This is a genomic window from Streptococcus sp. 9903 (genome assembly GCF_013276625.1).
GTDB lineage: Bacteria > Bacillota > Bacilli > Lactobacillales > Streptococcaceae > Streptococcus.
Window position 1 is genome coordinate 8202 of the sequence record NZ_VMLI01000021.1, and the last position, 57671, is coordinate 65872.

At 40.0% G+C, this 57671-nt stretch carries 54 protein-coding genes; 40 read left to right on the plus strand and 14 right to left on the minus strand.

All coding sequences use genetic code 11. The annotated features are described in order from the left end of the window. Nucleotides 1-69 precede the first annotated feature (69 nt). Nucleotides 70-411, minus strand: a complete 342-nt coding sequence (locus tag HT696_RS08020; RefSeq protein ID WP_001204052.1) for a metal-sulfur cluster assembly factor — start codon at nucleotides 409-411, stop codon at nucleotides 70-72. Nucleotides 412-534: 123 nt separating this feature from the next. Between HT696_RS08020 and rgg the strand changes: the two genes are divergently transcribed. From rgg to HT696_RS08095, 15 genes are all read left to right on the plus strand, one after another. Further along, nucleotides 535-1386, plus strand: a complete 852-nt coding sequence (gene rgg / locus HT696_RS08025) for a quorum-sensing system transcriptional regulator Rgg (protein WP_173283520.1) — start codon at nucleotides 535-537, stop codon at nucleotides 1384-1386. A gap of 197 nt (nucleotides 1387-1583) precedes the next feature. Further along, complete coding sequence (locus HT696_RS08030) at nucleotides 1584-2831, plus strand: transporter (RefSeq protein WP_173283521.1); 1248 nt, start codon at nucleotides 1584-1586, stop codon at nucleotides 2829-2831. Between the two features lie 230 nt (nucleotides 2832-3061). Then, nucleotides 3062-4342 (plus strand): histidine--tRNA ligase, encoded by a 1281-nt coding sequence (gene hisS / locus HT696_RS08035; protein WP_112444830.1) that lies wholly within the window; start codon nucleotides 3062-3064, stop codon nucleotides 4340-4342. Between the two features lie 144 nt (nucleotides 4343-4486). Then, nucleotides 4487-4801: a hypothetical protein gene (locus HT696_RS08040; protein ID WP_112444828.1), complete on the plus strand. Its 315-nt coding sequence runs from the start codon at nucleotides 4487-4489 to the stop codon at nucleotides 4799-4801. A gap of 9 nt (nucleotides 4802-4810) precedes the next feature. Next, a complete protein-coding gene (locus HT696_RS08045) occupies nucleotides 4811-5017 on the plus strand; it encodes a helix-turn-helix transcriptional regulator (protein ID WP_020900531.1) in 207 nt (68 codons plus the stop codon). Further along, the gene (locus tag HT696_RS08050; protein WP_112444826.1) at nucleotides 5017-5205 is read left to right on the plus strand and encodes a hypothetical protein; all 189 of its coding nucleotides are present in this window, start codon (nucleotides 5017-5019) and stop codon (nucleotides 5203-5205) included. The genes HT696_RS08045 and HT696_RS08050 overlap by 1 nt, the downstream gene beginning before the upstream one ends. After that, nucleotides 5192-5380, plus strand: coding sequence for a hypothetical protein (locus HT696_RS08055; protein ID WP_001046123.1), 189 nt, complete (start codon nucleotides 5192-5194; stop codon nucleotides 5378-5380). The genes HT696_RS08050 and HT696_RS08055 overlap by 14 nt, the downstream gene beginning before the upstream one ends. Nucleotides 5381-5391: 11 nt before the next feature. Continuing rightward, entirely contained in the window at nucleotides 5392-5742 is a 351-nt protein-coding gene (locus HT696_RS08060) for a PspC domain-containing protein (RefSeq protein ID WP_031227880.1), read from the plus strand. A gap of 18 nt (nucleotides 5743-5760) precedes the next feature. After that, complete coding sequence (locus tag HT696_RS08065) at nucleotides 5761-6504, plus strand: DUF3169 family protein (protein ID WP_173283522.1); 744 nt, start codon at nucleotides 5761-5763, stop codon at nucleotides 6502-6504. 10 nt (nucleotides 6505-6514) lie between these two features. Beyond that, on the plus strand, nucleotides 6515-7339 hold the full coding sequence (locus HT696_RS08070) for an ABC transporter ATP-binding protein (protein ID WP_173283523.1): 825 nt from the start codon (nucleotides 6515-6517) through the stop codon (nucleotides 7337-7339). Continuing rightward, nucleotides 7332-8030 carry an ABC transporter permease gene (locus HT696_RS08075; RefSeq protein ID WP_173283524.1) on the plus strand — a complete coding sequence of 233 codons (699 nt, stop codon included), beginning with the start codon at nucleotides 7332-7334 and terminating at the stop codon, nucleotides 8028-8030. The genes HT696_RS08070 and HT696_RS08075 overlap by 8 nt, the downstream gene beginning before the upstream one ends. Nucleotides 8031-8039: 9 nt before the next feature. Continuing rightward, nucleotides 8040-8681, plus strand: a complete 642-nt coding sequence (locus HT696_RS08080) for a type II CAAX endopeptidase family protein (protein WP_173283525.1) — start codon at nucleotides 8040-8042, stop codon at nucleotides 8679-8681. Between the two features lie 17 nt (nucleotides 8682-8698). After that, nucleotides 8699-8929: a hypothetical protein gene (locus HT696_RS08085; RefSeq protein ID WP_173283526.1), complete on the plus strand. Its 231-nt coding sequence runs from the start codon at nucleotides 8699-8701 to the stop codon at nucleotides 8927-8929. A gap of 154 nt (nucleotides 8930-9083) precedes the next feature. Next, a complete protein-coding gene (aspS, locus tag HT696_RS08090) occupies nucleotides 9084-10847 on the plus strand; it encodes an aspartate--tRNA ligase (RefSeq protein WP_173283527.1) in 1764 nt (587 codons plus the stop codon). Further along, the gene (locus HT696_RS08095) at nucleotides 10825-11766 is read left to right on the plus strand and encodes a YitT family protein (RefSeq protein ID WP_112444813.1); all 942 of its coding nucleotides are present in this window, start codon (nucleotides 10825-10827) and stop codon (nucleotides 11764-11766) included. Before aspS ends, HT696_RS08095 begins: the two co-directional genes overlap by 23 nt. 28 nt (nucleotides 11767-11794) lie before the next feature. Here the strand turns inward: HT696_RS08095 and HT696_RS08100 are convergent, their stop codons facing one another. From HT696_RS08100 to HT696_RS08120, 5 genes are all read right to left on the minus strand, one after another. Next, nucleotides 11795-12781, minus strand: coding sequence for a LacI family DNA-binding transcriptional regulator (locus HT696_RS08100; RefSeq protein ID WP_173276597.1), 987 nt, complete (start codon nucleotides 12779-12781; stop codon nucleotides 11795-11797). Nucleotides 12782-12790: 9 nt separating this feature from the next. Then, the gene (locus HT696_RS08105; protein WP_173283528.1) at nucleotides 12791-13591 is read right to left on the minus strand and encodes a DUF1189 domain-containing protein; all 801 of its coding nucleotides are present in this window, start codon (nucleotides 13589-13591) and stop codon (nucleotides 12791-12793) included. Between the two features lie 306 nt (nucleotides 13592-13897). After that, a complete protein-coding gene (locus HT696_RS08110; RefSeq protein WP_001065648.1) occupies nucleotides 13898-14740 on the minus strand; it encodes a sugar ABC transporter permease in 843 nt (280 codons plus the stop codon). A gap of 1 nt (nucleotide 14741) precedes the next feature. Continuing rightward, a complete protein-coding gene (locus HT696_RS08115) occupies nucleotides 14742-16034 on the minus strand; it encodes a sugar ABC transporter permease (protein WP_000414955.1) in 1293 nt (430 codons plus the stop codon). A 110-nt stretch (nucleotides 16035-16144) separates the two neighbouring features. Beyond that, nucleotides 16145-17416, minus strand: a complete 1272-nt coding sequence (locus HT696_RS08120; protein WP_000095466.1) for an extracellular solute-binding protein — start codon at nucleotides 17414-17416, stop codon at nucleotides 16145-16147. A gap of 554 nt (nucleotides 17417-17970) precedes the next feature. Between HT696_RS08120 and malQ the strand changes: the two genes are divergently transcribed. The 3 genes from malQ (at nucleotide 17971) to HT696_RS10905 (ending at nucleotide 22329) form a co-directional block, all read left to right on the plus strand. Further along, complete coding sequence (malQ, locus tag HT696_RS08125; RefSeq protein WP_173283529.1) at nucleotides 17971-19488, plus strand: 4-alpha-glucanotransferase; 1518 nt, start codon at nucleotides 17971-17973, stop codon at nucleotides 19486-19488. 25 nt (nucleotides 19489-19513) lie between these two features. Next, nucleotides 19514-21772, plus strand: a complete 2259-nt coding sequence (glgP, locus tag HT696_RS08130) for a glycogen/starch/alpha-glucan family phosphorylase (RefSeq protein WP_173283530.1) — start codon at nucleotides 19514-19516, stop codon at nucleotides 21770-21772. Between the two features lie 350 nt (nucleotides 21773-22122). Further along, nucleotides 22123-22329: a hypothetical protein gene (locus HT696_RS10905; protein ID WP_345789493.1), complete on the plus strand. Its 207-nt coding sequence runs from the start codon at nucleotides 22123-22125 to the stop codon at nucleotides 22327-22329. 314 nt (nucleotides 22330-22643) lie between these two features. Here the strand turns inward: HT696_RS10905 and HT696_RS08135 are convergent. Together HT696_RS08135 and HT696_RS08145 are read right to left on the minus strand one after the other, a co-directional pair. Continuing rightward, a protein-coding gene (locus HT696_RS08135) for an IS3 family transposase (RefSeq protein WP_173283531.1) occupies nucleotides 22644-23992 on the minus strand; the annotation gives its coding sequence in 2 pieces (ribosomal slippage) (nucleotides 22644-23542 and nucleotides 23542-23992; 1350 coding nt in all). A 321-nt stretch (nucleotides 23993-24313) separates the two neighbouring features. After that, nucleotides 24314-24949 (minus strand): hypothetical protein, encoded by a 636-nt coding sequence (locus tag HT696_RS08145; protein WP_173283533.1) that lies wholly within the window; start codon nucleotides 24947-24949, stop codon nucleotides 24314-24316. Nucleotides 24950-25123: 174 nt separating this feature from the next. Here HT696_RS08145 and HT696_RS10910 point away from each other — a divergent pair, with 174 nt between their 5' ends. After that, on the plus strand, nucleotides 25124-25339 hold the full coding sequence (locus HT696_RS10910; RefSeq protein ID WP_345789494.1) for a hypothetical protein: 216 nt from the start codon (nucleotides 25124-25126) through the stop codon (nucleotides 25337-25339). Nucleotides 25340-25694: 355 nt separating this feature from the next. Here HT696_RS10910 and HT696_RS08150 read toward each other — a convergent pair whose 3' ends face one another. After that, the gene (locus HT696_RS08150) at nucleotides 25695-26543 is read right to left on the minus strand and encodes a putative RNA methyltransferase (protein ID WP_173283534.1); all 849 of its coding nucleotides are present in this window, start codon (nucleotides 26541-26543) and stop codon (nucleotides 25695-25697) included. Between the two features lie 150 nt (nucleotides 26544-26693). Here HT696_RS08150 and HT696_RS08155 point away from each other — a divergent pair, with 150 nt between their 5' ends. Together HT696_RS08155 and HT696_RS08160 are read left to right on the plus strand one after the other, a co-directional pair. Further along, nucleotides 26694-26972, plus strand: coding sequence for a DUF6110 family protein (locus HT696_RS08155; RefSeq protein ID WP_000910909.1), 279 nt, complete (start codon nucleotides 26694-26696; stop codon nucleotides 26970-26972). Nucleotide 26973: 1 nt separating this feature from the next. Then, nucleotides 26974-29037, plus strand: a complete 2064-nt coding sequence (locus tag HT696_RS08160; RefSeq protein ID WP_173283535.1) for a heavy metal translocating P-type ATPase — start codon at nucleotides 26974-26976, stop codon at nucleotides 29035-29037. A 76-nt stretch (nucleotides 29038-29113) separates the two neighbouring features. Here HT696_RS08160 and tyrS read toward each other — a convergent pair whose 3' ends face one another. Beyond that, the gene (tyrS, locus tag HT696_RS08165; RefSeq protein ID WP_173283536.1) at nucleotides 29114-30370 is read right to left on the minus strand and encodes a tyrosine--tRNA ligase; all 1257 of its coding nucleotides are present in this window, start codon (nucleotides 30368-30370) and stop codon (nucleotides 29114-29116) included. 141 nt (nucleotides 30371-30511) lie between these two features. Here tyrS and pbp1b point away from each other — a divergent pair, with 141 nt between their 5' ends. From pbp1b to HT696_RS08195, 6 genes are all read left to right on the plus strand, one after another. After that, nucleotides 30512-32995: a penicillin-binding protein PBP1B gene (pbp1b, locus tag HT696_RS08170; protein ID WP_173283537.1), complete on the plus strand. Its 2484-nt coding sequence runs from the start codon at nucleotides 30512-30514 to the stop codon at nucleotides 32993-32995. An 82-nt stretch (nucleotides 32996-33077) separates the two neighbouring features. Then, entirely contained in the window at nucleotides 33078-33989 is a 912-nt protein-coding gene (locus HT696_RS08175; RefSeq protein WP_173218863.1) for a DMT family transporter, read from the plus strand. Nucleotides 33990-34217: 228 nt separating this feature from the next. After that, the gene (dapD, locus tag HT696_RS08180) at nucleotides 34218-34916 is read left to right on the plus strand and encodes a 2,3,4,5-tetrahydropyridine-2,6-dicarboxylate N-acetyltransferase (protein ID WP_050392043.1); all 699 of its coding nucleotides are present in this window, start codon (nucleotides 34218-34220) and stop codon (nucleotides 34914-34916) included. Nucleotides 34917-34983: 67 nt separating this feature from the next. After that, a complete protein-coding gene (locus HT696_RS08185; RefSeq protein ID WP_050392044.1) occupies nucleotides 34984-36114 on the plus strand; it encodes an N-acetyldiaminopimelate deacetylase in 1131 nt (376 codons plus the stop codon). An 11-nt stretch (nucleotides 36115-36125) separates the two neighbouring features. After that, nucleotides 36126-36665 carry a 5-formyltetrahydrofolate cyclo-ligase gene (locus tag HT696_RS08190; protein WP_050392045.1) on the plus strand — a complete coding sequence of 180 codons (540 nt, stop codon included), beginning with the start codon at nucleotides 36126-36128 and terminating at the stop codon, nucleotides 36663-36665. Further along, nucleotides 36649-37326 carry a rhomboid family intramembrane serine protease gene (locus HT696_RS08195; protein ID WP_173283538.1) on the plus strand — a complete coding sequence of 226 codons (678 nt, stop codon included), beginning with the start codon at nucleotides 36649-36651 and terminating at the stop codon, nucleotides 37324-37326. Before HT696_RS08190 ends, HT696_RS08195 begins: the two co-directional genes overlap by 17 nt. Nucleotides 37327-37392: 66 nt before the next feature. On the opposite strand, the gene galU is transcribed toward HT696_RS08195, so the two are convergent. Together galU and HT696_RS08205 are read right to left on the minus strand one after the other, a co-directional pair. Next, entirely contained in the window at nucleotides 37393-38292 is a 900-nt protein-coding gene (gene galU, locus HT696_RS08200; protein WP_050392047.1) for a UTP--glucose-1-phosphate uridylyltransferase GalU, read from the minus strand. Between the two features lie 21 nt (nucleotides 38293-38313). Next, nucleotides 38314-39330 (minus strand): NAD(P)H-dependent glycerol-3-phosphate dehydrogenase, encoded by a 1017-nt coding sequence (locus HT696_RS08205; RefSeq protein ID WP_173218867.1) that lies wholly within the window; start codon nucleotides 39328-39330, stop codon nucleotides 38314-38316. A gap of 222 nt (nucleotides 39331-39552) precedes the next feature. Between HT696_RS08205 and HT696_RS08210 the strand changes: the two genes are divergently transcribed. The 5 genes from HT696_RS08210 (at nucleotide 39553) to HT696_RS08230 (ending at nucleotide 43477) form a co-directional block, all read left to right on the plus strand. Beyond that, the gene (locus HT696_RS08210; RefSeq protein WP_049524741.1) at nucleotides 39553-40473 is read left to right on the plus strand and encodes an XRE family transcriptional regulator; all 921 of its coding nucleotides are present in this window, start codon (nucleotides 39553-39555) and stop codon (nucleotides 40471-40473) included. Nucleotides 40474-40823: 350 nt separating this feature from the next. Continuing rightward, on the plus strand, nucleotides 40824-41504 hold the full coding sequence (locus HT696_RS08215; RefSeq protein WP_173283539.1) for an ABC transporter ATP-binding protein: 681 nt from the start codon (nucleotides 40824-40826) through the stop codon (nucleotides 41502-41504). Further along, nucleotides 41494-42648: an FtsX-like permease family protein gene (locus tag HT696_RS08220; RefSeq protein WP_023943969.1), complete on the plus strand. Its 1155-nt coding sequence runs from the start codon at nucleotides 41494-41496 to the stop codon at nucleotides 42646-42648. Before HT696_RS08215 ends, HT696_RS08220 begins: the two co-directional genes overlap by 11 nt. 28 nt (nucleotides 42649-42676) lie before the next feature. Then, a complete protein-coding gene (locus HT696_RS10785) occupies nucleotides 42677-43093 on the plus strand; it encodes a hypothetical protein (protein WP_225904833.1) in 417 nt (138 codons plus the stop codon). 75 nt (nucleotides 43094-43168) lie between these two features. Beyond that, a complete protein-coding gene (locus HT696_RS08230; RefSeq protein WP_164226832.1) occupies nucleotides 43169-43477 on the plus strand; it encodes a hypothetical protein in 309 nt (102 codons plus the stop codon). 142 nt (nucleotides 43478-43619) lie between these two features. On the opposite strand, the gene HT696_RS08235 is transcribed toward HT696_RS08230, so the two are convergent. Both HT696_RS08235 and argS read right to left on the minus strand, forming a co-directional pair. Next, a complete protein-coding gene (locus HT696_RS08235; protein WP_000084859.1) occupies nucleotides 43620-43865 on the minus strand; it encodes a hypothetical protein in 246 nt (81 codons plus the stop codon). Between the two features lie 503 nt (nucleotides 43866-44368). Then, a complete protein-coding gene (gene argS, locus HT696_RS08240; protein ID WP_173283540.1) occupies nucleotides 44369-46060 on the minus strand; it encodes an arginine--tRNA ligase in 1692 nt (563 codons plus the stop codon). 135 nt (nucleotides 46061-46195) lie between these two features. On the opposite strand from argS, the gene argR reads away from it, so the two are divergent. From argR to HT696_RS08280, 8 genes are all read left to right on the plus strand, one after another. Continuing rightward, a complete protein-coding gene (gene argR / locus HT696_RS08245) occupies nucleotides 46196-46642 on the plus strand; it encodes an arginine repressor (protein ID WP_166736744.1) in 447 nt (148 codons plus the stop codon). A 50-nt stretch (nucleotides 46643-46692) separates the two neighbouring features. After that, the gene (gene mutS / locus HT696_RS08250; protein WP_173283541.1) at nucleotides 46693-49227 is read left to right on the plus strand and encodes a DNA mismatch repair protein MutS; all 2535 of its coding nucleotides are present in this window, start codon (nucleotides 46693-46695) and stop codon (nucleotides 49225-49227) included. 145 nt (nucleotides 49228-49372) lie between these two features. Beyond that, nucleotides 49373-51079 (plus strand): multidrug efflux ABC transporter subunit PatA, encoded by a 1707-nt coding sequence (patA, locus tag HT696_RS08255; protein ID WP_173283542.1) that lies wholly within the window; start codon nucleotides 49373-49375, stop codon nucleotides 51077-51079. Nucleotide 51080: 1 nt separating this feature from the next. Next, the gene (gene patB, locus HT696_RS08260; protein WP_164226828.1) at nucleotides 51081-52847 is read left to right on the plus strand and encodes a multidrug efflux ABC transporter subunit PatB; all 1767 of its coding nucleotides are present in this window, start codon (nucleotides 51081-51083) and stop codon (nucleotides 52845-52847) included. Nucleotides 52848-53111: 264 nt separating this feature from the next. Continuing rightward, nucleotides 53112-53801 (plus strand): gamma-glutamyl-gamma-aminobutyrate hydrolase family protein, encoded by a 690-nt coding sequence (locus tag HT696_RS08265; protein WP_173283543.1) that lies wholly within the window; start codon nucleotides 53112-53114, stop codon nucleotides 53799-53801. A 170-nt stretch (nucleotides 53802-53971) separates the two neighbouring features. Next, nucleotides 53972-55321 carry a glucose-6-phosphate isomerase gene (locus HT696_RS08270; protein WP_173283544.1) on the plus strand — a complete coding sequence of 450 codons (1350 nt, stop codon included), beginning with the start codon at nucleotides 53972-53974 and terminating at the stop codon, nucleotides 55319-55321. A gap of 127 nt (nucleotides 55322-55448) precedes the next feature. Then, nucleotides 55449-56909, plus strand: coding sequence for a glutamate--tRNA ligase (gene gltX, locus HT696_RS08275; RefSeq protein WP_050142038.1), 1461 nt, complete (start codon nucleotides 55449-55451; stop codon nucleotides 56907-56909). Between the two features lie 13 nt (nucleotides 56910-56922). Then, nucleotides 56923-57357, plus strand: a complete 435-nt coding sequence (locus HT696_RS08280; protein ID WP_050243285.1) for a cytidine deaminase — start codon at nucleotides 56923-56925, stop codon at nucleotides 57355-57357. Nucleotides 57358-57671 lie beyond the last annotated feature (314 nt).

Sequence of the window (57671 nt, forward strand, 5' to 3'; positions counted from 1 at the left end):
CTGACGAAGTCAGTAACATCTATACGATAAGGCTAAGCTGACGTGGTTTGAAGAGATTTTTGAAGAGTATTAACGAGGTGGCAGTCCAAGGGCAATGCGGCCGTAGCGACTGATTCGTGTGATTTTCCAGGCAGGCGACCAGGTAACTTCAACCTTGACATCTTCGATACCCTCGATTTGTTTCAGACCTGCCACGATTTCGATAGGCAGGCTTTCGGCACAATCGCAGGCGGTGTCAGTGAAGGTCATGACAATCTTGCAGAGACCCGTTTCATCCAGATTGATTTCATAAATCAACCCTAGATTGTAAACATCCAATTCCACATCTGTATCAAAAACCTTCTCTAGTTTTTCGATAATTTGGTCTTGTAAGGCCAAAGCACGGTCATTGATTTTGATATCGTCTCTCATTACAGTCCCTCCACGTGATAAATATCCTCTATTTTCTCATAATTCTGACAATTTGGCAAGCTTTTGATGAATTTTCTGAAAAATATGATAAAATGAAGAAAATACGGAATCAAGGGGAAGCCTATGGAGCAGATTGGAAAAGTCTTTAGACAATTACGAGAGTCAAGAAATATCTCGCTGAGACAAGCAACTGGGGGACAATTTTCGCCGTCTATGTTATCTCGCTTTGAAACTGGTCAGAGTGAGCTTTCGGTGGAAAAGTTTCTATTTGCCCTAGAAAATATATCTGCCAGTGTAGAGGAAATCCTCTTTCTGGCGAGAGGGTTTCAGTATGATACAGATTCTGAGTTGAGAAAAGAAATCATAGATGTCTTGGATCCAAAGAATATAGCTCCGCTTGAGGACTTGTATCGCAAGGAGTATCAAAAGCATGCCCATTCTCAAAACAAACAGAAACATATTTTAAATGCCATTATTATCAAGTCTTATATGAAGAGCATGGACGAAAGGGTAGAGTTAACGGCAGAGGAGGGGAAAGTCCTTCATGATTATTTGTTTTCTACCGAGATCTGGGGAATCTATGAACTCAATTTATTTTCAGTCAGTTCACCATTTCTATCTGTTTCTCTTTTCACTAGGTATGTTAGAGAAATGGTACGTAAATCTGATTTTCTAATGGAAGTGTCTGGCAATCGAAACCTGTTTCACACTATACTATTGAATGGTTTTTTAGCCAGCATTGAGTGTGAAGAATTTACCAATGCCTCTTATTTTAAACGTGTTATCGAAGAGCATTTCTACAATGAAAATGAGACCTATTTCCGAATTGTCTATTTGTGGGCGGAAGGTCTCCTTGATAGCAAGCAAGGCAGAGTCAAGGAAGGTCAGAAAAAGATGGAAGATGCTGTCCGTATTTTTGAGATGCTTGGCTGTAATAAATCTGCCGAATACTATAGAAAAACGACCGATTATTGAATATCTGCAAACTAAGAGAATGATTTGAAATTTTAAGCGATAGAACTTTTGACTGCTCTCAGGTCATCGAGAAAGTTCTATCGTTTTTTTGCTTATTTTGTGTGTTGCATATATTCAAAGTTTTTCCTCTAAAATTTCTAAGTGCTATACTATAGTCATACTTCACATAAAACTTTGAACAAGAAGGGAGATTATCTATGAAATTATTGTTTAGAAATCAAGCTTATCGACTCTTGACTTTGTCACGCTTCTTCAATGCTTTTGGTGCTTCGATTTTCAACCTGGTCTTTATCGTCTATGCATCGACTTTGCCACAAGCCTCTTTTGCTGTTGCTATGGCGAATATTGTCATGATTCTTCCGACTCTCTTTACAGTTTTTGTAGGGATTCGGGCAGATTACACGAGAGACAAGGTCAAATGGATGGTCTATAGCGGTTTGTTTCAGGCGGTTTTATTTTTTCTAGCAGCCCTAGTTGTTCAGCAAGCTAGTTTATTTGCCTTTTCTAGCCTGTGTTTGATCAATGTCATTAGTGATGTCATCAGTGATTTTGCTGGTGGTTTGCGCATGCCTCTCATTAAGGAAAAAGTAGCTGAAGATGATCTGATGGAGGCTTATTCTTTTTCCCAATTCATCACCTATATTTCAGTTATTGGTGGTCAAGCTTTTGGAGTCTGGCTCTTAGGTCTATCGGTCAACAATTTTTCCCTCGTTGCGGGAATCAATGCCTGTTTTTTCCTCGTATCAGCCTCTGTTCTCTTTTTAGGAAGAAGCAAATTGAGCCTGTCAATGTCATCTGCTGATGGTGAAATTCTAAAAAATGAGAAGCTTTCTATCAAAGACCAGTTCCTAACAATTTACCGAAATTTACGTCTCGTTTTTCTTAAAAGTGGACAGAAAAACTTTGGTTTTATGCTCTTTGCTGTCTTGCTTATCAATGCCTTGGGTGGCGCTTTGGGTGGAATTTATAATATCTTCTTTTTGAGCCATTCTCTCTTGAATTTTTCTTACACAGAGACACTATTTATCAATCAAGTCTGTGTTTTGTTAGCAATCATCATCAGTAGCCTTACGGGCAATGATTATTTTGGGAAGCAGTCCTTGCCTAGATTGATGATGTGGGCTACCGTAGGACTCAGTCTAGTTGGTCTAGCTAACTTATTCAATCAGGTCGTGCTTGGTTTGCTATTTCTCTTTTTAACTCTGTATGTGTCTGGTAAAGTTCAACCAAAGATTAGTGCCATGCTCATGAAGAATCTAGCTCCAGAGGTTCTAGCTCGTACCAGTAATTTTTTAGGTTTATTGTTTACCTTATCCATACCTGTGGGAACAGCTTGTTTTTCACTTATAGCTGTATGGAATATACAGTTGACTTGGATGCTATTTGTTGGTCTTTCCTTGCTAGCTATTCTTTTGACAGTTCTTAATCTTAAAAATGATATCTAATACTCTTCGAAAATCTCTTCAAACCACGTCAGCGTCGGCTTGTCGTAGGTATATGTTACTGACTTCGTCAGTTCTATCTGCGACCTCAAAACACTGTTTTGAGCAACCTGCGGCTAACTTCCTAGTTTGCTTTTTGATTTTCATTGAGTATAAATCCTAATTTTTTTCTCACTGTTTTAATCCCTCTATTTATGGTAAAATAAGACTATTAAGTTTAAAGAGGATTCCCTATGAAATTACAAAAACCAAAAGGAACGCAGGATATTTTACCTGCTGAATCTGCCAAATGGCAGTACGTTGAGGGCTTTGCCCGTGAGATTTTCAAGCGCTATAACTATGCAGAAGTGCGCACGCCTATTTTTGAGCATTACGAGGTTATCAGTCGCTCTGTCGGAGATACAACGGATATCGTAACCAAGGAAATGTATGACTTCTATGACAAGGGTGACCGCCATATTACCCTCCGTCCAGAAGGAACTGCGCCCGTTGTCCGTTCCTATGTGGAAAATAAACTCTTCGCCCCAGAAGTGCAAAAGCCAAGCAAGTTCTACTACATGGGACCTATGTTCCGTTACGAGCGTCCACAGGCAGGGCGTTTGCGCCAGTTCCACCAGATTGGTGTAGAGTGCTTTGGTTCTAGCAATCCAGCTACCGATGTAGAAACCATCGCTATGGCAGCTCATTTCTTGAAAGAAATCGGCATCCAAGGTGTCAAATTGCACCTCAACACTCTTGGGAATCCTGAGAGTCGTGCGGCCTACCGTCAAGCCTTGATTGACTATTTGACACCGCTCAAGGAGACCTTGTCCAAGGATAGCCAACGTCGTTTGGAGGAAAATCCTCTCCGTGTCTTGGACTCTAAGGAAAAAGAAGACAAGGTGGCAGTGGAGAATGCACCTTCTATCTTGGATTTCCTTGATGAAGAAAGCCAAGCTCATTTTGATGCTGTGCGTCAGATGTTGGAAAATCTGGGTGTAGACTATATCATCGATACCAATATGGTGCGTGGTCTGGACTACTACAACCACACCATTTTCGAGTTTATCACTGAGATTGAGGGCAATGACCTGACCGTCTGTGCGGGTGGTCGTTACGATGGTTTGGTTTCTTACTTTGGAGGCCCTGAAACTGCTGGCTTTGGTTTTGGACTTGGTGTAGAGCGCCTGCTTCTCATTCTTGAAAAGCAAGGTGTGTCTCTCCCTATCGAAAACGCCCTAGATGTCTATATCGCAGTTTTGGGAGAAGGAGCAAATGTCAAGGCCTTGGAATTAGTACAGACTCTTCGCCAACAAGGTTTCAAAGCAGAGCGTGATTACCTCAATCGTAAACTCAAAGCTCAGTTCAAGTCAGCCGATGTCTTTGCGTCTAAGACCCTCATCACCCTAGGAGAGAGCGAAGTCGAAAGCGGACAAGTGACAGTCAAGAACAACCAAACTCGAGAAGAAGTGCAAGTGTCACTTGAGACAATCAGCCAAAACTTCTCAGAAATCTTTGAAAAACTAGGATTTTAATGATAGATAAACTGGTCAGGAACCTACTCCTGACCTTTTTCTTTTGCAAAATGACAAAAATCATAAACTTTTTGACAAATATGCTTGTCAAAAAGAAAAAGATGTGTTACAATATAAGCAAGTTAAGAAATAGGAGGGAGCCACATGTGGGTATGGATTTTGTTTCCTTTTCTCGTCTTGATTTATATGAGTCAATCTAAGAAAATCAAGCGGATAGAGAAGAGGTTAAAGGTAATCGAAAGAAAAGAGAAAGGAAACGCAGAAATGTCGAGATTATTGCAAGAAATGATTGGAAAGAAACCAACAATCATTGGAGAACTATTTGGAACAAATTTTTGGGAAGTTGTGGATGTTGATGAGGAATGGGTCAAGCTACGATACGTAGATAAGACGGGAAAAGAAAAAATCAAGTTGCAACGTATTGAGGATATCCAAGCCGTTGAATTTGACGGAGAGTAGGTGTGTGACATGCAACTAAAAAATCGTCTAAAAGAGCTGCGGGCTCGCGATGGCCTTAATCAAACCGAACTAGCCAAGCTAGCAGAGGTTTCCAGACAGACTATCAGTCTATTAGAACGGGATGAATACACCCCGTCCATTATCATTGCCCTGAAAATATCTCAAATTTTCAACGAAACAGTCGAATCGGTATTTCGCTTGGAGGAGGACGAGTGATGAACAAGTATAAAGTGATTTATTGTATGAGTGTTCTTGCCCTCATTGTGAATGCTTTCGCTATGATTGGAACATTACTGGGGTGGTTCTATTTTGTTGAAAGTAAGTATTTGTTTTGGGTTAACTTAGTCCTCTTGTCCATTTTCAACTGGTTAAAGAAAAAGGAGAAAAATGATGAACAAGTATAAAGTGATCTATTATGTAGTTGCCATAGCTCTATTAGTCAGCCTGTGTCTACTAATTGGAACAAATCTAGGATGGTTTGATCTCTATTACAGCGACCAATTTATTTGGGCCTACTTTGCTCTTATCCCAGTCGTTGACTGGATTGAAAAGAAATCCAAAAATCTAGCAAGTAAATAAGGAGAATGAATATGAAAGAGTTTTTAGCAGGTTTTCAAGTAGATACTGAGAACAAAGAACTTGCAGGTGTCTGTGCAGGTTTAGGAAATTATTTTAATATCAAAACTATCGTGGTTCGTTTAGTGATGCTGTTCTTGTTTCTTTCCTCGACTGAATTTGGGATTTTGACAGTCACTCTGTATGCCTATCTTGCTGGTTGGCTAAGTAAAGAGCCTCTGGGAGCTAGTGAGACAAAAGCAAGAAACCAAGCTATTCTCTTGTTTGCTGTTTGTTTGATTTTAGTATCACTGGGAACAGAGGGCTTGACAGCTATTTATGAATCAGGTAAAGCCTTTGGTCAGTGGTTAGTTGGATTGGTTTAGTTTAGAAAGAGAATGAATATGAAAAAGAAAAATAAACGTGGATTGTTGTTATTTTTAATGTCTGTTGTCTTGGGAGGTTTCTTGGGCATGTTTGTAGGGATGTTTAAGGCACGTGCCGAATCCTACGAAGTTATTTTAGATGTAAAAGTCTTGATACCTTGGATATCAGCTATTTGTTTAGTATTAGGTTTCATTAGTCTTTTTTTGACTTTCAATTTCTTAAAGAAAAGCAGAAAATTTCATTCCTTGTATCAAGAGGAAATGGATGATGATCTGAATGAAAGCTATTATGTGCAAATGTATCGGAATCTTGAGTTTGGAAGTATTGCTTTTAATAGTGCAAGTGTAGTGATTTTATTGGCTCTCTTCATTTCAGCAAGTGAAGTGGTTATACTAAATAGAAGCAATCTAACCTTATCTCTTTCTTTTTTGGGATTAGTGTTGACTTTTAATGCTCAAAAATATTTTTATAAAACCATTGCGATTGTTCGCCAGTTTGATATGGTATTTTTCTCTATGCCAAAGGATATCTTAGGTTATGTCAATTCTTGCGATGAAGGGGAGCGCCAGGCTAATTTGGAACAGAGTTTTCGGATTTTATTCCAATTACATCAGTATGTCTTGCCAGCTTTGTACTTTCTGATTGCTCTCTTTTCTTTACTGACAGGAGAGATTCAGTTACTAGCCTTCTTGTTTGTCGGAGCAATCCATATTTATATCAATGTGATGCAGTTACCTATGGTGAAACGTTATTTCAAATAAAGGAGTTTCTATGATTCGTGTTGAAAATGTAAGCAAAAGTTTTGGGAGCAAAAAAGCTCTTCATCAGATTTCTTTTGAGATTAAGGAAGGTGAAATCTTTGGTTTTCTTGGGCCTTCTGGCTCAGGTAAAACAACCATGATCAATGTCTTAACAGGTCAGTTGGCTGCAGATCAAGGTAAAACAGTTTTGTTAGGCAAGAATTCTCAAGATTTAACCTCAAATGATTTAGAACAAATCGGTATAGTTAGTGATGGCAGTGGTTTTTATGAAAAGATGAGTCTTTACAAAAATCTTCTCATCTATGCTAAGTTATATGGTCTCAAGTCAGATAGAGTAGTTCAGGTGCTTCAACAGGTTGGATTGGCAGATGCTAAAGATATTATCGCAGAAAAACTATCTACAGGAATGAAACAACGAATGTTCTTGGCTCGTGCCCTTCTGAATGCACCTAAGATTCTCTTCCTTGATGAGCCAACCAGTGGCTTAGACCCTACAACATCTAAGATGATTCATACCCTACTTCAAGAATTAAAGCATGCGGGGACAACTATCTTTCTGACCACGCATGATATGAATGAAGCAACTCTGCTTTGTGATCGCTTATCTCTTTTAAATAAGGGAAACTTAATAGAGTATGGAAGTCCACAAGATATTATCCAGAAGTATCATGTGGATAAGAAAGTACATGTGGTTTATAACGATGGACGAGAACAGATAGTTCCATTTGAAGAATTGCCACATTTAGACACGACAGATTTGATGGTGGTTCACTCTTGTGAGCCGACACTAGAAGAAATCTTTATCAGATTGACAGGAGAAAAGTTAGATGTTTAGAAAATTAAATGCCCTACTATGGTTAAGATTACAAGTTCTTATCAGCAATTCAACTTTATTGGCGACTTTATTGATGCCTTTTGGTATTGCTGTTTTATATAATGAATTTTTCAATAAGAATGGACAATTGAGCCTATTTTTACTATCTGCTAGCTTGACGATGGTCTTGAGCATGGGAAGTGGTTATATGGTATCGATTATGATGGCAGAAGATAAGGAAAAACGAAATCTTAAATCACTCCTCCTAAGTGGTGTGACAGCAACAGAATATACTTTCAGTATGCTTGTTCTCCCTATTCTGATAATGATACTTGCTATGATTGTACTTCCCATCTATCTTAAAGTAGATGTATCGGGTTATTTATTTGCCTACGTTATCTATTTGCTCCTAGCAACTATTAGTATTATTTTTCTCAACCTTCTAATCGGTGCGGTATCAGATACTCAATCTAAAGCGCAAGTTTATAGTATCTTCCCTATGTTAATTGTCTCTTTTTTACCTATAATTGCTCTTCAAAATGATACGGTTCAAAAAGTGTTGGATTACTCTTTTATTGGTCCAATTGTAAATCTTTTAAATAAAAAAGGTGGGGAAATATCTTTTTCTAATATCGGTATGTTACTTGCCTGGGTACTTGTGTTAGGAATAGCAAACCTCATTGTATTGAAAAAAAGCTATAAAGCAAGATAGGAGACCTTTATGAAATTACTTAAAAACCTTGGCTGGTTTCTTCTAGCCGTTCTATCCTTTTTATTCATCTATGGCTTCATTCAGGTGCTCGCGACTACGTCGCTTGCCTTAGGCGGTTCACCCTATGCTGTTACCCTACTCTATGTGGCCTTGGCTGGAGTTTATGTGTACGGTATTTACAAATGGTATCAGAAAGCTCCTGTTCGTATTGAGAAGAGTGGCTTCAACCGATTTATTTGGCTTCCTGCCTTGGTTTGGTTCTTATCTCTGGTTGTCCAGTTTTTCTTGCCAAATGATCCTTCAGTAAATCAGCAAATAGCGATAGACTTGACCTTGTCTCAACCACTTTTCTCATTCTTTGCGGTCGTTATTTTTGCTCCTTTGACGGAAGAACTTATCTTTAGAGGGATGTTGGCACGCTACCTCTTTCCTAAGCAGGACAATAGTAAACAAACTCTGATTTTTCTTCTGGTATCTAGTCTTTTGTTTGCCTTAGGTCATTTCCCAGGTGATGTGCAACAATTTTTTGTCTATTTTAGCCTTGGTTTTAGTTTGGGCTTGGCTTATATTAGCAGAAAAGGTCTGGTCTACAGTATTTCTCTCCACGCTTTGAATAATTTAGTCGGCTTTTTGATGATTCTCATGCTATAATAGAGTCAGGAGGTCACATGAAACGAGTAATTTTATTAGCAGTGATTCAAGCAGTAGTTCTATTTTTCATCATTGGAGCGCTAGCTTATACCTTTAAGGGCGATTTCTTCTACAACTATCTAGCAGTTGTCTTCGCCCCTATTGCCGGTATCTGGCGTTTTGGGACAGCTTACACAACGGAAATTGTCTTGCCTCGAAAGGCAGCCGAAATCGCTGAAAAGCGTAAAGCAGGCAACAATTCAAAATAAAAGAGTCCGGTGAACTTCATCGGATTTTTGTTTTGGCGTTAATTTTTAGGTCCTTCACTTGATTTTTAAAGTCAGGCAAACTTTTCTGCTGATTTTCATGAAGAGCCTGCGCTTTTATGGTAAAATAGTAACAGAATAAAAGAGGAGAGAAACAATGAAACGTAGTATGTATGCTGGTCGTGTTCGTGAGGAACACATCGGACAAGAAATAACCTTGAAAGGATGGGTTGGCCGTCGTCGTGACCTTGGTGGTTTGATCTTTATCGACCTTCGTGACCGTGAAGGAATCATGCAGTTGGTTATCAACCCTGAAAAAGTATCTGCAGAGGTTATGGCAACAGCTGAAAGCCTTCGTAGTGAATTTGTTATCGAGGTGACTGGTCAGGTCGCTGCGCGTGAGCAAGCCAATGATAAGTTGCCAACTGGTGCAGTTGAGTTAAACGTGACAGCTCTGACAGTGCTTAATACAGCTAAGACAACCCCATTTGAGATTAAGGATGGCATTGAGGCTAATGACGATACGCGTTTGCGTTACCGTTACCTTGACCTTCGTCGTCCAGAAATGTTGGAAAATCTCAAACTTCGTGCTAAGGTAACCCATTCTATCCGCAACTACTTGGATGAGTTGGAGTTTATCGACGTGGAGACACCATTCCTTTCTAAGTCAACGCCTGAAGGGGCGCGTGATTATTTGGTGCCATCTCGTGTTAATAAGGGGCATTTCTATGCTCTTCCTCAAAGTCCACAAATCACTAAGCAATTGTTGATGAATGCTGGTTTTGACCGTTACTACCAAATCGTCAAATGTTTCCGTGATGAGGACTTGCGTGGAGATCGTCAACCTGAGTTTACCCAGGTCGACTTGGAAACATCTTTCCTTACGGAGCAAGAAATCCAAGATATTACAGAAGGTTTGATTGCGCGCGTGATGAAAGAAACTAAAGGCATCGAAGTCACTCTGCCTTTCCCGCGTATGAAGTATGATGACGCTATGGCTCGTTACGGTTCTGACAAGCCTGATACTCGTTTTGACATGTTGCTTCAGGACTTGACAGAAGTGGTCAAAGGTGTAGACTTTAAAGTCTTTTCAGAAGCACCTGCTGTAAAAGCAATTGTAGTCAAAGGAGCTGCGGACAACTATTCACGTAAAGATATCGACAAGATGAAGGAAGTAGCCAAACAATATGGTGCCAAAGGTCTTGCTTGGGTCAAGGTAGTTGATGGAGAATTAAACGGACCAGTTGCCAAGTTCTTGACTGGTATCCAAGAAGAATTGACAACAGCGCTTGCTCTTGAAGACAAGGACTTGGTTCTCTTTGTGGCGGATACGCTTGAAGTGGCCAATGCAACTCTCGGTGCCCTTCGTGGACGTATTGCCAAAGAGCTTGGCTTGATTGATAATGATAAGTTCAACTTCCTTTGGGTGGTTGACTGGCCGATGTTTGAATGGTCTGAAGAAGAAGGCCGCTACATGAGCGCCCACCATCCATTCACACTTCCACAGGAAGAGACTGCTTACGAATTAGAAGGTGATTTGGCTAAGGTTCGTGCCATTGCTTACGATATCGTCTTGAACGGTTATGAGCTTGGTGGTGGTAGCCTTCGTATCAATCAAAAAGACCTTCAAGAACGCATGTTCAAGGCTCTTGGTTTCTCAGCTGAAGAAGCAAATGACCAGTTTGGTTTCCTTCTTGAAGCCATGGACTATGGTTTCCCACCACACGGTGGCTTGGCTATCGGGCTTGACCGATTTGTCATGCTCTTAGCAGGAGAAGAAAATATCCGTGAAGTCATTGCCTTTCCTAAGAACAACAAGGCAACTGACCCAATGACACAAGCTCCTTCAACAGTAGCTCTTAAACAACTAGAGGAACTCAGCTTACAAGTAGAAGAAGATGAAACAAGCAAAACGAATTAAGCGGTGGCGCTATTATCTGCGCCGCTTTGCTTATCAGATAAAAATTTTACGTGTCTTACAAAGCATCTCTCGTGAGAAGTATGACGAGAAGATTTCAGCCTCTCTGGTCTATGGTTTTTTATCAGCAGTGGCGGTCAATTTCTTTTTCCAACCAGGGCATGTGTATTCGAGTGGTGCAACAGGTCTGGCACAGATTATCTCTGCCTTGAGTAATCACTGGTTTGGTTTTCATATCCCGATTTCGCTGACCTTCTACGCCATTAATTTTCCTTTGATGGTCTTGGCTTGGTATCAGATTGGCCATAAGTTCACCGTCTTTACCTTTATAACGGTGTCTATGAGTTCTTTCTTTATCCAGTTTGTCCCTGTGGCGACCTTGACGGAGGATCCTATTATCAATGCCCTTTTTGGGGGCGTTGTCATGGGCTTGGGGATTGGTTTTGCTCTTCGAAACAATATCTCTAGTGGTGGGACGGATATCGTCAGTCTGACCATTCGTAAGAAAACGGGTAAGAATGTCGGTAGTATTTCTTTCTTGGTAAATGGGACCATCATGCTGATAGCAGGTTTGACCTTTGGCTGGAAATACGCTCTCTACTCTATGATTACCATCTTTGTCTCTAGCCGTGTGACAGATGCGGTCTTTACCAAGCAAAAACGTATGCAGGCCATGATTGTGACCAATCATCCAGACAAGGTAATTGAAAAAATCCATAAAAAATTGCACCGCGGAGCAACCATGATCCACGATGCAGAAGGAACCTATAATCACGAGAGAAAGGCAGTTTTAATTACTGTCATTACACGTGCAGAGTTTAATGAATTTAAACAGATTATGACACAAGTGGATCCAGGGGCCTTTGTCTCTGTATCAGAGAATGTTCATATTTTGGGACGATTCGTTGAAACAGAAAATTAGTGATAAAAAAACCAGCGCGAGCTGGTTTTTATTTTTCAATAATTTTGTGGGCGATTAACTGGCGGTAGCAGATTTGCCTATTTTCTTTAGAATCATTGATGATGCAGAGAATAGTTTCTAAAGAAGTACGTCCGAGGGCTAGGCTATTGATATCTATATAGGCTGCTAAATTGAGCTTAGGATTAACCGAGTCAAAGCTGAGAACAGGGACATCCAGTTGGTGCTTAGCGATGTAGTCACAGACCCCTTCGGCTAGGAGACTATCGGTTGTGATGATAGCATCAATTTGTGGATCGTGCTTGAATAATCGCTTGCTAAATTTATAGCCCTTTTCTTCCAGAAACTCGTCTGCAAAGTAGATGCGATTGGTGTCAGTGGTAAGTTTGTAATATTTAAGCGCCTGTTCATAGCCTGTTAAACGGTCTTTGGTCACGAAGAGCTTTTTACTTCCTCCGATAAAGGCAATGCGTTTGCAGCCTTTTTTGATGAAATATTCAGTCGCATCAAAACCAGCTTGAACATTGTCGTTGTCGACAAGTGGGATGAAAGGAGATAGAGATTTACCTAGGATAAGAAAGGGGAACTGTTCTTCTGCAACGAGTTTTACGAGAGGGTCTTCTTCTTGGGCATAGAGAAAGATTAGCCCATCTACACGCTTGCCGTAGACCATTTGTGAAATAGCGTTGAGACGCTCCTTTTCATCTTTTCCTGTTGCTATCTGAATGGCATAGTGGTTTTCAGATGCGACTTGAGAGATACCACGTAGAACCGATGGAAAGAAAGGATTCTGGTAGAAGGCGTCTGAGTCATCAGGAAGAACCAAACCAATCACCTGAGTATAGCTACTTACCAAGCTGCGAGCATTGAGGTTTGGGTGGTAGTTGAGCTCCTTCATAGCCTTGCGAACGCGTTTTTTTGTTTCGTCGCTAATGGTTGATTTATTTTGAATAACACGGGTTACGGTTGAAGGTGAAACACCAGCAGCCTTGGCCACGTCTTTAATCGTAACGGGCATAAAAATCTCCTATTTATGGTAATCTGGATCACGGAAATGTGTTTTATAAAAGATAGTGACCAGATAAAGGACAAAAAGAATGTTTTGTACAGTAATCAGGGTTGACATATTTTGGCCAAATAATCCCAAAATAAGCGTAATCAGAGTCGGCAATCCTAAACAGTTCAAGATAAAATGGTAGCACTCTTTAAAGGTTTTAAATGAAAAGAGGCGTGATTTCTTAGTGATATAAAGGAGAAGACTCGCTCCTAGAGAGACGATAAAGAAATTCAAACCAAAGAGGAAGCTTGCACCGAGAACTAGGAAGAGACTGATATAGACACGATTTTGTTGGTACCAGTCTTTAGAAATTGCTTGGGTCAAGCTGTCCTTACTTTTGAAACTCTCAGTCTCAATCGCTCGGTAAGAGATTCGGGTCAGTTCCTTATTTTCCTTGCTGATGACCAGTTCTTTTGTGTCGAAATGCAGTTGCAAGTCTTTAGGTAATTCTTTGCTTTGACTTGGACCGATCACAACAGAAGGCGCTTGACTAGCTGTGCCTGTATAAGTTAATGTGCCATCAACAATTGTAGCGTGTTCAGAGAGATCCTGTACAACCTTATCTGTCAATGGTTCATAGACATTATCGATAAAGGTTTCTAGCGGATAAGTCTCTTGGGAGCTGTTTTGGATGGCAATGGGTACCATCGACAAGCTGATAAGGAAGATACTGGTAAAGAGTAGTTGAAACCAGTTGAGTCCGAAACGTTTGGACAGGGGCTTACGAAATCCCCAAATACTTGAAAAATAGGAAAATGGATATGGAAGCATAGGTATCTTTCTAAAAGGTGTTTTCTATATGAGTATTATTATATAGAGAAATGTGCTTTATTTCAAGTCTAGGAGAAAAATTGCTTGTTGTAAGGATATTACTTACAGTAACAATTGTTAATACTCAATGAAAATCAAAGTGCAAACTAGGAAGCTAGCCGCAGGTTGCTCAAAGCACTGCTTTGAGGTTGTGGATAGAACTGACGAAGTCAGCTCAAAACAGTGTTTTGAGGTTGCAGATGGAAGCTGACGTGGTTTGAAGAGGTTTTCGAAGAGTATAAAATGAAAAAGGGTGGCGGGGATAGATTATCCCTTGTCGCCACCACTTGTAAGTCCTGAAACAAAGTTCTTTTGTAGGAAGAAGAAGAGAATACAGATTGGAAGGGCGATGAGGATAGCACCTGCTGAGAAGTAGGCAATCTTCATGTTTTTCACATTGCTAACGAAGGTTTGGAGACCTACGGCAACAGTAAAGTATTCTTTCTCACGAAGCAAGAAACTAGAGAGGATGTAGTCTCCAAAAGGTCCCATGAAGGCCCAGAGAGCTTGTACAGCAACCATTGGGCGAACAAGAGGAAGAACAATTTGCCAGAAGCGGCGGAAGTGTCCTGCACCGTCTAGTTTTGCAGATTCGTCTAAAGACATTGGCACTGTATCGAAGTAACCCTTCATGAGCCAAGCATTCATTGGGATACCACCACCAACGTAGAGGAAGATGAGGAACCAGCTGTGGTTAAGGGCGTTCAACATAAGTGCCATAACGAAGAAGGCTGTCAAAGCGGCCATGGTTGGCACCATTTGGATAATCAAGAAGAAAACCAAACTTTGTTTACGAGCCAAGAAGTTGTAACGGCTGTAGGCATAACCAGCAAGTACGATGATACTTGTTTGAACAACCATGGTAATCAAGGCGATAATCAAAGTGTTGAGGTACCAAGTACCGTACAAGGTTTCAGTGAAGAGGCCTTTAAAGTTATCAAAATTGAGGTCGATATTAGTATCTAGTTTAAAGGCTGAGACGTTACCTGCTTTAAAGGCTGACATGATGGTAATCAAAAGTGGATAGATAATCACGATTGATAGGCCAATTAAGTAGAGGTAAGTAAGGGTTTGAGTCAGTCTACGTTTGAGTTTAATTGAGTTATTCATCTTAGACATCCTCCATATCAAATGCGTGTAGTTTCTTGAATGCGATCATAGAGATTGAGATGACAATGATAGAGATAATCAAGGTAACAGCTGCCGCCATTGAGTATTGAGGAGATGTACCTGTTGTCAAACGGTAGATCCATGAGATCAAGATATCGGTGGAACCAGCTCCACCTCCGACACTACCAGGTCCTCCACCATTGAAGAGGTACATGATAGAGAAGTTGTTAAAGTTGAAGGTGTATTGGCTAATCAAAGTAGGTGCTGCAACAGCCAAGATCATTGGGAAAGTGATGTTGCGGAATTTTTGCCAAGCATTGGCACCGTCAATATAAGCTGCTTCGTAAAGGTCGTTAGGAATAGATTGCAAGATACCCAAAGTCAAAACGTAGATATATGGGAATCCAAGCCAACCTTGCATCATAATCAAGGCAACCTTAGTCCAAGTAGGGTCTGTTTTCCAAGGGATAAGAGCCCCATCAAGGAATGGAAGGAATTTAGCAAAGATCGGCAAGACTTGAGTGTTGATAGCTCCGACACTATCGTTAAACATGTTTGAGAATGTCAAGATAGTGATGAAGGCTGGAACAGCCCAAGGAAGAAGGAAAATAACACCGAAGATACGTTTTCCTTTGATAAATGGTTGGTTAGCAATGATAGCTGTGAAGATACCAATCACGATCTGTAAAGTTGAGGCAGATAAAGCCCAGATGATAGTCCAAGAAAGAACAGAACCAAAGGCAGAACGGAAGGTACTCAAGCTCCAAATGTTTGTAAAGTTTGTCAGACCAACCCAGTCCAACAATTTGTTTGGTGGCAAGTGTTGGAAGTCGTAGTTAGTAAAGGCAATCATCAAGGTTACGATAACTGGGAAGATGATTGCAAAAGTCATGGCAATATAAGATGGAATGATCAAGAGGTAAGGGAAGCCATTTTCATAGATTCCTTTGACCATTTCTTTAAAGGTAAGTGCTACTGGAATACCATTGTTAATGTGTTTAGCAGTTGTATGTGCATCTTTGATATTTGCGAAATAAAAGAGTACATAAACAACTACAAAGATTAAATGGAAGGCACCACGAATCAGCATGAAGAGGGAATTATCACGACCTGGCTTGTCACCAAGAGTGATGAGGTTGCTCAATTCAGGGGCTGCAAGTGCTAGGAAATAAAGGACAAATACGATGGTTACACCAAGGAAGATAAAACCTTTGGCCTTTTGTTTATTGTAAATCTGTCCTAACCCAGGAATGATAGACAGCAGGGCTGCTTTACTAGGTTGTTGCTTTTCCATAATAACTCCTTTCATAGGATACTGGTTTCTAATTAAAACCTAAACTATATATGTTTTCTATTGATAAATTCAAAGGGGGATTTGAATTCCACCCCCCTTGAACAAATTTTTTATTCACCAAATTTTTGTTTGATTGTTTCTTTGATCAATGTTACAGCATCGTTAGCAGCTGTTTTAGCATCTTTCTTACCACTTACAGCTTCAAACAACATTGTTTTAGCTGGATCCCAAACAGCTGACATTTGAGAGATGTTTGGCATTGGTTGAGCGTTCTTGAACTGTTTGATAACAGCTGTTGTCAACTCATCATTTTTACCTTCAGCGTATGAACGAGCTTCAGTGTTAGCTGGGATTTCATTAGTTTTATCGTAGAAGGCTTTTTGTTGTTCAGTTGAAACAAGGAAGTCTACAAATTTTTGAGCAGCTTCAAGGTTCTTAGTGCTTGATGGGATGATCCAAGCTTTACCACCACCAAATGCTGCGTAGTCTTTTCCGTTTGGAAGAGTTGGGATAGTTGCAACACCGTAGTTTACTTTAGCGTCTTTGAAGGCTTGAGCTTTCCAAGGTCCATCGATGATAGCAGCTGTTTTACCTTCTTGGAATTGAGTTTGGATTAGGTTTCCAGCTCCTTCCGTATCTTGCATACCTTTAGGCCATTTTTCATACCAAGTTTTAGCGTATTCTACACCTTTGATAGCGCCGTCGTTTGCAAGACCGATGTCTTTAGCGTCTTTACCGTTTTGTCCGAATACGTAACCGCCGTTACCAGCAAGAAGTCCGTATGCAAAGTAGAAGTTTGTCCAGTCAGCTAGGAAAGCAGAAGTTTTTCCATCTTCTCCAGCGAATGCGTATTTGCTATCTTTAGCAAGGTTTTCCAAGTCAGCAAATGTTTTTGGAGCTTCTTTTACCAAGTCTTTGTTGTAGTACATAACAAGTGACTCGATAACGGCAGGAGCACCGTAAACTTTACCGTCAGCAGCTGTTACAAGAGATTTAGTTTTATCATCTGTTTTAGCACCGTCGCTCAATTTCACTTCTGAAAGTTGTCCGTCAGTACCAAGGCTACCTACACGGTCGTATGGAGCCATCATAACGTCAGGAGCTTGACCTGATTGGTTGTCAAGAGAAAGTTTGTCAAGCCCACCCATTTGGTCACCAGATTTGATGTTAACTGTTGTTCCTGATTGTTCTTTATAAGCTTTAGCTACTGTTTCAGCATAAGCTTTGTATTGGTCCTCAACGTAAAGAGTGATTTCTTTCGCTTCAGATGAACCAGAATCAGCAGGTTTATCAGCAGTTTTGCTTCCGCAAGCTACCAAAAGCAAGCTAGCAAGTGTAGCAGTTCCAAGCACAGCAGCGCTCTTCATGAATTTAGATGACATAGTGTATTCCTCCTAAAGAATAACAAGTTTTATTGACAAGAAAAACGCAAACGTTTTCCTTTATGAGCTTAGTATAGCACAAATAGAAAACGGTTGCAAGTGTTTTTGTTAAAAATTTTAAAAAAATTTTAAGCTTGATTTGATAGCATGATTTTACTTTTTATATAGAAGAAAAGTGTGAAATAGATAAGAATACAGTATTTTTAATAAAAAATAGATGGAATCTGTCTAAAGAGGGAAATCAGGAGGGGCTATTTCCTTGTTTCTAATCCCTATCTATTTTCTATAGACCTTTGTGCCTCCTACATATAAATTAAAGTTTTTTTAAGGAGGTTTTGCACTTTGTAGACTGTTTCATGAGAGTCAAACTTTAGGATTAGATAGTTTCAAGTTATCTTTGCTAAAATGAGTTAGTCTCCTTAAAAATAATCAAAAAAGTTTTTTTAAAAACGCTTGCAATTATGCTTGAAAAGGAGTATACTTATAAGTAGCGCAAACGTTTGCGTCTGTTAAAATACGCAACGTTCCATTATTTTAACACATGAGGTGCTATTATGAAAAAACGTCAAAGTGGTGTGTTGATGCACATCTCTTCTCTCCCAGGAGCTTACGGAATCGGATCATTTGGTCAAAGTGCTTACGACTTCGTTGATTTCTTGGTTCGTACAAAACAACGTTACTGGCAAATCCTTCCATTAGGAACAACTAGTTACGGGGATTCTCCTTACCAATCTTTCTCAGCCTTCGCAGGAAACACTCATTTTATCGATTTAGATATCTTGGTGGAGCAAGGTTTGTTGGAAGTAAGTGACCTTGAAGGAGTTGACTTTGGTAGCGATGCGTCTGAAGTTGACTATGCTAAGATTTACTATGCACGTCGTCCTCTTTTAGAAAAAGCGGTGAAACGTTTCTTTGAAGTCGGAGATGTTAAAGATTTTGAGAAATTTGCTCAAGACAACCAATCATGGCTTGAGCTCTTTGCTGAGTATATGGCTATCAAAGAGCATTTTGACAATCTTGCTTGGACAGAATGGCCAGATGCAGATGCTCGTGCTCGTAAAGCTTCAGCACTTGAAAGCTACCGTGAGCAATTAGCAGACAAGTTGGTTTACCACCGTGTGACTCAGTACTTCTTCTTCCAACAATGGTTGAAATTGAAAGCTTACGCTAACGAAAACCACATCGAAATCGTTGGGGACATGCCAATCTACGTAGCGGAAGATTCAAGCGATATGTGGGCAAATCCACATCTCTTCAAGACAGATGTCAATGGTAAGGCTACTTGCATCGCAGGATGCCCACCAGATGAATTTTCTGCAACTGGTCAGCTTTGGGGTAACCCAATCTATGACTGGGAGGCAATGGACAAAGACGGCTACAAATGGTGGATTGAACGCTTGCGTGAAAGCTTCAAAATCTACGATATCGTTCGTATCGACCACTTCCGTGGCTTCGAATCTTACTGGGAAATCCCTGCTGGTTCCGATACAGCAGCACCTGGTGAGTGGGTGAAAGGTCCGGGCTACAAGCTTTTTGCAGCCGTTAAGGAAGAACTTGGTGAGCTAAACATCATCGCAGAAGACCTTGGCTTCATGACTGATGAAGTTATCGAGTTGCGTGAACGTACTGGCTTCCCAGGAATGAAGATTCTTCAATTTGCCTTCAATCCAGAAGACGAAAGTATCGATAGCCCACACTTGGCACCTGCTAACTCAGTTATGTACACAGGAACACACGATAACAATACGGTCCTTGGTTGGTACCGTAACGAGATCGATGATGCAACTCGTGAATACATGGCTCGCTACACTAATCGTAAAGAATACGAAACAGTGCCACATGCTATGCTTCGTACAGTCTTTTCATCAGTTAGCTTCATGGCAATTGCAACTATGCAAGATTTGCTAGAATTGGATGAGACAGCTCGTATGAACTTCCCATCTACCCTTGGTGGAAACTGGTCTTGGCGTATGACTGAAGAGCAATTGACACCAGCTGTCGAGGAAGGTTTGCTTGACTTGACAACAATCTATCGACGAATTAATGAAAATTTGGTAGAATTAAAGAAATAATACAATATCAGGAGACATCTTAAACATGTTATCACTACAAGAATTTGTACAAAATCGTTACAATAAAACCATTGCAGAATGTAGCAATGAAGAGCTTTACCTTGCTCTTCTTAACTACAGCAAGCTTGCAAGCAGCCAAAAACCAGTCAACACTGGTAAGAAAAAAGTTTACTACATCTCAGCTGAGTTCTTGATTGGTAAACTCTTGTCAAACAACTTGATCAACCTTGGTCTTTACGACGATGTCAAAAAAGAACTTGCTGCTGCAGGTAAAGACTTGATCGAAGTTGAAGAAGTTGAATTGGAACCATCTCTTGGTAATGGTGGTTTGGGACGTTTGGCCGCCTGCTTTATCGACTCAATTGCTACTCTTGGTTTGAATGGTGACGGTGTTGGTCTTAACTACCACTTTGGTCTTTTCCAACAAGTTCTTAAAAACAACCAACAAGAAACAATTCCAAATGCATGGTTGACAGAGCAAAACTGGTTGGTTCGCTCAAGCCGTAGCTACCAAGTGCCATTTGCAGACTTTACTTTGACATCAACTCTTTATGATATTGATGTTCCTGGTTACAAGACAGAAACGAAGAACCGCTTGCGTTTGTTTGACTTGGATTCAGTTGATTCTTCTATTATTAAAGACGGTATCAGCTTTGACAAGACAGACATCGCTCGCAACTTGACTCTCTTCCTTTACCCAGATGATAGTGACCGTCAAGGTGAATTGCTCCGTATCTTCCAACAATACTTCATGGTTTCAAACGGTGCGCAATTGATCATCGACGAAGCAATTGAAAAAGGAAGCAACTTGCATGACCTTGCTGACTACGCAGTTGTGCAAATCAACGATACTCACCCATCAATGGTTATCCCTGAATTGATCCGTCTTTTGACTGCACGTGGTATCGAGCTTGACGAAGCAATCTCAATCGTTCGTAGTATGACTGCCTACACTAACCACACAATCCTTGCTGAAGCCCTTGAAAAATGGCCTCTTGAATTCTTGCAAGAAGTGGTTCCTCACTTGGTACCAATCATCGAAGAATTGGACCGTCGCGTGAAAGCAGAATACAAAGATCCAGCTGTTCAAATCATCGATGAGAGCGGACGTGTTCATATGGCTCACATGGATATCCACTACGGATACAGCGTTAACGGGGTTGCAGCGCTTCACACTGAAATCTTGAAAAATTCTGAGTTGAAAGCTTTCTACGACCTTTACCCAGAAAAATTCAACAACAAAACAAACGGTATCACTTTCCGTCGTTGGCTCATGCATGCTAACCCAAGATTGTCTCATTACTTGGATGAGATTCTTGGAGAAGGTTGGCACCATGAAGCAGATGAGCTTGAAAAACTCTTGTCTTATGAAGACAAAGCAGCTGTCAAAGAAAAATTGGAAAGTATCAAGGCTCACAACAAACGTAAATTGGCTCGTCACTTGAAAGAACACCAAGGTGTGGAAATCAATCCAAACTCTATCTTTGATATCCAAATCAAACGTCTTCACGAGTACAAACGCCAACAAATGAACGCCTTGTACGTGATTCACAAATACCTTGACATCAAAGCTGGTAACATCCCTGCTCGCCCAATTACAATCTTCTTTGGTGGTAAAGCAGCTCCAGCCTACACAATCGCTCAAGACATCATCCACTTGATTCTTTGCATGTCAGAAGTTATTGCTAACGATCCAGCAGTAGCTCCACACTTGCAAGTAGTTATGGTTGAAAACTACAACGTTACTGCAGCAAGCTTCCTTATCCCAGCATGTGATATCTCAGAACAAATCTCACTTGCTTCTAAAGAAGCTTCAGGTACTGGTAACATGAAATTCATGTTGAACGGAGCTTTGACTCTTGGTACTATGGATGGAGCTAACGTGGAAATCGCTGAGTTGGTTGGCGACGAAAACATCTACATCTTCGGTGAAGATTCAGAAACTGTTATCGACCTTTACGCAAGAGCAGCTTACAAATCAAGCGAATTCTACGCTCGTAAAGCTATCAAACCATTGGTTGACTTCATCGTTAGCGATGCAGTTCTTACAGCTGGAAACAAAGAGCGCTTGGAACGTCTTTACAAGGAATTGATCAACAAAGACTGGTTCATGACTCTTCTTGACTTGGAAGACTACATCAAAGTGAAAGAGCAAATGTTGGCTGACTACGAAGATCGTGACGCATGGTTGGACAAAGTTATCGTTAACATTTCTAAAGCAGGATTCTTCTCATCTGACCGTACAATCGCTCAGTATAACGAAGACATCTGGCACTTGAACTAATACTCTTCGAAAATCTCTTCAAACCACGTCAGCTTTATCTGCAACCTCAAAGCGGTGCTTTGAGCAACCTGCGGCTAGCTTCCTAGTTTGCTCTTTGATTTTCATTGAGTATAAGATACAAATCTATACTTAATACATTTTGTAAAAAAGCGAGTTTCGATTGAAATTCGCTTTTTTAAATGCTGTGGATTTGGGTCAATCTTGTCTAAAAATAGGGAAATCCTAGATACAGTGAAGGCTTAAAATGCTGGTTTTTACGGTCTTTCAGACTCATGATTAGAACACCTCATATCCCTTGTATTCGCTTACATAAATTGTTATAATATGATTGTAGGAAAGAAGGTGTTCTTATGTGGAAAAAATATTTTTCAAAATATAAATGGACGGATTTATTTTGGATTTTATTTGTTATTTTGACCTGCCTCTATATAGGTAACCATGATTTGTTTCCTCTCAATCAGCAAGAAATCTCTCTTCGAGGTAGTTTCTGGGGGTCTGTACTTGCCTTATATCAATTGCTATTTATTGATAAGTTTGTTATCTCGAATCGAAAATAAAGATTAGAACTATGCTTGACTGCCTACTTTTATGATTGATTTTGGAGGAAAGATTTTGTCTCTATTATTTATTGCTTTAAATTTATTTATTTTGTACAAGATTTATTCTTTGAGACGGGAGAAATCGAAATACTTGATTTATACGGCCTATATCATATTTGGGGTAAATGTAGTATATGGTATTCAATGGTTATTAAAAGAATTGGTTTCAAAGATTTCCACTTAATGTGTATAGAAACTCCAGTGATTTTTGCATAACAAAACGCATAAGATTAAGGTTTTTGAGTACTGACCCCAAAAAGTTGGACAAATAATTATTGCAAGGATTTAGTTCTGTATTGCACAGGACTGAGTCCTTTTAGTTTTACTTTAATTCGTTTGTTATTGTAATAATCAATATAGTTTACAATGGCTTGTTCCAATTGCTTAAGCGACTGAAATGACTTCTCATAACTGTAAAACATTTCCGATTTCAGAATCCCAAAGAAGGACTCCATCATGCCGTTGTCTGGGCTGTTACCTTTACGTGACATGGATGCTTGAATTCCCTTACTCTCTAGGAACCAATGATAAGAATCATGTTGGTATTGCCAGCCTTGGTCACTGTGGAGAATCGTATTCTCGTAGTGCTTCTCTGTGAAAGCCTGTTCCAACATCGTTTTTACTTGTTCTAAGTTGGGTGAAGTTGAAAGATTATAGGCGATAATTTCGCTGTTAAAGCCATCTAAAACTGGTGATAAGTAAAGCTTTTGAGTACTTGCTGGAATGGCAAATTCTGTCACATCTGTGTAGCACTTTTCCATTGTTTTAGAGCCTTCAAATTGGCGTTGAATGAGACTCTCTGCTTTCTTACCAACGTCTCCTTTATGAGAAGAATATTTTCGTTTCTGTCGCATTTTAGCTTGTAAATTGAATACTTTCATCAAGCCTTGAACTCTTTTATGATTTACCAGATAACCACGATTTCTTAGTTCTAAATAAATCCGACGATAAGCATAATTTCCCTTGTGTTTGATAAAGATGGATTGAATTTCAGCTTTAAGCTCTTGGTCCTTATCTGTTTTGTCTAGCTGTTTCAAGTGATAGTAGTAGGTCGAACGAGCTAGTTTAATGGCTTTTAGAAGAAGATCTAACGAAAACTCAGTCATTAATTCTTGAACAATTTCTGTCTTTCTTCTTTCTCTTTTTTCTCCTTCAATCGGAGTTCTCTTAACTTTTTTAGGATGGCATTCTCCGCTCTCAGATACTCATTTTCTGCTTGAAGTCGTTCTAATTCTGTCCTCTCTTCAGGTCTCGTTTTTGGCTTACGTCCCATTTTAGGTACTCTCCCTCTTGTTTTCTCAACAATAGTATACCCGTTTTTCTTGTATTGTGCTAGCCAATTAAGAAGTATCGTACGACTTGGGAGGCCGTATTCAAGAGAAACTCTATCTTTAGTCCAGCCTTCATGTAAGACTTTATGAATCATTTCTTGCTTTAAATCAGGAGAATAGTAACGATTTTTTCCTTTTTTGACGAACTCTATTCCGTAACGGTCAATCAATTTAATCATGTACTTAATATTAGAATTGTTTATCCCAAATTTATTTGAAAGCTTCTCTAAGCTATATCCTTGTTTTCTAAGTTCATAGATCTGAACTTTATCATCATAAGTTAATTTCATAATAAAAACACCCCAAAAGTTAGATTTTTTCTATCTAACTTTTGGGGGTGCAGTTCATTCACTAAATTACCGTTTTTTATTTGAATTCTATTGCTATTAACTACCTATTATTACTAATATTAGTACTAATATTATTACCAACAGTACTAATATTAGTACTAATTACCCTGAGGCCATCGTTTGTAAATTGACCCAAAACGTCAAATCCGTCATAAATTCCTTTGTAAATAAAGAGTCCTAAAATTATAGATGAAACAATAATACTTGCACAAATAAAATATGTACGTTTTTTTTCATTCATAATATCGATTATCTCCTAAGTTAGTATAGACTAATAGTTCCGTTTTGATCAAATGGGACTCTATAATAAGATTTGCCTGACATACTACCTCCAAATGTAAATCCAGCTCCTAACAACTCTGCTTTAACTTGAGCTGAACCACTAGTTTCTATAACTGCTGTTAAAGTGCCATTATAAGCATACTTTATTTTTGTTGTAGGGTATCCATTTGTAGACCAAACATCAATAGTTTTGTCTTCAATAGATGTGTTTGTAATAGAATTTGTTATTCCTAAGTAATAACCGTGAACTGAGTTAATCTGACGGAAAGAACCCTCATTATATAGCTCAATATTTACGCTTAATTGAACTGTAGTTCTAGCAAATGTTGCACTTCTTTTTAATGTATGTGAAGTAACTGTAGCGCGAGAAAGATCTGGGATAAGTTCGATAGTTTCAACAACCTTTCCAGTATCACTATCAAGAACAGTTGCAACTTCGTTGAATCCTGATTTCGAATATACTACTTCTGGATTAGGGATATTGTAATCCTCAACAGTAAATTGCAGTTCGTTGAATTTTATAACAAGGTCATTAGTGGTATCGGCGTTTACAGAAATAGGCAAATAAAACAATGCTAAACAACTAAATAATAGAGTAATTAGTATTTTTTTCATGATAATGATCACCTACCATTCTTTCATAACTAAGTTGGATATTAAGGATTGATAATTATAGTTTGTACATTGGAATCATCTGCTTTCTTATAGGAATATTAATTGAATAAGGCAATTTCTTTTTATTTGTATTCGCTTACATTTTATCATATAATATTATTGTAGTCAAGAAAAATGTGCTATTATGTTAAAAAATATTTTTCAAAATATAAATGGACGGATTTATTTTGGATACTATTTGTTATTTTGACCTGCCTCTATATAGGTAACCACGATCTGCTTCCTCTCAATCATCAAGAAATCTCTTTTCGTGGTAGCTTTTGGGGGTTGGTACTTGCCTTATATCAATTGCTGTTTATTGATAAGTTTGTTATCTCGAATCGAAAATAAATATGAGGTATATGCCTGACTGCCTACTTTTATGATTGATTTTTGGGGGAAGATTTTGTCTCTGTTATTTATTATTTTAAATTTATCTATTTTGTATAAAATCTATTCTTTGAGGCGGGAGAAATCGAAATACTTGATTTATACGGCCTATATCATATTTGGGGCAAATGTACTATATGGTATTCAATGGTTATTAAAAGAATTGGTTTCAAAGATTTCCACTTAATGTGTATAGAAACTCCAGTGATCTATTCATAACAAAACGCATAAGATTAAGGTTTTTGAGTACCTGTTCTTATGCGTTTTCGTAATATTGGAGATTTTCGGTAAGTTTTCTACTTTTGCGAAGTCTAGTTTAGAATGCTTTCCCAACCAAAATCTCTGCTTCGATGGTAATCTCTGTCAGTTGGCTCCAGTCAATTTTGGTCTGGTCAACGTGAAAGAGGAGAGGGGTCATGCTGAGTAGGGCTTGGAGCTGATCTGCTGTGATAGTCTTAGTCAGAGAGGCCGTTTGGTTAGATAGGATGGTAAAGTGTTCTTGGAAATGATTTTTGATATCTTGATTAGAATAATCCTTGTTTGTCAGCTGGTTCTGTACCCTTTGACGGATTTCCTTGAGGTGATTTTCAGTTGGGATAACCTTGATCAAGATACCGTCTTTGGATAAAACGCGACGAAATTCTCCATAGTTGGCAGGCGAAAAGATATCAAGCAGAATGTCCATGCTGGCGTCTGTTATAGGAAGACGAGTCAAGTCACCAACGAACCAATTGACTGCCCAGTTGGGTTCGCTCTTGGCAGCGATTTGGACTGAATCTTTGGAAATATCAAAGGCATAGAAAGTTTTTTCAGAGTGACTTTCTTGGAGTTTTCGAGAGTAGAATCCTTCGCCACAACCAATATCCAAGATTGTTGTGGTAGTTTTTGAGCTTGCTAGCAAGTCCGATACACCTTCTAAAATAGCCTGATAAAAGCCGGCTTCTAGGCTTTGTTGCCGGTTTTGAAAGTTTTCCTTGTCGTAGTTGGCAGATTGCTTGATTTGAGGTGCCAGATTGACATAGCCAAATTTCGCCAAGTCAAAAGAATGACGGTTGCAGCACTTGAGACTAGTCTCTACCAGAGTCAGATTTTCTTGACAGATAGGACAGGCAAAGGCAGTCGCAGAAGCAAAACGCTGAAGTTTGGGTTTGAGGTTTGTATTCATAGTTTAAGTGTATCAAAAGAGGCAAATGAAAGCAACTTTAGGATGATTTGTAATAAAATTAAATAGTAGTGTCATTACTTTTCAAAGTACCAAAATTAAATTGCTTTTATATCCAAAATGCTATATAATAATGATAAGGAGGAAATAAGTATGTTAAAAGAAGTACTAACCGTTGCAAAAGTTGCGAAAAAATCATCACTCTTTTTGGGTGGTGTCGCATTTGGTACCCTTGGCTTGAAAATCTTAGCAAGTAAGGAAGCTAAAAAAGGTTATTCTAAAGCTTTGGCTAAGGCTTACAAGTTGAAAGACGAGCTAGATGCATCTGTTTCTGTTGTGAAGCAACATGGAGACGATGTCTTGCAAGATGCCAAATATTTGTATGAGCAAGAGAAAAAAGAAGAGCAATTAGATAGCCTTATAGGAGAATAATATGTCTTTTAAAGTGCTACATAGAGGATACCAACATATCCGACTATCATCTTCTTTTTCACTCACCTTGGATATTCAAGACTATCTTCGTTCCTTGGCGAGAGACGAAAAGGGGATTGAGTCTATCCAGTTTTACATGGATCAACAGCACTTTACTCTACGTATAAAAGAAGGCTTCTCTGTATTAGACAATGCAGAAGCCTTTTTAAAAAGAATTGATAAAGGGAAAGTTTCTGAGTTGATGACTCTTCCTGTTCGTAGAGAAGAGAGTGCCTATTCTATCGTTTCAGGTGCAGCGATTAAGCGTGTGCTTTTTCGTAGTCTTGTGCCGTCTCCTATTCGTTATATATGGACTTGTTATCAGGCTTTTGGATATGTTAAAGAAGCCTATCAAACACTAGCGCGTAAGGAACTAACGATGGAGGTCTTGGACTGTTCGGCGATTTTATTGTCCTTGTTTATGAACCAATCCAAGACAGCTAGCAATATCATGTTTATGCTTGATTTGGGGAATCATTTAGATCAGTGGTCCTTGAAAAAAACTGCAACAGATTTAGAACAGAGTCTTCTTGCAAAAGAGAGCGATGTATTCCTAGTACAGGGCGATACGGTTGTTAGTATCAAGAGTTCTGATGTTCAAATAGGAGATGTCTTGATATTATCTCAAGGAAATGAAATTCTGTTTGATGGACAAGTAGTTTCAGGTTTAGGTATGGTCAACGAAAGCTCCTTGACGGGAGAGAGTTTTCCAGTTGAAAAAAGAGAGTCTGATTTGGTTTGTGCAAATACAGTATTAGAAACTGGAGAGTTACGCATTCGTGTAACCGATAATCAGATGAACAGCCGGATTTTACAACTGATTGAGTTGATGAAGAAATCTGAAGAAAACAAGAAAACGAAACAACGCTATTTCATCAAGATGGCGGACAAGGTCGTCAAATATAATTTCTTGGGGGCTGGGCTGACTTACCTATTAACAGGTTCTTTTTCTAAGGCTATCTCTTTCCTATTGGTCGATTTCTCCTGCGCTTTGAAAATCTCTACTCCTGTAGCTTATTTGGCAGCTATCAAGGAGGGATTGAACCGTGAAATGGTGATTAAGGATGGAGATGTTCTGGAGAAATATCTGGAAGTTGATACTTTCTTGTTTGATAAGACGGGAACAATCACAACTAGCTATCCGATAGTTGAAAAGGTGTTACCTTTTGGGGACTATAGTGAGGAAGATATTCTCAGAATCAGTGCCTGTCTTGAGGAACACATTTATCATCCTATTGCTAATGCCATCGTCAAGCAAGCCGAGATAGAGGGGATTGAACATGAGGAAATGCATGGGAAACTCCAATATATCGCAAGCAAGGGGATCAAATCTCATATCGATGGGCAACCAGTTGTTATTGGGAATTATGTTTTGATGCAGGATGAGCAAATTCATATCAGTTCAGAACAAAATGCTTTAATTGAAGAGTACAAGAGTCACTACAATCTCTTATTCTTAGCCTATCAGAATGAATTGATTGGAATGTTCTGCATTCATACTCCTTTGAGAAAAGAAGCCAAAGCAGCCTTGGAGAAACTTAAGGCACAAGGGAAAAAATTGATTCTGGCAACAGGGGACACCTTGGTTAGAACAGAGGAATTAGTCAAAGATTTGCCCTTTGATCAGGTCTATACAGACTTGAAACCTGATGGGAAATTTGAGTTAGTAGAGGAACTGCAGAAAGCAGGGCACACTATTTTGATGGTTGGGGATGGGTTGAATGACTCAGCTGCTCTAACCCTATCAGATATCGGTGTGGTGATGAATGAGAGTGCAGATATTTCTAAGCAGATGAGTGATATCTTATTGTTAGATAATCGTTTGGATTTCTTCCAAGAGTTGGATTCGCTATCATCATCTTTGCAAACACTCATCAAGAAGAATATTCAAGATACCGTTGTCGTAAATAGTAGTTTGATTGGCTTTGGCTTGTTTAATTGGCTCAGTCCTTCAAATCTCTCTATCTTACATAATCTAACAACCTTACGCATAGTCCTGCGTAGCCTGTCTATTAAGGCTAGATAGATGTGGTTATCAACAACAAAAAGGAGTTACCTTTCTCGAGGGTAACTCCTTTGTTTATAGGTAAATGTTGAACAATTTAGTAAGTCAATACAAAGTATTTTTTCTTACCACGACGGATAACAGTCAGTTCGTTCTCTAACTTATCAGCGTCACTCAAGACATATTCAAGGTCTTGGATACGGTCGCCATTTAAGTAAATGGCTCCGTTTTGAACATCTTCACGGGCTTGGCGTTTTGAGTTAACTACACCAGATGAGACGAGCAGTTCCACGATATTGTGGTTTTCATCTGCTTGAACTTGGTAGTTTGGTACACCCCGAAGTCCTTGTTTGAGCTCTTTAACAGAAAGGTTTTTGATGTTTCCTGCAAAGAGTTGCTCAGTGATATTGAGGGCTTCTTTGTAAGCTTCTTCGCCGTGAACAAGAGTTACGACTTCACGAGCCAAGACTTTTTGTGCCAAGCGTTCATGTGGAGCTGCTTCAAATTGTTTGCGGATGTCTTCAATCTCATCAAGTGACAAGAAAGTAAAGATTTTCAAGAAGCGAACAGCGTCAGCGTCCATCACGTTCATCCAGAATTGGTACATTTCATATGGGGAAGTCTTTTCAGGATTGAGCCAAACTGCGTTTCCTTCTGATTTACCAAATTTCTTACCAGTTGCATCGGTAATCAGTGGAACAGTGATAACGTGACCAGTTTTGTCAGCCTTACGACGAAGCAATTCAGTACCAGCTGTCATATTTCCCCACTGGTCAGAACCACCGATTTGAAGAGTGACATTATGGTCTTGGTTAAGGACGAAGAAGTCGTACCCTTGCATGATTTGGTAAGCGAACTCAGTGTAAGAAATCCCTGTTTCGATCCGTTTTTTCACAGACTCCTTGCTCATCATGTAGTTGACAGTGAAGTATTTTCCGATATCACGGAGGAAATCAATGAAGCTGATGCTGCCAAACCAGTCGTAGTTGTTGACCATGACAGCTTTATTTTCACCATTTTCAAAGTCAAGAAAACGAGAAAGTTGTCCTTGGATAGACTTGACCCAGCCCTCTACTGTGTCTTTTGTTTGGAGACTACGTTCAGCATCTTTGAAGGACGGATCTCCGATGAGACCTGTAGCACCGCCAACGAGCGCATAAGGTTTGTGACCTGCTAGTTGCAAGCGACGACTTGTCAAGATTGCGACAAGGTGGCCTAGGTGAAGGCTGTCAGCAGTTGGATCGTAGCCAGTATAATAAGAAACTTGACCTTCTTCTAGGGCTTTACGCAAAGCTTCTTCATCAGTCGTTTGAAAAATCAAACCACGCTCTTTTAGCTCATCAAAAATGTGCATGTGTCTTTTCTCCTTTTTAAAATTATTGTTTCTACCTATTGTATCATAAACTCGGGCAATAGCCTAGCAGAATAGGGAAGAAAGTGGCTATTTTATTGAAAGTTTCCCTTTTATGGTATAATAGATAGAGTGAGGAAATCCATGCAAAATCAATTAAATGAATTAAAACGAAAAATGCTGGAATTTTTCCAGCAAAAACAAAAACATAAAAAATCAGATAGGCCGGCCAAGAAAGGTTCAAGTGTCCAAAAATCTAAATCCCTAGATAGACCAGCCATTTTTCCAGCTATTTTACTGAGTATAAAAGCCCTATTTAACTTACTCTTTGTGCTCGGTTTTCTAGGAGGAATGTTGGGAGCTGGGATTGCTTTGGGGTACGGAGTGGCCTTATTTGACAAGGTTCGGGTACCTCAGACAGAAGAATTGGTACATCAGGTCAAGGACATCTCTTCTATTTCAGAGATTACCTATGCGGATGGGACGGTGATTGCTTCCATAGAGAGTGATTTGTTGCGCACTTCTATCTCATCTGAGCAAATTTCGGAAAATCTGAAGAAGGCTATCATTGCGACGGAAGATGAACACTTTAAAGAACATAAGGGTGTAGTACCCAAGGCGGTGATTCGTGCGACCTTGGGGAAATTTGTAGGTTTGGGTTCCTCAAGTGGGGGTTCAACCTTGACCCAGCAACTGATTAAACAGCAGGTGGTTGGGGATGCACCGACTTTGGCTCGTAAGGCGACAGAGATTGTGGATGCTCTTGCCTTGGAACGTGCCATGAATAAGGATGAGATTTTAACGACCTATCTCAATGTGGCTCCCTTTGGCCGAAATAATAAGGGGCAGAATATTGCAGGAGCTCAGCAGGCAGCTGAGGGGATTTTCGGTGTAGATGCCAGCCAGTTGACGGTTCCTCAAGCAGCATTTTTAGCAGGACTTCCACAGAGTCCCATTACTTACTCTCCCTATGAAAATACTGGAGAGTTGAAGAGTGATGAAGACCTAGAAATTGGCTTAAGACGGGCTAAGGCAGTTCTTTACAGTATGTATCGTACAGGTGCCTTAAGCAAGGACGAGTATTCTCAGTACAAGGATTATGATCTTAAACAGGACTTTTTACCATCGGGCACGGTCACAGGAATTTCACGAGACTATTTATACTTTACAACTTTGGCAGAAGCTCAAGAACGTATGTATGACTATCTAGCTCAGAGAGACAATGTCTCCGCTAAGGAGTTGAAAAATGAGGCAACTCAGAAGTTTTATCGCGATTTGGCAGCCAAGGAAATTGAAAATGGTGGTTATAAGATTACTACTACCATAGATCAGAAAATTCATTCTGCCATGCAAAGTGCGGTTGCTGACTATGGCTATCTTTTAGACGATGGAACAGGTCATGTAGAAGTAGGGAATGTCCTGATGGATAACCAAACAGGTGCTATTCTAGGCTTTGTAGGTGGTCGTAATTATCAAGAAAATCAAAATAATCATGCCTTTGATACCAAACGTTCGCCAGCTTCTACTACCAAGCCCTTGCTGGCCTATGGGATTGCTATTGACCAGGGCTTGATGGGAAGCGAAACGATTCTGTCTAACTATCCAACAAACTTTGCTAATGGCAATCCGATTATGTATGCTAATAGTAAGGGGACAGGAATGATGACCTTGGGAGAAGCTCTGAACTATTCATGGAATATCCCGGCTTACTGGACCTATCGTATGCTTCGTGAAAAGGGTGTTGATGTCAAAGGTTATATGGAAAAGATGGGTTACGAGATTCCTGAGTACGGTATTGAGAGCCTGCCAATGGGTGGTGGGATTGAAGTCACAGTTGCCCAGCATACCAATGGCTATCAGACCCTAGCAAATAATGGTCTATATCATAAAAAACATGTGATTTCTAAAATTGAAGCAGCAGATGGTAGAGTGGTATATGAGTATCAGGATAAACCGGTTCAAGTCTATTCAAAAGCTACTGCGACAATTATGCAGGGATTGCTACGAGAAGTTCTATCCTCTCGTGTGACAACAACCTTCAAGACGAATCTGACTTCTTTAAATCCTACTCTAGCCAATGCAGATTGGATTGGGAAGACTGGTACAACCAACCAAGACGAAAATATGTGGCTCATGCTTTCGACACCTAGATTAACCCTAGGTGGCTGGATTGGGCATGATGATAATCATTCATTGTCACGTAGAGCAGGTTATTCCAATAACTCTAATTACATGGCTCATCTGGTAAATGCGATTCAGCAAGCCTCACCAAGCATTTGGGGGAACGAGCGCTTCGCTTTAGATCCTAGTGTCGTAAAATCCGAAGTCTTGAAATCAACAGGCCAGAAACCAGGGAAGGTTTCTGTTGAAGGAAAAGAGGTAGAGGTCACAGGTTCGACTGTTACCAGCTATTGGGCTAATAAGACAGGAGCGCCAACGACCAGTTATCGCTTTGCTATTGGTGGAAGTGATGCGGATTATCAGAATGCTTGGTCTAGCATCGTGGGGAGTCTACCAACTCCATCAAGCTCCAGCAGTTCAAGCAGTTCAAGTAGTTCAAGTAGTAGTTCTAGCGACAATAGCAACTCAAGTGCTACACGACCTTCTTCTTCAAGGACGAGACGATAAGTTCTATGAACTGTGCTAAATGAAGTGGCCAATCAATGGATTGCCACTTTTTTCTTTTTTCCTTTCGTGTTACAATAAAGGTATGAATCAGTATCAGAAAAAGATTGTTAAAGGAACCATTTATTCTCTTCTATCCGGCCTAATCTGGGGAATCTGTGGGATTTTAGGAGAGTACTTCTTTACTCATTATCAGGTGTCTTCGGGCTGGATTACCTCTATGCGTTTGACACTGGCAGGAAGTCTTGTACTCATTTGGTCTGCGATGCAATTAAAATCGCAAGTGTTTGATATTTGGCGAGACAAGAAAAATTACCTGCCCTTTTTGGCCTATGCTATTTTGGGGATTTTTTCAGTCCAATATTTTTTCTATCTCTGTGTAGAATACTCAAATGCAGCGACAGCGACTATTTTACAGTTTATTAGCCCTGTCTTTATCCTCTTTTACAATCGCTTGGTTTATCAAAAACGAGCGTCAAAAAGTGCTATTTTCTATGTTTTGATTGCTATGCTGGGTGTTTGCCTGATGGCGACAAAAGGCGATCTCTCTCAGTTATCCATGACGCCACTAGCCCTTATAACAGGTCTGTTGAGTGCCATGGGGGTTATGTTTAATGTTATCTTACCCCAACCTTTTGCGAAACGCTATGGTTTTGTACCTACGGTTGGGTGGGGGATGATTTTGGCAGGTTTATTTAGCAATGTCCTCTCGCCGGTTTACCAGCTTTCCTTTACTCTGGATATTTGGGGTATCTTGATTTGCCTCATTATCGCTTTTTTCGGGACGGCTTTTGCCTTTTTCATTTCCATGAAGGCAGTGTCCTTGGTTTCTCCTTTGGTGGTTTCTGTTATCAGTGCCAGTGAACCTCTCTCTTCTGCTCTCTTGAGTGTTTTGTTCTTAGGATTGGTAGTGGATTGGTCCCTTCTTCTAGCGATGGCCTTGATTATTTTGCCTATGATATTTTTGTCTATAGAAGAAGCGAAAGAAAGTAGATAAAAGTCTTTTCTTAATTCTAAAAGTGTGCTATACTAGAATAGTCAATAAAACACGGGGAGATAGTTGTGAAGAGTGTTTTTAGGTTGTATCGGTAGGGGCTTGCTTTTACCGACAGCACGTTTTATCTCACATCCCTAAAAAATCATACCTAAAAACAGACAAAAAGGCTTCAAATTTGAGGCCTTTTTTGGTAGAATAGTTATCATTATAAAGAATGAGAGGCCTTTTATGACTGCTACAAAAATGAGCGCACAAGAAATTATTCAATTTATCGCCAATGCTGAAAAGAAAACCAGTGTGAAAGTAACCTTTGAGGGAGAACTTGCAACTGCTGTACCTAGCTCTATTGTTAAACTAGGGAATGTCTTATTTGGAGACTGGAAAGATGTTGCTCCGCTTCTCGATGGTTTGGTAGAAAATCAAGACTATGTTGTTGAGCAAGACGCTCGTAATTCTGCCGTTCCTTTGCTAGATAAACGTGCTATCAATGCTCGTATCGAGCCAGGTGCGATTATCCGTGATCAAGTTGAAATTGGTGACAGTGCTGTTATCATGATGGGAGCAGTCATCAATATCGGTGCTGAAATTGGTGCAGGAACCATGATTGACATGGGGGCTATCCTTGGTGGCCGTGCTATTGTTGGGAAAAACAGTCACGTTGGTGCAGGTGCCGTTCTTGCAGGTGTGATTGAGCCAGCTAGCGCAGAACCAGTCCGTGTTGGAGATAATGTTCTTATCGGCGCTAATGCAGTGGTCATCGAAGGAGTTCAAATCGGTAGTGGTTCAGTTGTCGCAGCAGGAGCTATTGTTACCCAAGATGTCCCAGAAAACGTAGTAGTAGCAGGTGTTCCAGCTCGTATCATCAAAGAGATTGATGCCCAAACCCAACAAAAAACAGCGCTAGAAGATGCGCTTCGTACCTTATAATTGTAAAAGAAAAATAGAGGCGGAACCCTTCTTCCAGCCTCTTTCTGCTATATAGGAGGACAGATAGATGTTAGATTTGATTCAGACTAGACGAGATTTGCACCAGATTCCAGAGATTGGCTTGGAGGAGTTCAAGACTCATGCTTATTTGCTAGATGTGATTGAGAAATTGACTGCGGGCAAGAAGTTTGTTCAAGTTCGTACTTGGCGGACAGGTATTTTGGTCTATTTGCAGGGAAGTCAGCCAGAGAGGACCATTGGTTGGCGGACAGATATTGATGGTCTGCCTATCGTTGAACAAACAGGATTTCCTTTCGCTTCTCAGCACCAAGGTAGTATGCATGCTTGTGGACATGATTTCCACATGACCATTGCCTTGGGCTGTCTTGAGCGCGCCCTTGAGGAGCAACCAAAGAACAATCTACTCTTCCTATTTCAGCCTGCTGAAGAAAATGAAGCTGGTGGCATGCTCATGTATGAGGATGGCGCTTTTGGAGACTGGTTGCCAGACCAGTTTTATGGCCTCCATGTCCGTCCAGATCTGAAAGTTGGCCAGATTGCGACCAATACTCATACACTTTTTGCAGGGACTTGTGAGGTGAAGATTCGTTTCAAAGGCAAAGGTGGCCACGCAGCCTTTCCGCATGAAGCCAATGACGCTTTGGTGGCGGCTAGTTACTTTGTAACCCAAGTGCAGTCAGTTGTCAGCCGCAATGTCAACCCAATCGAGGGAGCAGTGGTGACCTTTGGCGTTTTTCAGGCTGGAACAACCAACAATGTCATCACAGACACAGCCTTTTTACATGGAACTATTCGTGCCTTAACTCAGGATATGAGCCTCTTGGTGCAAAAGCGGGTCAAAACAGTTGCAGAAGGAGTTGCAGCTGCCTTTGATATGGAAGTTGAAGTGGAACTCAAGCAAGGTGGATACCTACCTGTTGAGAACAATCCAGCCTTGGCGCGTGAACTGATGGATTTCTTTGAAGAAAAAGACGGAATCGAGCTGATTGATATCGAGCCTGCTATGACAGGTGAAGACTTTGGTTATCTTCTTTCAAAGGTTGATGGTGTTATGTTTTGGCTAGGTATCGATAGTCCCTACGCTCTTCATCACCCTCAAATGAGTCCTAAGGAAGAGGCTTTATCTATTGGGGTGGATGCGGTCTCTAGTTTCCTGAAAAAGAAGGCAGCAGAGTAGAGGAATTGTCTATGAAAGCAGAATTACGCAAGCAAGTCTTGCAAGAAATGAAGACTATATCTCAAGAGCAAAAACAGGCTATAGAGCAAGCTTTAACCGAGCGATTGTTACAACACCCCTTTTACCAAGAAGCCAAGGTTATTGCAACCTATCTCTCTTTTCCTCATGAGTTTCAAACGCAGGGATTGATTGAGCAGGCGCTGAAGGATGGCAAGAAGGTTCTGATACCCAAAACCTATCCCAAGGGGCACATGGACTTTGTGGTCTATGATCCGCAGCAGTTGGTAAAAACTTCCTTTGGCTTACTGGAACCACAGGGAGATTTGGAAGTATTGGATGCCTCTAAGATTGATTTGATTCATGTTCCGGGGCTGGCTTTTACGACAAAGGGTTATCGAATTGGCTATGGCGGAGGTTATTATGACCGCTATCTGGAACAGTTTACTGGTCATACTTTGAGTACGGTTTATCATTATCAAGTTCAGGACTTTATCCCTGAAAAGCATGATATTCCTGTTCAGGAGGTTCTGATTGATGAAAGAAATCTTTGATAGGCGTTACCCTGTGACGAGTTTCTTCCTCTTAGTGACGACCTTGGTATTTCTACTAATGTTGGTGACCACAGGAGGAAACTTTTACAGGGCAGATACCCTATTTCGATTTGGAGCTATGTATGGGCCTGTTATTCGGCTCTTTCCCGAGCAGGTTTGGCGTCTCTTCTCTGCTATTTTTGTTCATATTGGGTGGGAGCATTTCATTGTTAATATGCTTTCGCTCTATTATCTTGGTAGGCAAGTAGAGGAGATTTTCGGATCCAAGAAGTTTTGCTTTCTCTATCTCTTATCTGGAATGATGGGCAATCTCTTTGTTTTTGTATTTAGTCCAAAATCCTTAGCAGCAGGAGCTTCTACTTCTCTCTATGGGCTATTTGCTGCGATTATCATTCTTCGCTATGCAACGCGTAATCCTTATATCCAGCAGTTGGGGCAATCTTATCTGACACTTTTTGTGATTAACATTATTGGAAGTGTTCTGATTCCAGGAATCAGTCTAGCAGGTCATATCGGAGGTGCAGTTGGTGGCGCATTTCTAGCAGTTATCTTTCCAGTTAGAGGAGAAAGACGGATGTATGGCGCTAGTCAGAGACTGGTAGCGTTAGTGTTGTTCGTAGGACTCGCAGTCTTACTTCTCTACAAGGGAATGGGGTTGTGACGAAGTTGAAAGAAAATTTGTATAATGAAAAAAGATAAGGCATTTTTTGAACCTTATCTTTTTATGTTATTCTTTTTCAGCTAATTCTTTTCCAAGTTGGATGAGGTAATCTTTCAAGTCATCTTTGACTTGTGGATGTTTGAGGGCGTAGTCAATAGATGTTTTCATAAAGCCAAACTTATCCCCAACGTCGTAACGAGCTCCTGTAAATTCACGGGCGAAAACACGTTGTGTTTTATTAAGGGTATCAATAGCGTCGGTAAGCTGGATTTCATTTCCAGCGCCTGGAGCTTGCTTTTCGAGAATATCAAAAATTTCTGGTGTGAGAAGATAGCGACCGATGATTGCCAAATCACTTGGAGCATCTTCGGGAGCTGGTTTTTCAACGAAAGTTTCAACGCTATAGAGTCCATTGATTCCTTCTCCTTGAGGAGCAATGACCCCATATGATGAAACGTCTTCGTGTGGTACGGGCATGACAGCAATGGTTGATGCGTGTGTCTTTTCGTAATCATTCATCAGTTGTTTTGTCAAAGGAACGGCATTCTCGTCTGTGATGTCCATAAGGTCATCACCCAGCATAACAACGAAGGGTTCATTCCCCACAAAAGCTTTGGCTTGTAGGACAGCGTCTCCAAGACCACGAGGGTGAGTTTGGCGAATGAAATGGAGGCGCATACCAGTTGCTTCATCTACCAATTTTAACAAATCCGTTTTGCCTTTTTCTTTGAGGTTGTACTCAAGCTCAAAGTTTGAATCAAAGTGGTCCTCAATAGAACGTTTTGATTTACCAGTGACAACCAGAATATCTTCGATACCTGATTTAAGAGCCTCTTCTACGATAAACTGGATAGTTGGTTTATCTACAATTGGCAACATTTCTTTAGCAAGTGCTTTGGTTGCTGGTAAAAATCGAGTTCCTAGTCCAGCGGCAGGAATGACTGCTTTTCTAACTTTCAGTGCCATAAGAATCCTTTCTTTAGAGGGTTAAGACCACTCATTTTCTGCTTTAAATTCATTGTTCATGATATCATAAATGGCATCTTTGATATTGGTTCCGTTGTAAATAACTTGGTAAATGGCCTGCGTAATGGGCATATAAACTCCAAGTTCTTGCGCTAGTTCATAGGCTGCTCGAGTCGTTGAAATTCCTTCGATTACCATGCCCATATTGGCTTCGATATCAGCTAGGGATTCTCCACGACCAAGAGCATCTCCGGCTCTCCAGTTACGAGAGTGGATGGAGGTTCCCGTTACGATCAAGTCTCCTACACCAGACAAGCCACTATAGGTCAGTGGATTAGCCCCGAGTGCTACCCCTAGGCGGGTGATTTCTGCCAAGCCTCGAGCGATGATGGCTGCCTTGGCATTGTCACCAAATCCCAAACCATGTAAAGCTCCAGCGCCGACAGCAATAATATTTTTAAGAGCGCCAGCAGTTTCGACCCCGATAACATCCGTATTGGTATAAAGTCGGAAGTAGTGATTACTAAAGAGCTCTTGAACGTATTGAGCTGTGTGTAAATCTTTAGAAGCAGCAGTGATTAAAGTCAGGTCACGCACAATGGTCTCTTCTGCATGGCTAGGTCCTGAAACAACGACAATATCACTGCGGAGATGTTCAGGAATTTCTTCTTCAAGGATGGTTGATAATCGTTTATGGCTATCGGGTTCTAATCCCTTTGATGCGTGCATGATGATAGCCTTATGGTCTAAGGTTTTTGCAACTTGTTGGGCAACAAGTCGTGTCACTTTTGTTGGGACAACAAACAAAATCGCATCTACATCTTTTAATGCCTCTGCTAAGTCGGTGTAGGCAATGATATTTTCGTCTAGAACGACATCTTTAAAGTAGTGCTTGTTAGTATGATAGGTATTAATTTCATTGATTTGTTCGGGAATGTTTCCCCAAATACGTACCTCGTGTCCATTGTCATTTAAGACTTGTGAAAGGGCAGTTCCCCAAGAACCAGGCCCCAAGACGGCGACGGTTTGTTTTTCCATGATTTCCTCCTTAATAGAGTTCTTTCTCTTATTCTATCATATTCTAGAGGATTTTGCACTTGCATTACTGGAGAGTGGTGGCTTTGTGACTTGAAAAATATATAAAAACCGAGACGAAGTATTAAAGTCTTAGTCTTTAGTTAAAGTGAGAAGAAATCTGATAGATAGTTTGATTCAGTATATGCTATAATAGAGGTAAACAACTCAGGAGGTTCTTGTAGGTTGCGAGAGTTTGGCGAAAAAATTAAAAGATTACGTTTGGCTAAAAAAATCAGTCGTTCAGAATTTTGTGGTGATGAGTCTGAATTAAGTATCCGTCAATTAATTAGAATTGAAAATGGAGAATCCAGACCAACACTAACAAAGTTAAAATATATCGCTGAGCGTTTGGGAGTTGAAGATTACAAGTTGATGCCAAGTTATATAGAGTTGGATAAGGAATACCTAGAATTGAAGTATTTCTTGATGAGGACTCCTACATACGAAGATGAAACTATCGCCCAAAAGAAAGAGAGTGTTTTTGATAAGATTTTTGAAGAGTATTATGATAGGCTACCTGAGGAAGAAAGATTTATCATAGATGTTTTACAAGCATATGATGACTTTGGTTGGTGGAATGATGATAGCAATTTAGGAATGATTTTACAAGAGTATTTCGATCACATTTTGTTGAAATCAAAATATGAAGTTAACGATATTTTAATCATAAAGCTATTTTTGGTAAGATTAGTACACCAAGATACGATAATAGATGAGATTGAAGTGAATACCTTCTTAGTAATAGCTGATAAAATTTTACAACAAGTTGAGATGTTTGATATTGAATATTCATTTCTAATCAGAGATTCATTACTTTTGTTGTTAGGAATATTTGAAAAAATTGCTAATTACAGTCAATTTGAAGATATTCTTTACAAATTAAATGAAATTACCTCAAAATCATACGACTATCAGAAAAAACCAATTATTCGACTATGGGAGTGGCGCTATGCATTATTTGTAAAAAAAGATTATCCAGTAGCTGAAAATTATTTTCAAGAAGCAAAAGTATTTGCTAGAATGATTGATAATAGTCATTTGATAGAACAGCTAGAAAAACAATGGCAACATGACCTCCAAGATTTTTTTAAAAATAAACATTAGAAAATAAAAAAAGTGACAAAAATGTCACTAGTTAAAAAGACCGAGAGAAAGTTTTCGAAATCATAAAAACGCATGATATCAGGTGTTTAAAAACTTGATATTATGCGTTTTATCGTTTAAAGAGTTATTATGTTTTTCCCTTAGATTGAGTTCGTATCTAGTTTCTTTTTATACTAATTGAGTACTCATTAGTAGATAAGTTGTTAAAATTAGTGACATTTATGACCTTGGCGAATGTGTAACATAGAAGTATAATAATCCTGTAGAAAAAATAAGGAGAGAAAATATGTTAGTGCTAGTTGTTGCCATTTTTTGGATTTATAAATAATAAAGATAGAATAGGAAGGTCTATGTTAGAACTAAAAAATATTAGCAAAAGTTACGGACAAGGGATGCTAAAAAATAATGTCTTAAGAGAAATAAATTTTAAGGTAGTTGAAGGAGAATTTGTATCGATAATGGGACCATCAGGTTCGGGCAAATCGACATTTATCAATATTTTGGGACTGATTGATTCTGAATTTGAAGGAGAATATATATTAGACGGAAAAAGTATTGAGAAGTTAAATGAAAATCAACAAGCAAGTTACCGTAATCGTGATATTGGATTTGTTTTTCAACAATTTCATCTTATTGATGAATATACTGTTAAAGAAAATATTTTATTATCATTCCTATATTCTGACCAACAGCCAGATATAGAATACATTGATAGTTTATTACAAGACTTAGGGCTTATAGATAAGATGAATGAGTACCCAAGTCATTTATCAGGCGGACAGAAGCAACGAGTTGCTTTAATTAGAGCTCTTGCTCATAAACCTAGATTTCTTATAGCAGATGAACCTACAGGTGCATTAGATGAGAAAAATAGGAATGAGATATTGCAAATTCTACAAAATTTGAATCATTCTGGAACGACAATTATTGTAGTAACTCACGATGAGTTTGTTGCCAGTCATTGTAGAACAAGGTATCGAATGAAAAATGGGTATCTAACATCTGAAGGAGAAGGATTACATGAAGTTTAAAAAGCTGTTAATAGATACTCTAAAACTGTTAAAGAGGAATAAAAGACAAAGTATTCTGACATCCTTAGCCATCACAGTGGCAACATTTGTTTTATTAGTAATACTATCAAGTTCTTCCTATACAACTTCTACATTAGGTAATGATTTAAAGATAGAAGAAGACACAGCAACAATGACTTATACTCCTCAGAATATGTTGGATATTAGAGGGTTTACACAGGAAGATAAACAATTGGTTGAGCAAACTATTGGAAAACATGCAAGACTTTCTTCCAGCTCTTATGCCTTGTATGCTGAAACGTATTTTAATGATTCTAAGCAGAATCTTAGTTTTCGAACATTGGGCGATTTGAATAAGAATGGTTTAGTTGTGCCTGCTTTATTAAAAGGAAGAGCATTAGAGGAACTAGATGGAGGTGTCGCTATTAGCGATAAGGCTCTCATGTCATTGACTAGAAAGGAAAATATTGAAACTTTTTTAGGAGAGACTATCAATATATCTGGAAAAGAATATCCAATTCAGGCAATATATTATGGATCAGCTGTTAATGAAAGATTACCTTCTTTATTGGTTACCAATGAAATCAAAGAGTTACTTTTAGGAGGAAGGGAATATTTTGATGAGTTAGTAGTAGAAACTAATCAGTTGGAGAATATTAATAAGGCTTTATCTGCTTTAGATACTTATGGAATATTCCGCAAGGAAGGAACTTATGGATATATAGATAATAGAAGGGTATATGAGGAAACAAAGGCCCAAGCTACTACAATATTAAATTTCATTGCACTTTTATCAAGTATTTCAATTTTTGTAGCTGGTTTTGGGGTTATGAATGCTATGTTGTCTTCTGTTAGCGAACGTAGTAAGGAGATAGCCATTCGTCGAGCTTTGGGAGCTAAAAAATCTGATATTTATCAATCATATATGATGGAGGGGATTCTTTTATCGCTTCTGGGAGCTATAACTGGTATTGGAGTAGCGACATTATTTGTTGTTTTAATGAACATGAGTGGTTTTGTTACGACATTAACTCTGGATCATATTTTGATTACTCTATTCACAACGGGCGTATTTGGAATTGTATTTAGTATTATGCCTGCAATGGTTGCAGCAAATAAAAATGTTATTGAGGGTCTAAGGTAATGATGGATGTGAATTTAAAGGAGGTAGAATGAAATTTACAAAAATAGATAGAGTATTTTCTCTATTACTAATTGTGGAATTTACAATATGTTTTTTTACACTAGATAATTTTAATCTTTTTCAATTTATGCTGTTTGTACAAATTATACCGTCAATAGTATTAGCTTTGTTATCGGGAAGTATTTCTTCTAGGAGTAAGCATAGCTGGGTGCTATTAATTATTTTTGGAATGATCTATGCCTTAATGATGTTTGGAATTTTCAGGGTTACTCCTATGACGCTTATAGAACAAAATACGATTCAATCTGAAACTTCCGTATTTACATTCAATAGAAATTTACAGTTAGGAACTTATTTTGGATTTTTCCTACAGGAATTTTTACTAGGAGCTTTTATTTGCACTATTTCAAAATGTTTTGGGAGAATTAAACAAGGGAAATTTTAATGAAGCCTGCATTAAAAAGAAGAATTGCTTCTGCAGTTATTTTTAGAAAATGATATTATTGAAATGGTGTAACATTTGGAGAAAATTATTTTTGAACGAAAAAGATTTGAGTATATCAGTCCTAAAAGAAAGCAAGTAAAGGACTTTATGATTCTAAAAAATTTCATGTCTAAGACAATTCAAGTTGAAATCAGAGTGGAGGACTACTTGTTAGACCTTCTTATTTTAAAAGAGATGAGTACAGAATTTTATAATTTAGATTTTCTTTCTTTGCCCTATGATGTCAATATAGATGTGAAAGAAGTTGTAGAGGATGTTGATTTAACAGTCTATAAGAATAGTAAATATAGAGAGTTTGATTTCTTTAAAAATTTTTGTAAATGATATTTTTGAAAGTCTATCCATTCTTATATTATAATTGCTACAACAAGTTTTCAACACTTGTTTCAATTGAATATACTAAAAACCGAGGCTAAGTATTAAACTCTTAGTCTCGGTTTTCATATTTCTTAAAGAATGACTAGGTTTATTTCAATTGATCTGTAATGTCTTTTGATAGCAACATTCCCAGATGATAAGTTTTATTGATGTAAGCAATGACATCATTGATATTTTCAGTCGTGTGAATTTTCTCCTTGATGTCAGCCCTAAATGTTTCATCCTTCAAAAGTTGTTCTTGGTAGAGCCTTTGCAGTCTCTCCTTTTCGTACTTATTGAGCAGAAAAAGGAAAACCAAGCTAATTACAACGAGGATATAAGCATATTGGCTCATAGGAAATCTCCCTGTATGATAAAGAAGTAGTAGTGAGTAAATCGATTTAGTGGACCTAAAATAGCAGAACAAGTCAGCAAAACTTGATAAGATTTTTGACAGGCCTCTAAACCAAAGCCTGTATAGGCTTTAGTGTAAGTTACTTAGATTATTTTGCAATCAAGTGATTTAAAATCTTACAACATGAACCAAACCAAATCGATATTATTTGGTTTGGTGAATTAGTAAAGCGTTTAGACAAGTGTCTCTGGTTACGACGTCATGGCTCCTAAATCGATTATATTTAGGAACCATGACTAGTGAAGCGCCTAGCCAAATCTCCGACAAGATTTGGTCTTAATTACTTAGACTGCTTTTTAATCAAGTAACTTGAAGATTACGACATGAACCAAACCAAATCGATATTATTTGGTTTGGTGAATTAGTGAAGCGTTTAGGCAATTCGCCAGATAGCGATTGCCGTCAAGAGACTAGGAACTTTAGTTCCAGTCTCTTGTAACGATTTACATCTTCTCTGGCGCTTCTACTCCAAGCAAGCGAAGGGCTTCTTTGAGAACAACTGCAGTTGCGTAGCTGAGGGCTAGACGGTTGTCGCGTTCTGGACTTTCATCCAAGATACGTGTATGTGCATAGTATTTGTTGAAGGCTTGAGCCAGGCTAATTGCAAATTTAGCAATGATAGAAGGTTCAAAGTTATCCGCCGCACGGTTGATAATACGTGGGAAGTCTTGGATGAGTTTGATGATTTCCCAACTTTCAGCATCATTCAAGCTATAGTTGCCAGCTGTTTCTGGTTTGAAATCCGCTTTGCGTAAGATAGATTGGATACGAGCGTAGGCGTATTGAACATAAGGTCCAGTTTCACCCTCGAAGGATACCATAGCCTCTAGGTCGAAGTCGTATCCATTTGTACGGTCGGTCTTGAGGTCATAGAACTTAATTGCTCCTACTCCAACAGCATGGGCTACCTGATCTTTATTTTCAAGTTCAGGATTTTTAGCCTCTATTTGGGCCTTGGCACGGCTAATAGCCTCTGCAACAGTAGGCTCTAGCAAGATGACATTCCCTTTACGAGTAGAGAGTTTCTTCCCTTCTTTTGTAACCAAACCAAAAGGAACGTGGGTAATGTTGTCACTCCAGTCGTAGCCCATCTCTTGCAAGACAGCTTTGAGCTGTTTAAAGTGGGCAGATTGCTCTTGACCAACGACGTAGATAGATTTGGCAAATTGGTATTCATTTTTACGGTAAAGGGCTGCGGCCAAGTCACGTGTGATGTAGAGAGTTGCACCATCAGATTTTTTGATGAGGGCTGGATGTTCAATTCCATATTTCTCAAGATTCACAACTTGGGCCCCTTCTGACTCAACCAGAAGGCCTTTTTCAGAAAGAATGTCTACAACTGCATCCATTTTATCGTTGTAGAAGGCTTCTCCGTTATAGCTGTCAAATTCAACTTGCAATTCATTGTAAAGGCGATTAAATTCTACCAAACTTTCATCACGGAACCATTGCCAAAGAGCGAGAGCTTCCTCGTCTCCATTTTCAAGTTTACGGAACCATTCGCGTGCTTCTTCATCCAAGCTAGGGTCATTTTCAGCTTCAGCATTGATACGAACGTAGAGTTTAAGAAGTTCATCGATTGGATGAGCTTTTACAGCTTCTTCGTCGCCCCATTTTTTGTAGGCAACAATCAACATCCCAAACTGTTTACCCCAGTCTCCCAAATGGTTGACCTTGACTGTTTGATAACCGATTTTTTGGAAAATATGTGATAAGCTATCTCCGATAACAGTTGAGCGCAGATGACCAATAGAGAATGGTTTAGCGATATTGGGACTAGACATGTCGATAACAACATTTTCTTGTTTGCCAATAGTTTGATCAGCATAGTGTTCTTTTTCAGTGATAACAGCTTGCAATACTTGAGCAGAAATGGCAGATTTATCAAGGAAAAAGTTAACGTAAGGTCCTGTTGCGACAACCTTTTCAAAGGCTTGGCTGTTAATTTTTTCAGCCAGTTCAGCCGCAATCATTTGAGGTGCTTTACGTTCGACTTTTGCAAGAGAAAAAGCAGGGAAAGCAATGTCTCCCATTTCTGAGTTTTTAGGGGTTTCCAGTAAATTTAAAATAGCCTCTTGGTCCAGGCTATCAATGACGCTAGCCAACTCGCTAGCAATCAATTCTTTTGTATTCATTAAGAGCTCCTTTTTGGACTTTTCTACTATTTTATCACAATTTTAAAGAAAGAAGAAAAAATTTTTGAAATCTCCTGTTTTTTTGGTATAATATAGTTATAAAAATAGTTATAAATATTCACATAAGAGGATTTTATGAGAAAAAGAGATCGTCATCAGTTAATAAAAAAAATGATTACTGAGGAGAAATTAAGTACACAAAAAGAAATTCAAGATCGGTTGGAGGCGCACAATGTTTTTGTGACGCAGACAACCCTGTCTCGTGATTTGCGCGAAATCGGCTTGACCAAGGTCAAGAAAAATGATATGGTGCATTATGTACTAGCAAATGAGACAGAAAAGATTGATTTGGTGGAATTTTTGTCTCATCATTTAGAAGGTGTTGCAAGAGCAGAGTTTACCTTGGTGCTTCATACCAAACTGGGAGAAGCCTCTGTTTTGGCAAATATTGTAGATGCAAACAAGGATGAATGGATTTTAGGAACAGTTGCTGGTGCCAATACCTTATTGGTCATTTGTCGAGACCAGCACGTTGCCAAACTCATGGAAGATCGTTTGCTAGATTTGATGAAAGATAAGTAAGGTCTTGGGAGTTGCTCTCAAGACTTATTTTTGACAAGGAGAGACGGAAAATGGCGACAGAAAAGCTATCACCCGGCATGCAACAGTATGTGGATATAAAAAAGCAATATCCAGATGCTTTTTTGCTCTTTCGGATGGGTGATTTTTATGAATTATTTTATGAGGATGCGGTCAATGCTGCGCAGATTCTGGAAATTTCCTTAACGAGTCGTAACAAGAATGCCGACAATCCGATTCCTATGGCGGGTGTCCCCTATCATTCTGCCCAGCAGTATATTGATGTCTTGATTGAGCAGGGCTATAAGGTAGCTATCGCAGAGCAGATGGAAGATCCTAAACAAGCAGTTGGGGTTGTGAAACGAGAGGTTGTTCAGGTCATTACGCCAGGGACAGTGGTCGATAGCAGTAAGCCAGACAGTCAGAACAACTTCTTGGTTGCTATAGATCGAGATGGCAATCAATTTGGCTTAGCTTATATGGACCTGGTGACGGGTGACTTTTATGTGACAGGTCTTTTGGATTTCACGCTGGTTTGTGGGGAAATCCGTAATCTCAAGGCGCGAGAAGTGGTGCTGGGCTATGACTTGTCTGAGGAAGAGGAACAAATCCTTAGTCGTCAGATGAATCTGGTGCTTTCCTATGAAAAAGAAGGCTTTGAGGACCTTCATTTACTGGATTCACGATTGGCAGCTGTGGAGCAAGCGGCATCTAGTAAATTGCTCCAGTATGTTCATCGGACTCAGATGAGGGAATTGAACCACCTCAAGCCTGTTATCCGCTATGAAATCAAAGATTTCTTGCAGATGGATTATGCGACCAAGGCTAGTCTGGATTTGGTTGAGAATGCTCGTTCGGGCAAGAAGCAAGGCAGCCTTTTCTGGCTTTTGGATGAAACCAAAACAGCTATGGGTATGCGGCTCTTGCGTTCTTGGATTCATCGCCCCTTGATTGATAAGGAACGAATTATCCAACGTCAAGAAGTGGTGCAGGTCTTTCTCGACCATTTCTTTGAGCGCAGTGATTTGACAGACAGTCTCAAGGGTGTTTATGACATTGAGCGCTTGGCTAGTCGTGTTTCTTTTGGCAAGACCAATCCCAAGGACTTCCTGCAGTTGGCGACCACCTTGTCTAGTGTGCCACGGATTCGTGCGATTTTAGAAGGGATGGAGCAACCTGCTCTAGCCTATCTCATCGCACAACTGGATGCAATCCCTGAGTTGGAGAGTTTGATTAGTGCAGCTATTGCTCCTGAAGCTCCTCATGTGATTACAGATGGGGGAATTATTCGAACTGGATTTGATGAGACTTTAGACAAGTACCGTCGCGTTCTCAGAGAAGGGACTAGCTGGATTGCTGAGATTGAGGCCAAGGAGCGAGAAAACTCTGGTATCAGCACGCTTAAGATTGACTACAATAAAAAGGATGGCTACTATTTCCATGTGACCAATTCGCAACTGGGGAATGTTCCAGCACACTTTTTCCGCAAGGCGACGCTGAAAAACTCGGAACGCTTTGGAACTGAGGAATTAGCCCGTATCGAGGGAGATATGCTGGAGGCGCGTGAGAAGTCAGCCAACCTAGAATACGAAATCTTTATGCGTATTCGTGAAGAGGTCAGCAAGTATATCCAGCGTTTGCAGGCTCTAGCCCAAGGAATTGCGACAGTTGATGTCTTGCAAAGTCTGGCGGTTGTAGCTGAAACCCAGCATTTGATTCGACCTGAGTTTGGAGATGATTCGCGAATTGATATCCAGAAAGGGCGCCATGCTGTCGTTGAAAAGGTTATGGGGGCTCAGACCTATATTCCTAATACGATTCAGATGGCAGAAGATACCAGTATCCAACTGATTACAGGGCCAAACATGAGTGGGAAGTCTACCTACATGCGTCAGTTAGCCATGACGGCGGTTATGGCCCAGTTGGGTTCCTATGTACCGGCAGAAAACGCCTATTTACCGATTTTTGATGCGATTTTTACCCGTATCGGAGCAGCAGATGACTTGGTTTCAGGCCAATCAACCTTTATGGTGGAGATGATGGAGGCCAACAATGCCATTTCGCATGCAACCAAAAATTCCTTGATTCTCTTTGATGAATTGGGACGGGGAACTGCAACTTACGACGGGATGGCTCTTGCTCAGTCCATCATCGAATACATCCATGAACATATCGGAGCCAAGACCCTCTTTGCGACCCACTACCATGAGTTGACTAGTCTGGAGTCTAGTTTACAACATTTGGTCAATGTCCACGTGGCAACCTTGGAGCAGGATGGGCAGGTCACCTTCCTTCACAAGATTGAACCAGGACCAGCTGATAAATCCTACGGTATTCATGTTGCCAAGATTGCTGGCTTGCCAGTAGACCTTTTAGCAAGGGCGGATAAGATTTTGACTCAGTTAGAGAATCAAGGGACAGAAAGTCCTGCTCCCATGAGACAAACAAGTGCCGTCACTGAACAGATTTCACTCTTTGACACGCCTGCAGTGCATCCTATCCTAGCAGAATTAGCTAAATTGGACATTTACAATATGACACCTATGCAGGCTATGAATGTCTTGGTCGAGTTAAAACAGAAACTATAAAGAGAAAATTACTAGTCATTCTAGCTGTATCAAGGAGACTTCTTTGACAATCCCCCACTTTTTTGCTAGAATAACATCACACAAACAGAATGAGAAGGAGCTGACACATTGTCGCTCCCTTTTGTCTATTTTTTAAGGAGAAAGTATGCTGATTCAGAAAATAAAAACCTACAAGTGGCAGGCCTTGGCCTCGCTCCTGATGACAGGCTTGATGGTTGCTAGTTCACTTTTGCAACCGCGTTATCTGCAGGAAGTCTTAGACGCCCTCCTTGCTGGAAAATATGAAGCTATTTACAGTATCGGGGCTTGGTTGATTGGTGTGGCCTTGGTTGGTTTGGTTGCTGGTGGGCTCAATGTTGTCCTTGCGGCCTATATTGCCCAAGGAGTTTCATCCGATCTTCGGGAGGATGCCTTCCGTAAAATCCAAACCTTTTCTTATGCCAATATTGAACAATTTAATGCGGGAAATCTAGTCGTTCGCATGACAAATGATATCAACCAGATTCAGAACGTCGTCATGATGACCTTCCAAATTCTTTTCAGACTCCCCCTCTTGTTCATCGGTTCGTTTATCTTGGCGGTTCAAACCTTACCTTCTCTGTGGTGGGTGATTGTTCTCATGGTAGTCTTGATTTTTGGTTTGACTGCTGTCATGATGGGTATGATGGGGCCTCGTTTTGCCAAGTTTCAAACCCTTCTTGAGCGTATCAATGCCATTGCCAAGGAAAATCTGCGTGGCGTTCGCGTGGTCAAGTCCTTTGTCCAAGAAAAAGAGCAGTTTGCTAAGTTTACGGAGGTTTCAGACGAGTTACTCGGTCAAAACCTTTACATTGGTTATGCCTTTTCAGTAGTGGAACCTTTCATGATGTTGGTCGGTTATGGGGCGGTATTCCTCTCTATTTGGCTAGTTGCAGGGATGGTTCAGTCGGATCCGTCAGTTGTTGGCTCCATTGCTTCCTTTGTCAATTACCTAAGCCAGATTATCTTTACCATTGTTATGGTTGGATTTTTGGGAAATTCTGTCAGTCGTGCTATGATTTCCATGCGTCGTATTCGAGAAATTCTGGATGCAGAGCCAGCTATGACTTTCAAGGATGTGCCAGATGAAGAGTTGGTCGGAAGTCTTAGCTTTGAAAATGTAACCTTTACCTATCCAATGGACAAGGAACCGATGCTGAAAGATGTGAGTTTTACTATTGAACCTGGTCAGATGGTTGGTGTCGTTGGAGCGACTGGTGCAGGAAAATCAACCTTGGCTCAATTGATTCCACGTCTCTTTGACCCACAGGAAGGGGCTATCAAAATCGGAGGCAAGGATATTCGAGAAGTGAGTGAAGGAACCCTGCGTAAAGCTGTCTCTATCGTTCTTCAACGTGCCATTCTCTTCAGTGGAACGATTGCAGATAACTTGAGACAGGGTAAGGGAGATGCTACTCTATTTGAAATGGAGCGTGCAGCCAATATTGCCCAAGCCAGTGAATTCATTCATCGTATGGAGAAAACCTTTGAAAGTCCAGTTGAGGAACGGGGAACCAATTTCTCTGGTGGGCAAAAACAAAGGATGTCGATTGCGCGTGGGATTGTCAGCAATCCACGTATTCTGATTTTTGACGATTCGACCTCGGCCTTGGATGCCAAGTCAGAGCGCCTAGTGCAAGAAGCCTTGAATAAGGACTTGAAGGGAACAACAACCATTATCATCGCGCAAAAGATTAGCTCGGTTGTCCATGCAGACAAGATCTTGGTACTGGATCAAGGACGATTGATTGGTCAAGGCACGCATGCAGACTTGGTTGCCAACAATGCCGTTTACCGTGAAATCTATGAAACACAGAAAGGAAAGGAGGAGTAAAATGAAGACAGTTCAGTTCTTTTGGCATTATTTTAAAGTCTATAAGCTATCATTTGTAGTTGTCATCTTGATGATTGTTCTGGCAACTCTTGCCCAAGCACTCTTTCCGGTCTTTTCTGGACAAGCAGTGACGCAGCTAGCCAATTTAGTTCAAGCTTATCAAGATGGCAATCCAGAACTTGTTTGGCAAAGCCTATCAGGAATCATGGTCAATCTTGGCCTGCTGGTTTTGGTTCTATTTATCTCCAGTGTCATATACATGTGTCTCATGACGCGCGTGATTGCAGAGTCGACCAACGAGATGCGCAAAGGTCTCTTTGGTAAGCTTGCTCGGTTAGCGGTTTCTTTCTTTGACCGCCGGCAAGATGGCGATATCCTGTCTCGTTTTACCAGTGATTTGGATAATATCCTCCAAGCCTTTAATGAAAGTCTGGTTCAGGTCATGAGCAATGTTGTTTTATACATTGGTCTGATTCTTGTCATGTTTTCGAGAAATGTGACGCTGGCCCTCATCACCATTGCCAGCACACCAGTGGCCTTCCTTATGCTGATTTTTATTGTAAAAATGGCCCGCAAATACACCAATCTCCAACAAAAAGAGGTAGGGAAACTCAACGCCTATATGGATGAGAGTATCTCAGGTCAAAAAGCTGTCATTGTTCAAGGGATTCAAGAGGATATGATGGCAGGATTTCTTGAACAAAATGAGCGCGTGCGCAAGGCGACCTTTAAAGGAAGAATGTTCTCAGGAATTCTTTTCCCTGTCATGAATGGGATGAGCCTGGTTAATACAGCCATCGTCATCTTTGCTGGTTCAGCTGTACTTTTGAATGATAAGTCTATTGAAACAAGTACAGCCCTAGGTTTGATTGTGATGTTTGCCCAATTTTCTCAGCAGTACTACCAGCCTATTATTCAAGTTGCAGCTAGTTGGGGAAGTCTTCAGTTGGCCTTTACAGGTGCTGAACGGATTCAGGAAATGTTTGACGCAGAGGAAGAAATTAGACCTGAAAAGGCTCCAATCTTCACTCAGTTGCAAGAAGGTGTTGAAATTAGTCATATTGATTTTTCATACTTGCCTGATAAACCTATTTTGAAAGATGTCAGCATTTCTGCCCCTAAAGGCCAGATGACAGCAGTTGTTGGTCCGACTGGGTCAGGAAAAACCACTATTATGAACCTCATCAATCGCTTCTATGATGTTGATGCTGGTGGGATTTATTTTGATGGTAAAGACATTCGTGACTATGATTTAGATAGTCTTAGAAGCAAGGTGGGAATTGTCTTGCAGGATTCGGTCTTGTTTAGTGGAACGATTCGAGATAATATCCGTTTCGGTGTGCCAGATGCTAGTCAGGAAATGGTTGAGGCAGCAGCCAAGGCAACCCACATTCACGACTATATCGAAAGCTTACCTGATAAGTACGATACTCTTATAGATGATGACCAGAGCATCTTCTCAACAGGGCAAAAACAATTGATTTCTATCGCTCGAACCCTGATGACAGATCCAGAAGTTCTCATTCTCGATGAAGCAACTTCAAACGTAGATACGGTGACAGAAAGTAAGATTCAGCATGCCATGGAGGCGGTTGTAGCAGGCAGAACTAGTTTCGTCATTGCCCACCGTTTGAAGACCATCCTCAATGCAGACCAGATTATTGTCCTTAAAGATGGAGAAGTCATTGAACGCGGTAATCACCATGAACTCTTGAAACTAGGTGGCTTCTACTCAGAACTCTATCACAATCAATTTGTTTTCGAATAAGAAAGAAGTTGTCCTATGTGGGCAGCTTTTTCTTGTCCATAAAAAATATTTATCACATTCTTAAAAAAAACATATTAGACGAAAGTCATTTTGAGTGATATGATAGGACTATCGTTATACTCAATGAAAATCAAAGAGCAAACTAGGAAGCTAGCCGTAGGTTGCTCAAAGCACTGCNNGTCAGTAACATATATACGGTAAGGCGACGCTGACGTGGTTTGAAGAGATTTTCGAAGAGTGTTAATATTCGAAAGGAGAAGCATCATGGCTAGAACGGTTGTAGGAGTTGCTGCAAATCTATGTCCCGTAGACGCAGAAGGAAAAAACATTCATTCATCTGTATCTTGTAGATTCGCAGAGAGCATTCGTCAAGTCGGTGGTCTCCCTTTAGTCATTCCTGTTGGTGATGAGTCAGTTGTACGCGATTATGTGGAAATGATTGACAAATTGATTTTGACAGGCGGTCAAAATGTCCATCCTCAGTTTTATGGAGAGAAAAAGACCATCGAGAGTGATGATTACAATCTAGTCCGTGATGAGTTTGAACTGGCCCTCTTGAAAGAAGCGCTTCGTCAGAATAAACCAATTATGGCAATCTGTCGCGGTGTTCAACTTGTCAATGTTGCCTTTGGTGGAACCCTCAATCAAGAAATCGAAGGTCACTGGCAAGGCCTACCTTTCGGAACATCTCACTCTATTGAGACAGTAGAAGGAAGTGTGGTGGCCAAGCTATTTGGGAAAGACAGTCAGGTCAATTCGGTCCATCGTCAGAGTATTAAAGAATTGGCACCTAATTTCCGTGTAACTGCTATTGATCCGAGAGATCAAACCATCGAAGCGATTGAGTCTATCGATGAGCACCGCATTATTGGTTTGCAGTGGCATCCAGAGTTTCTGGTCAATGAAGAAGATGGCAATTTAGAATTATTTGAGTATTTATTGAATGAACTGTAACGACTGGAACATCTAGTCGTTCTTTCTTTTATTTTTTCAAAATTTTTGGAATGTGGGATTTTTACGCAAACGTTTGAATTCTGATAAAAATTGGAGAAATTCGACAAAAAAACTTGAAAAAAACGAAGGTAAGCGTTATGATAGAAAAGAAGAAATATTGGAGGAATAACATGTCACATATTAAATTTGATTATTCAAAAGTTTTAGACAAATTTGTTGCACCACATGAAGTGGAATACATGCAATCACAAGTAACAGCAGCAGATGAATTGATCCGTAAAGGAACTGGTGCTGGTAGCGACTTCTTGGGATGGTTGGACCTTCCTGAAAACTACGACCGCGAAGAATTTGACCGCATCTTGAAAGCTGCTGAGCAAATCAAGTCAGACAGCGATGTTTTGGTTGTGATCGGTATCGGTGGATCTTACCTTGGTGCTAAAGCAGCAATCGATTTCTTGAACCACCACTTCGCAAACTTGCAAACAAAAGAAGAGCGCAAGGCTCCACAAATCCTTTACGCAGGAAACTCAATCTCATCTACTTACCTTGCTGAGTTGGTAGAGTATGTTGCAGACAAAGACTTCTCAGTAAACGTGATTTCTAAATCAGGGACAACAACTGAACCAGCGATTGCTTTCCGTGTCTTCAAAGAACTCTTGGTTAAGAAGTACGGTCAAGAAGAAGCAAACAAACGTATCTATGCAACAACTGACCGCCAAAAAGGTGCTGTTAAAGTTGAAGCAGATGCTAACGGCTGGGAAACATTTGTTGTTCCAGATGACATCGGTGGACGCTTCTCAGTATTGACAGCAGTTGGTTTGCTTCCAATCGCAGCATCAGGAGCTGACATCAAAGCCCTTATGGAAGGTGCGAACGCAGCTCGCAAAGACTACACTTCAGACAAAATCTCTGAAAACGAAGCTTACCAATACGCAGCAGTTCGTAACATCCTTTACCGTAAAGGCTATGCAACTGAAATCTTGGTAAACTATGAGCCATCACTTCAATACTTCTCAGAATGGTGGAAACAATTGGCTGGTGAGTCAGAAGGAAAAGATCAAAAAGGTATCTACCCAACTTCAGCCAACTTCTCAACTGACTTGCACTCACTTGGTCAATTTATCCAAGAAGGAACTCGTATCATGTTTGAAACAGTTGTTCGTGTTGACAAACCTCGTAAAAACGTGATTATCCCTACTTTGGAAGAAGACCTTGACGGACTTGGTTACCTTCAAGGAAAAGACGTTGACTTTGTAAACAAAAAAGCGACTGATGGTGTTCTTCTTGCCCACACAGATGGTGATGTACCAAACATGTACGTGACTCTTCCAGAGCAAGACGCTTTCACTCTTGGTTACACTATCTACTTCTTCGAATTGGCTATCGCTCTTTCAGGTTATTTGAATGCTATCAACCCATTTGACCAACCAGGTGTTGAAGCTTACAAACGTAACATGTTTGCCCTTCTTGGAAAACCAGGATTTGAAGAATTGAGCAAAGAACTTAACGCACGTCTATAATAGAAGAAAAGAGTGGTTTGTCCACTCTTTTTACTCTCTTTATCCATAGAAATTGGACTCAGCCAAGACTTGTGATATAATATAGAGAGCAAAAAGGCAGACGCCTAGAGACTTTATAGGAGAAACTATGTCAAAAGATATCCGCGTACGTTACGCACCAAGTCCAACAGGACTACTACACATCGGGAATGCCCGTACAGCATTGTTTAACTACTTGTATGCACGCCATCATGGTGGAACATTTATCATTCGTATCGAAGATACTGACCGTAAACGACATGTCGAAGATGGTGAACGTTCACAGCTTGAAAACCTTCGCTGGTTAGGCATGGATTGGGATGAAAGCCCAGAAACACATGAAAATTACCGCCAGTCTGAGCGTTTGGACTTGTATCAAAAATTCATCGACCAACTGTTAGCTGAAGGAAAAGCCTACAAATCTTATGTTACAGAAGAAGAGTTGGCAGCTGAACGCGAACGCCAAGAAGCAGCTGGCGAAACACCACGCTACATCAATGAATACCTTGGTATGAGTGAAGAAGAAAAAGCAGCTTACATCGCAGAACGTGAAGCAGCAGGGATCATCCCAACTGTCCGTTTGGCTGTCAATGAGTCAGGTATCTACAAGTGGCATGATATGGTCAAAGGTGATATCGAATTTGAAGGCGGCAATATCGGTGGTGACTGGGTTATCCAAAAGAAAGACGGTTACCCAACATACAACTTTGCCGTTGTCATCGATGACCATGATATGCAAATCTCCCATGTTATCCGTGGAGACGACCATATTGCTAACACACCAAAACAGCTTATGGTTTATGAAGCACTTGGTTGGGAAGCTCCAGAGTTTGGTCACATGACCTTGATTATCAACTCTGAAACTGGGAAAAAATTGTCTAAACGTGACACCAACACCCTTCAGTTTATCGAAGACTACCGTAAAAAAGGCTATTTACCAGAAGCAGTCTTTAACTTTATTGCTCTTCTTGGTTGGAACCCAGGTGGAGAAGATGAAATCTTCTCTCGTGAAGAATTGATTAAACTTTTCGATGAAAACCGCCTCAGCAAGTCTCCAGCAGCCTTTGATCAGAAGAAACTCGACTGGATGAGCAATGATTATATCAAGAATGCAGACCTAGAAACTATCTTTGAAATGGCAAAACCATTCTTAGAGGAAGCAGGTCGATTGACTGACAAGGCTGAAAAATTAGTTGAGCTCTATAAGCCACAAATGAAATCAGTTGATGAAATTATTCCATTGACAGATCTGTTCTTCTCAGATTTCCCAGAATTGACCGAAGCAGAGCGCGAAGTCATGGCAGGTGAAACAGTCCCAACAGTTCTTGAAGCCTTCAAAGCAAAACTTGAAGCGATGACAGATGATGAATTTGTAACAGAGAATATCTTCCCACAAATTAAAGCAGTCCAAAAAGAAACAGGTATTAAAGGGAAAAATCTTTTCATGCCTATTCGTATCGCTGTTTCAGGTGAAATGCATGGACCAGAATTGCCAGATACGATCTTCTTGTTAGGTCGTGAAAAATCAATCCAGCATATCGAAAACATGCTAAAAGAAATCTCTAAATAAGAAGGATGTAATAATGGACATCTGGGAAAAGATGTACGAAGAAGCACAGAAACTATACAATCCACATGAAGTATCAGACTTTGTTTATGCCAATCATGTTGTAGCTGCAGTAGAAGCAGAAGATGGACAAATATTTACAGGATTCTGTATGGAGGGAACCTGTGGTGTTTTCCATCTCTGCGCAGAACGGGCGGCACTCTTCAATATGTACCAATTTTCAGGACAAACTAAGGTTAAAAAAGTATTAGCCTTTCGAGACAAACCACCTTATGGTGGAAGTTCAGGAATGCCCTGTGGAGCTTGCAGAGAATTCCTTTTAGAGTTGAACGCTGAAAATAAAGATGCAGAAGTCATGATGGACTATGATACAAGAAAAACAGTTAAAGTCGCAGAACTAATCCCCTATTGGTGGGGAGAAGAACGTGCTTCTAAGTTTAATGAACAATAGAAGAGTCAGTATAATTCTGGCTCTTTTTACTATAATTTGAAAAAGTTGATTTGAAAAAAAGGTAAATTCCCAAACTAAGTTCCACCGCTAATCCAAGTGGAAGTTAATCTGATAAAAATTGTAAAAACCAGTGGAAATCCATGTCAGGGTAAGTTCCACTGGTTTTACTAATGCTTGATTTTATTGCTTTTGTAGCCAAAATGAATCGAAAAAAAGAGCGCACAAAATCCCCTCATCTGAAAGCGTTTCAGATTAAGTTCCGCTATGGTGGAAGTTAGTGTGAGACGTTACCAAAGTCGAAAAAAATTAAAAAA

Coding starts and splice junctions, on each gene's coding strand:
- HT696_RS08020 (WP_001204052.1), bottom strand. CDS start 411: ATGAGAGACGATATCAAAATCAATGACCGTGCTTTGGCCTTACAAGAC.
- rgg (WP_173283520.1), top strand. CDS start 535: ATGGAGCAGATTGGAAAAGTCTTTAGACAATTACGAGAGTCAAGAAAT.
- HT696_RS08030 (WP_173283521.1), top strand. CDS start 1,584: ATGAAATTATTGTTTAGAAATCAAGCTTATCGACTCTTGACTTTGTCA.
- hisS (WP_112444830.1), top strand. CDS start 3,062: ATGAAATTACAAAAACCAAAAGGAACGCAGGATATTTTACCTGCTGAA.
- HT696_RS08040 (WP_112444828.1), top strand. CDS start 4,487: ATGTGGGTATGGATTTTGTTTCCTTTTCTCGTCTTGATTTATATGAGT.
- HT696_RS08045 (WP_020900531.1), top strand. CDS start 4,811: ATGCAACTAAAAAATCGTCTAAAAGAGCTGCGGGCTCGCGATGGCCTT.
- HT696_RS08050 (WP_112444826.1), top strand. CDS start 5,017: ATGAACAAGTATAAAGTGATTTATTGTATGAGTGTTCTTGCCCTCATT.
- HT696_RS08055 (WP_001046123.1), top strand. CDS start 5,192: ATGAACAAGTATAAAGTGATCTATTATGTAGTTGCCATAGCTCTATTA.
- HT696_RS08060 (WP_031227880.1), top strand. CDS start 5,392: ATGAAAGAGTTTTTAGCAGGTTTTCAAGTAGATACTGAGAACAAAGAA.
- HT696_RS08065 (WP_173283522.1), top strand. CDS start 5,761: ATGAAAAAGAAAAATAAACGTGGATTGTTGTTATTTTTAATGTCTGTT.
- HT696_RS08070 (WP_173283523.1), top strand. CDS start 6,515: ATGATTCGTGTTGAAAATGTAAGCAAAAGTTTTGGGAGCAAAAAAGCT.
- HT696_RS08075 (WP_173283524.1), top strand. CDS start 7,332: ATGTTTAGAAAATTAAATGCCCTACTATGGTTAAGATTACAAGTTCTT.
- HT696_RS08080 (WP_173283525.1), top strand. CDS start 8,040: ATGAAATTACTTAAAAACCTTGGCTGGTTTCTTCTAGCCGTTCTATCC.
- HT696_RS08085 (WP_173283526.1), top strand. CDS start 8,699: ATGAAACGAGTAATTTTATTAGCAGTGATTCAAGCAGTAGTTCTATTT.
- aspS (WP_173283527.1), top strand. CDS start 9,084: ATGAAACGTAGTATGTATGCTGGTCGTGTTCGTGAGGAACACATCGGA.
- HT696_RS08095 (WP_112444813.1), top strand. CDS start 10,825: ATGAAACAAGCAAAACGAATTAAGCGGTGGCGCTATTATCTGCGCCGC.
- HT696_RS08100 (WP_173276597.1), bottom strand. CDS start 12,781: ATGCCCGTTACGATTAAAGACGTGGCCAAGGCTGCTGGTGTTTCACCT.
- HT696_RS08105 (WP_173283528.1), bottom strand. CDS start 13,591: ATGCTTCCATATCCATTTTCCTATTTTTCAAGTATTTGGGGATTTCGT.
- HT696_RS08110 (WP_001065648.1), bottom strand. CDS start 14,740: ATGAATAACTCAATTAAACTCAAACGTAGACTGACTCAAACCCTTACT.
- HT696_RS08115 (WP_000414955.1), bottom strand. CDS start 16,034: ATGGAAAAGCAACAACCTAGTAAAGCAGCCCTGCTGTCTATCATTCCT.
- HT696_RS08120 (WP_000095466.1), bottom strand. CDS start 17,416: ATGTCATCTAAATTCATGAAGAGCGCTGCTGTGCTTGGAACTGCTACA.
- malQ (WP_173283529.1), top strand. CDS start 17,971: ATGAAAAAACGTCAAAGTGGTGTGTTGATGCACATCTCTTCTCTCCCA.
- glgP (WP_173283530.1), top strand. CDS start 19,514: ATGTTATCACTACAAGAATTTGTACAAAATCGTTACAATAAAACCATT.
- HT696_RS10905 (WP_345789493.1), top strand. CDS start 22,123: ATGTGGAAAAAATATTTTTCAAAATATAAATGGACGGATTTATTTTGG.
- HT696_RS08145 (WP_173283533.1), bottom strand. CDS start 24,949: ATGAAAAAAATACTAATTACTCTATTATTTAGTTGTTTAGCATTGTTT.
- HT696_RS10910 (WP_345789494.1), top strand. CDS start 25,124: ATGTGCTATTATGTTAAAAAATATTTTTCAAAATATAAATGGACGGAT.
- HT696_RS08150 (WP_173283534.1), bottom strand. CDS start 26,543: ATGAATACAAACCTCAAACCCAAACTTCAGCGTTTTGCTTCTGCGACT.
- HT696_RS08155 (WP_000910909.1), top strand. CDS start 26,694: ATGTTAAAAGAAGTACTAACCGTTGCAAAAGTTGCGAAAAAATCATCA.
- HT696_RS08160 (WP_173283535.1), top strand. CDS start 26,974: ATGTCTTTTAAAGTGCTACATAGAGGATACCAACATATCCGACTATCA.
- tyrS (WP_173283536.1), bottom strand. CDS start 30,370: ATGCACATTTTTGATGAGCTAAAAGAGCGTGGTTTGATTTTTCAAACG.
- pbp1b (WP_173283537.1), top strand. CDS start 30,512: ATGCAAAATCAATTAAATGAATTAAAACGAAAAATGCTGGAATTTTTC.
- HT696_RS08175 (WP_173218863.1), top strand. CDS start 33,078: ATGAATCAGTATCAGAAAAAGATTGTTAAAGGAACCATTTATTCTCTT.
- dapD (WP_050392043.1), top strand. CDS start 34,218: ATGACTGCTACAAAAATGAGCGCACAAGAAATTATTCAATTTATCGCC.
- HT696_RS08185 (WP_050392044.1), top strand. CDS start 34,984: ATGTTAGATTTGATTCAGACTAGACGAGATTTGCACCAGATTCCAGAG.
- HT696_RS08190 (WP_050392045.1), top strand. CDS start 36,126: ATGAAAGCAGAATTACGCAAGCAAGTCTTGCAAGAAATGAAGACTATA.
- HT696_RS08195 (WP_173283538.1), top strand. CDS start 36,649: ATGAAAGAAATCTTTGATAGGCGTTACCCTGTGACGAGTTTCTTCCTC.
- galU (WP_050392047.1), bottom strand. CDS start 38,292: ATGGCACTGAAAGTTAGAAAAGCAGTCATTCCTGCCGCTGGACTAGGA.
- HT696_RS08205 (WP_173218867.1), bottom strand. CDS start 39,330: ATGGAAAAACAAACCGTCGCCGTCTTGGGGCCTGGTTCTTGGGGAACT.
- HT696_RS08215 (WP_173283539.1), top strand. CDS start 40,824: ATGTTAGAACTAAAAAATATTAGCAAAAGTTACGGACAAGGGATGCTA.
- HT696_RS08220 (WP_023943969.1), top strand. CDS start 41,494: ATGAAGTTTAAAAAGCTGTTAATAGATACTCTAAAACTGTTAAAGAGG.
- HT696_RS10785 (WP_225904833.1), top strand. CDS start 42,677: ATGAAATTTACAAAAATAGATAGAGTATTTTCTCTATTACTAATTGTG.
- HT696_RS08235 (WP_000084859.1), bottom strand. CDS start 43,865: ATGAGCCAATATGCTTATATCCTCGTTGTAATTAGCTTGGTTTTCCTT.
- argS (WP_173283540.1), bottom strand. CDS start 46,060: ATGAATACAAAAGAATTGATTGCTAGCGAGTTGGCTAGCGTCATTGAT.
- argR (WP_166736744.1), top strand. CDS start 46,196: ATGAGAAAAAGAGATCGTCATCAGTTAATAAAAAAAATGATTACTGAG.
- mutS (WP_173283541.1), top strand. CDS start 46,693: ATGGCGACAGAAAAGCTATCACCCGGCATGCAACAGTATGTGGATATA.
- patA (WP_173283542.1), top strand. CDS start 49,373: ATGCTGATTCAGAAAATAAAAACCTACAAGTGGCAGGCCTTGGCCTCG.
- patB (WP_164226828.1), top strand. CDS start 51,081: ATGAAGACAGTTCAGTTCTTTTGGCATTATTTTAAAGTCTATAAGCTA.
- HT696_RS08265 (WP_173283543.1), top strand. CDS start 53,112: ATGGCTAGAACGGTTGTAGGAGTTGCTGCAAATCTATGTCCCGTAGAC.
- HT696_RS08270 (WP_173283544.1), top strand. CDS start 53,972: ATGTCACATATTAAATTTGATTATTCAAAAGTTTTAGACAAATTTGTT.
- gltX (WP_050142038.1), top strand. CDS start 55,449: ATGTCAAAAGATATCCGCGTACGTTACGCACCAAGTCCAACAGGACTA.
- HT696_RS08280 (WP_050243285.1), top strand. CDS start 56,923: ATGGACATCTGGGAAAAGATGTACGAAGAAGCACAGAAACTATACAAT.